This window comes from Xanthomonas sp. LF07-6 (genome assembly GCF_034105445.1).
Classification (GTDB): Bacteria; Pseudomonadota; Gammaproteobacteria; order Xanthomonadales; family Xanthomonadaceae; genus Xanthomonas_A; species Xanthomonas_A sontii.
On record NZ_JAXGGI010000002.1, the window covers coordinates 568,915 to 626,585 of the forward strand.

Consider the following 57,671-nt stretch of genomic DNA (forward strand, 5'->3'; position numbering starts at 1 on the left):
TGAGTAACGGGGTCAGGTTGGCTTCCTAAGTGAACCTGACCCGTTACATTAGTGTCTGCCAAGCCGAACAGCCAAGGGGGCTTATGCGCTACGTCTACCTGCTCAACATCCTCGATGGCGTCATACGTGAGGCTCCGGAACGATACTCACGGAAATACCCTCGCGCCCCATCGGCGCCGGAAGAGCAAAACCAGGCGCGCGCGCGCGCGATGATTCATCTGTACCTGAAAGTCATGTTCGGCCTTACGGACTTTGAGGAGCGGGAAAAGTACGTGACTGATGGTGGCTATGACGGCGGCATAGACGCTTACTACATTGATCGCGCCACACGCACCCTGTACGTAGTTCAAAGTAAGTTTCGAACTACGGAGGTCAACTTTGAGTCCAAAGAAATAACACTCGAAGAGCTCTTGCAGATGGATGTTGACCGCATCCTCGGTGGCCAAAGTACAGATGAGTCTGGAAATGAGTACGCCGGCAAGATTAAACAACTCCAACGGGAAGTTGGTGAGGTCGAGGACATAGCGAGATATCGCTACGTCGTAGTAATTCTTGCCAATCTACCGAACCCTCCCCGCCAGAAGCTCCAACAACTCGTTGGTGGATATCCAATCGACATCATCGACTCTGAGAGGACTTATCGGGAATTAGTGTTTCCCGTCCTGTCCGGCACCTATTTCACAGCATCGGATATCACCCTTCCGATCGATTTGTCCAACAAAAATGCAGGTAGCAAGATCAGCTATGAAGTAGCGACAAAGTACGCCGACTGCCAGATCACTGTGCTTTTTGTGCCCGCAATCGAGATTGCGCGAATCATGCACACCTACAAGAATGCTGTCCTGAAGTTCAACCCAAGAAGCTACCTTGAGCACGAGGGGCAATCAGTAAATAACGCGATCCGTCAAACCGTACTAAGCTCTGAAACCAATGAGCTTGCCCTCTACAACAACGGAATTACCATGCTGTCGGAAGAGACAAGCATCAACGAAAGAATTGGACAGCACAGCAAGGCACAGCTCTACGTGAAGAACCCGCAGATCATAAACGGCGGGCAGACTTCGTTCACCTTGAGCCGCATTTATAGCGACCCTGAGGTGGATGCCGAAGCGGTATTTGGAAACAAGGAGATCATGCTAAAAGTGATCACCGTTTCGGACTGCGCACCCGAAGACAAGGGGCGATTGATTGACGAAATATCATCTGCGACAAATCGGCAGACTCCGGTCTTCAACGCAGATAGATTCTCGAACGATTCATTCCACAAAGCAGTTCAGCAGATCGTCTTTGAACGGTATGGCGCGCTTTACGAGAGGAAGCGCGGTGAGTTTGCAGACGGCGTTAGGGATGGCTACATCGATAAGAACTCAATTGTCGAACGCAACAGTTTTTGGCGCATATACTACGCCGCCAATGGCGATCTGAAGAGAGCCAATCAAAAGCGACTTTTCCAGCTGAACCCCTTTGAAGTTGACATGCTAAGCGACATGGAGGCCTTCGAAAAATGGTCTATGGGGTACGCTGTTTACGCACAAATCTTTAAAAATCGGGGCGCAAATCGTCGATTCGAAAAATATCACTACGGCATGATCCATGCTTTTGTCGCTCTAACTGAACTCTCGACCGTACTCGACCCTCTGACAATTAAGCAAGTCATATTTGAGGAAGGTGGGTTTTGGAAGCGTTTTGAAATGGAAGTCCGAGAAAGATTCCAAACAAATCCCGAGACCTTTCCGAACGGCGTGACGCGAAAGGGAGGTCAGGATTTCTCGTTCACGCGCTATTTCAAACAGCCGATGTTCGAGACGGACCTGAAAGACGCGCTGGCTCGTGAGCTTGAGACGCGAGCATCGTTCGCGAGCTAGGTCAGAGCAACGGGGTCAGGTTAACTTTTCCGACGCGCGATCATAGTAGGTAGTCGGTTCTGAAGAATCCCTTTCAACCTGTGGCGGCTGCGATAGCGGAGCCAGGCATACTAGAAAGCGCACCATCGCTCTTCAACCTAAACCAGTTGACATCCTCAAAAACCAGTAGCACCATCATCCCTCCAAGGAGCGTAGAAACTCCTCACGTAGCGGCACCCACCTCCGTCAAACCGGTGGGTTTTTTGTGCCTGTTCGCAGGCACACTCCGACGCGCTGTCTGCGTCGGGAGGGCGGCGAATACAATACCCTTCGGGGAAATAAGCCCGCCGGCTACGTGCGGTTTCTAACCTCCCGACATCCCGTCGCCGTTCGGCGCGGGTTTCTGTCTGCCAAGGAGGCTGTGCCATGCGTCAACCGTCACCCCGCCCCGCCGCTCCCTGCAAGCGCAAGTCGCACAAGCATCGCCACTGCCCGCAGTGGACGATCGTCGAGTCGTCGCTCACCCCCATGCTGACGCCCGAACAGGTCGCCGCCGCCAATGCCGCCGATCTTGCCCGCGCCTCGCGCCCGCCCCGCCGCCCACGCCCGCCACAGCAGTGCACCGTCGGCTGCGGCCACTCCGCCAATGGCAAGCGCACGCCTGCACTGCGCCTGGGCGGCCGCTGGATGGAAGAACTGGGCTTCACCATCGGCAGTACGCTGCGCGTGCAGGTACGCGACGGCGAACTGGTGGTGAGCGTGGCCAGCAAGAACTGACACGACTTTCTTCCACCACACATCAGAGGATGGCGGAACAGGGGGCAGAGCGCACTCGCCCCCGACCCATCCTAAATCGACAAGCACAACTTCCCAAAATGCTTCCCCGCCGCCTGATGCGCAAACGCATCGGCGATATCTGCAAGCGCAAACGTCTGGTCGACCACCGGTTTGATGCCGGTCGCGTCGAGGGCGCGGACCATGTCGCGCTGGTGGCGGCGGCTGCCGACGATCAGGCCCTGCAGGGTCTGGTGGCGTTGCATCAGCGCCACCGTCGGCACCTGGCCGGCAATGCCGGTGAGCACGCCGATCAGGGCGATGTGGCCGCCGATGCGGCAGGCCTGGATGGATTGGCCCAGGGTGTCGGGGCCGCCCACTTCGATCACCACGTCGACGCCGCGGCCGTTGGTGTAGTCCAGCACCTTGGCCGCCCAGTCGGTGTCGCGGCGGTAGTTGATGGTGAAGTCCGCGCCCAGCGCCTGCGCACGCGCGAGTTTTTCGTCGGAGGACGAGGTGGCGATCACGGTGGCGCCCATGTGCTTGGCGAACTGCAGGGCGAAGATCGACACGCCGCCGGTGCCGAGCACCAGCACGGTGTCGCCGGCCTTCAGCCGCGCGTCCACCACCAGTGCGCGCCAGGCGGTGAGCCCGGCGGTCGTCAACGTCGCCGCTTCGGCGTGGCTGTAACCGCGCGGTGCGTGCGTGAACCAGTGCGCGGGGCGCACCACGGTTTCGCGTGCATAGCCGTCGACGCCGTCGCCGGGCACGGTGGCGAAATCGGCGATGGTCGGACCGCCATCCAGCCAGGTCGGGAAGAAGGTCGAGACTACCGCATCGCCCACGGCAAACTCGTCCACGCCCTCGCCCACTGCCTCGACCACGCCGGCGCCGTCGGACATCGGAATGCGGCCGTCGGCGCTGGGCATGCGCCCGGTCACCACGCCCAGGTCGTGGAAGTTGAGCGAGCTGGCATGCACGCGCACGCGGAGTTCGCCGGCGCCCGGCTGGCCGGGGTCGGGCAGATCGACGAGGCGGAGGTTCTCGAGGCCAGCGGGCTGGCGCAGGGTGATGGCTTTCATGGGCACGACATCCTTGGGGGAAAGTGGCGAGGGGCAGCGCCGCGTCAGTTGCAGCGAAACAGCATTGCAGGCATTGTCGGGATGCACGTTCCTGCATCGCAAGAACGTACAATTTTCGCAGGTACTATCAATTTTGTAGGTACAACGACCATGCGTCTGAAACGTCTGGATGGCAAGAGTGGCTGCGCGGTCGAAGTCACGCTTTCGGTGATCGGCGGGGTGTGGAAGCCGGTGATCCTGTTCCACCTGCTCTCCGGCAAGAAGCGCTTCATGGAACTGACGCGCCTGGTTCCCAATGCCACGCAGCGCATGCTGACCCTGCAGTTGCGCGAGCTTGAGGAGGACGGCGTGATCGTGCGCCACGTCTATCCGCAGGTGCCGCCCAAGGTCGAATATGCGCTGACGCCGCTTGGCCACTCCCTCGCACCGGTGCTGATCAGTTTGCGCGAATGGGGCGAGTCGTATCGCACCCGCGAGCTGTCGCGCGCGCCGGCTGATGCTGCGGAATGCGCGCATAGCGAGGCAATGGCGACGTGACGCTACGCATGCACACCTAGCAAAGCTGGCGAGCAGCCGCATCGCGGCCTTCTTGCATGTCGAGATCGGCAGCCATCGGAATCAATGCGCACTCCTGACCGGGGTGCGTCGCGTCTGCCAGCCACCACGTTGCGAGACGCGAACAGAACGCTCGATCAGTTGAGAGCAAGTGCGGCGCGCAATCGGCAGGCGCAAGCACGCAATCTCGTGCTGCAGCACGCACGTCACTCGGCGCGGCGATCCGTCCACTCCGCACACGCAGCGCGCGATGGCAGGTCGTCGCCGTCCTGTGACGGCATCGCCGGCCCCTGCAGGTTGGCCTTGGCATACAGCGCGCCGAGGTCGTGCACGCGCAACAGATGGCGGCGGCGGCTGACCAGGCCGCTGCGCACCCAGCGCTGCAGCTGTGCGTTGAGCTTGGAGCGGCTGGCGTTGAGCATCGCGGCGAGGATGCTCTGGTTCGGCGGCAGGGCGATCGCGCCATCGCTCCCGTGTTGCGACGCCTGCAGTTCGAGCTGGCGCAGCACGTAGCGCGCCAGGCGCACTTCCAGGCGGTGCAGGCAGATGCTTTCCAGGCTGTCCAGAGTCTGCCGCAGGCGCAGGCGCAGCAGGGCGTGGATGCGCTGCTGCAGCAGCGGTGGGTCCAGCAGGACGTTGAAGTGGCGCCGCGGCAATTTCAGCACCACGCTGGCGCCGAAGGCGATGGCGGTGAAGCTGCGCCCGTGCGGTTCCAGCAGCGCGGCCTCGTCGACCAGCCCGCCGGGCTCGACCGCGCCGACGATCAGTTCCTGCCCGTCCGGGCCGTACAGCACCTTGTACACGCGACCGCGCACGACCACGCCGACGAAGCTGCTGGGGTCGTGCTTGAAGAACAGCACGCTGCCCGCGCCGAGTACGCATTCGCTGGCATGGGCCAGCAGGTCGTCCAGCACCGAGTCCGGCAGGCCCTGGAACAGCGGCGCGCACTCGAGCAGGCGCCGATGCGCCTGGCCGGCGTTGTCCGCGCAGGCAGCGTCGCCATCGTGGTCGCGCACGATACGCTCGATCGCCTCCGGTTGGACGCTGGCTGGAACCTCCATACTCCCTCTTCTCGGACGCAGGACGTACGACGCCGGGCGTCGAACGCGCCAGGCCAGGATGAAGGACCGGTGCGTACGCCAGGCACGGGTGGGCAATGGTGCAGGCGAGGCGCGCGCAACGCGCGGCCTGCGGGGTGAAGCGAATGATGGCATCGACCGTCGCAACGAGGAACGGCGAGACCCGACGGGTTCGCCGTTCCGGACCGGTGCGCGACTCAGAGGCCGGCCGGCTTGCCGCTGCGGAAGGCCTGCAGCACGGTCATCAGGCTGGTCAGGTTGTCCGACACGCCGGTCTGGGCGATCTTCTCCGACGCACCCGCGGCGGCGGTGGTATCCAGGCTGTAGATCTGCATGACGCCCTGGTTGTTCGCCGCCTGCGCCAGCGTGTTCTGCTGCTGCTGCGAGGCGACCGCGTTCTCGTACAGGATGCCGCTGGAGTGCGCCAGGCTCTGGTAGATCGAGCCCATCGCGAAGGCCGGCGCCTCGCCGATGACCTTGACGTTGGACTGGGTGACGGCGTCGGTGATCTGGTTGTTGACTGCGGTGGGATAGGCCATGGAACGGTCCTCGTTGGGAAGGAAGGGCGTGGCTAGCGCCGCTGCCCTGCAGCGGCGTTAGCGCGCGTGGCTCAGGACTGCTTGAACGCGTTGAGCACGGTCAGCAGGCTGGTGAGGTTGTCGGAGACGCCGGTCTGCGCGACCTTCTCGGTGGCGCCGGCAGCGGCGGTGGTATCCAGGCTGTAGATCTGCATGACGCCCTGGTTGGCTGCCGCCTGCGCCAGGGTGTTCTGCTGCTGCTGCGCGGAGACGGCGTTCTCGAACAGGATGCCGGTCGAGTGCGCCATGCTCTGGTAGATCGACGCCATCGCGAAGGCCGGCGCTTCGCCGATGACCTTGACGTTGGACTGGGTGACCGCATCGGTGATCTGGTCGTTGACCGCGGTGGGAAATGCCATGTGTTCGCTCCTGGGTTGGGGTACGGCCCACGCCGTACGATCTCTGAAAACGGGACAGTGCAGAACCTGTGAAACCGTGTGCGGCGTTTGTCTCGCCAACCTCGCCGCGATGTGCGCGCGACGAGGGAACATCGGCCACGATGCGCCGCGACCTCGGCCGATGCGTGTTGCGACTGCTGTGGGGCGTGTTCTCTCGCGACATCCGCCGCCATGCAATGCGATCCACCAGCACAGCAGGCGAACGCGCTCCTGTCCTCGACGTGGCATCAGGCTGTCTCACAGATGGCACACAGCCACTCGCGCCCTGCATCGGCACGACGCAACCCTTGGCGCGCGCCGCAAGCACACCATGCGCGTACCGAACGCACCACGCACGCGACCGCACGCCACGGCCGCGATGCTGTGCCACGCACGCGTGCGCGTGCAACGACACGCGCACGGCGGCGCAACTTCGCGGGGACACGCGAAGGCGCCGCCGTGCGACGGAACGGCTCAGGCAGAGGGAGGCGGCGATGGCGCTCCCGGCTCCGCCGCCGGCGCATCCGCGATGAGTCCCTGCGCGCGCGCCGCCTCGACCACCGCCTGCATCTGCTGCGCCAGGCTGCCGAACTCGCGCTCGAAGCACGCGCGCACTTCGGCCTGCACGAGATTGGCCAGGCGATCGGCGATCTGCGCCATCACCATGTGGTTGCTGCCGCCCTCGCCGCTCTGCGGTGGCCGCAACTGCCCCGGTCGCAGTTGATCGAGCGCGTTGGCGGACTCGATCGCCTTGAGCACCGCCGCTTCGCTGGCCGCGGTGGCGCCGTTCAGCGCCCCCCGGCTGTTCTGCATCGTCTGCTGCATCTGCTGGATCAAGCCTTTCACGCGCTCGCGCTCGGCATCGATCAACGACGGCGAGGCGCCGGCCGTTTCGGCGGCAGGCGCGGCCGGCGGTGCGGCCGTTTCCGACGCGAAGCGCCGCAGTTGCTCCTCCTCGAGAGGAAGTAGTGGGCGACGCAACCAGCTCTCGGCGAACTGGCGCAGCGTGGCGAAATCGGATGCTTGGTTGTCTTGCATGGTGCTCCCCTGTGCGTGTGGTGAAACCGGTGGTGCGAACGGCTTACGTGGACGCGGACTTGCGGCCGCGCATCAGGTCCGCGTACTTGGCGATGCTCTGGTCGATCTTGTCGATGGCGAAGCCGGCCGATTCGGCCTCCAGCGCGCCGGCGGCGGCCGCGACCGCCGCGGCGGCACCGACCAGCACGTCGGTGGCCAGCACGCCCAGCGCATCCTCGGCGGCTTGCTCCAGCTTGTTCTCGGCCAGGTTCTCGGTCATCTGCTTGAGCAGCACGCCCTGGCTGGCCAGCGCCATCTTGCTGACGCCGTCGAAGTACACCGCCGCCGATTGCGCGATCAGGCCCGAGGCCTGGCTGATCAGCATGTTCGAACCGACCACGATCTGCGACGGCGCATAGGCCATGGTCTCGGCATTGCTGAGCTGCACCGCCTGCACGATCTTGCTGTTGAGCGCGTCGCTGGCCGGCCGCGCCGCCGAGGCCTGCGCGAGCATGTGCGTGTTGAGCGTCTTCAGCATGGACGGCGGTGGCGGTGGCGGTGGCGGTGGCGGCGACACCGGCGCGGCGGGCGGTGCGGACGGCGGCGAGGCGCCTGCGCCATCGCCACCTGTCGCTGGCGCGGCGTCGGCGGCGGACGCGGCGGAAGCGGCGGCGCTGGGCGCCGCTGCGTCTGCGGAAGCGGCGGGCGCGCTGTCGCCCTCGCCGGCCTCGCTGCGCGCCGGCGCCGTTGCCGACGCGGAACTCGCCGCAGCCGGTGCCGCAGCCATGGCGTCACCGGCCGCTGCCGATGGCGATGCATCCGTGGTCACCGGCGCGGTCGACGGTGCCGTCGCGGGCACGTCCGGCGTCTGCGCCGCAGCCGCGGAGGATGCAGGCGCCGATGCCGTGCCGGCCGGCGTCGCGGCGGCCGTCGGGGATCCTGGGGTCTTCTTGCTTGCGAAAGGCCACATGCCACTCTCCTGATGGATGGATCGGTGCCCGCGTCAGCCGCCGCGGCGCGGGCCACGGCACTGCATCACTTCTCGCCGATCGCCATGATCAGGGCCACCGCCTTGGACACCACGGCGTTGGAGACCTGGTTCAGCGCCTGCTGGCTGTGCACCGCGTTCTGCAGCGCCAGCCCGGTGGAGTGGCTGGAAACCTGGTACAGCGAAGCGATCGCCTGGGCGGGCGCCTCGGCCACCACCTTGACGTTGGTCTGGGTGACCGCGTCGGTGATCTGCGAATTGACGAGCGTGTTGTCTGCCATGAGCCTGGTTCCTTGGTATGTCGCCTGCCGGGGAGGCGCCGCGACGGGGGTGGCCTGTGCCGCGCCCCGCCGCGGCGCCCGCGATGCCGCGGCCCTGTGCGGCCCGGCGTGGAGGGAAAACGCCGCCGTGGGCGGCTTGTGAAACCGCGGCAGCCGGCCGGCTCATTCGGCCACCAGCGCCAGCCGCAGCCGCTTGCGCAGCAGTTCCACACGCTTGCGCGCCAGCGGCTGGTTGATGTGCAACAGGTTGGCGATGGCCGGATACGGCAACTCCTCGACGAAGCGATAGGCGAACAGCCGGCGCTGCTCCCGACTCAGCGCCGCCACCGCCGTCACCACGCGCTCCATCTGCTCCTCCAGTTCGGCGCGTTGCAGGGCGGTCATTGCTTGATCGGCCACGGCGTCCACTTCCTTAGCCTCGGAGGGGCGGTCCAGCGGCTCGCCGCCGCCGCGGCGGCGCCGCACCAGGTCCAGGAACACGTGGCGCAGCACCACGAACAGGAATCCCTGCGGATCGGTCATCGCCTCCGGCGAGCGGCGCATGAACAGCAGCGCCTTCACCGCGGTATCCGAGAGCAGGTCCTCGGCCGCGTCCGCGCGCCCGTTGGCCAGACGTAGCGCGCGCCGCCGCAGATCCGGCAAGGTGGCGCGCCAGGCGCGGGTGAACATCTCGTCGGCCTCGGCGAATCGCGCGGCGGTCACGCCTGCCTTTTCCATTGCCATCTCCATCGCATGCTCCGAAATCCCCTTGTGCGGCGAGTCTCTGTGGGGGTCGGCGGCAATAGCTGTTCCCTGGGTGACAACGGCGGCGACGAGGCACGCACAACCGCGCGGCAGATGGCGTGCGCCTGTGCTTTGTCTACGCACGCATACGGCAAAAGCGGTTGTGCGGCGGTTGTGTGCGCCAGTCGCGCAAAAAAACGGGCCCGCTGCACAGACAGCGGGCCCGGTTCGTGTCTTGCAATCGGCTCAGCGCAGCAGCGCGACCTGCGCATCCGGCACCGTGTTGTCGCGCAGCGCGTGCGGCGCCTGCTGGATGTCCGCCGTGGCATCCGCTGCCGGAGGTAGCGGCACCCGTGCTGGCGGCGCGCTGCGGGCATCCCACGATGGCGCCAGGGCCACCGCGAGGCACGCCAGAGTGACGCAGAGGCCTGACGCAGGCGCGCCCACCGTCGCAGCCGCCTGCGCCGTTCGAACCGCACCGAGCGGAATCTGGATGCCTCTGCGCTGTCGGGCATGGCCTTGCTCCACGATGACGGAACACCCCGGCCACCTGGCCACGCCGCGTCAGCGAGACGGCGCAAAGCTCGGATGGGGGGCGACGACCGTGTAAACGTGGCGGCGGCGGTGCCGTGAATGCGGATGGCGCCGCATGCCGCTGCGTGCGCGATCCAGCAGGTGTGTCCTCTTCTCGCCGAGGCCGCTTCGAAGGCCGCCGCGCTGCAGCTGCGCCGGCGATAGCATGCGATGTCACACCATCGAACGAAGTTGTGCAGTGCAGGCGATCGTCGGAAAGACGCGCGCCACTCGGTGGCTTCCTGATCAGGCGAGCGCGACGTGGCCCCTGCGCCGCACCCGGCTCCACGCAGGCGCTGCTGCATTCGGACCTGTTGTTCTTCTGCCAGCGCAAGCTGCAGCCAATGGTCGTAACTGGCGACGAACTACAAAACGCGGCATGCGCACGCGGTGCATGCCTGCAGATCGGCGCGGCTGCGCTCGTGCTTCAGGACCAGGTGCTGCCGTACCCTCACCCCCAACCCCTCTCCCGGGGGGAGAGGGGAGGTGAGTCGCCGCCGCGTCCGGGACCACTGTCCTGCACGACGACGCTCTCGCCGCAAAGGCAGCGCATCGCGCCAATGAAAAAAACCGCACCCGGCATCGCCGGGCACGGCTTCGGTTGCAGGCCGCAGGCAGGGATCAGCGCGCAGCGGCAGCACCCACGTTGAACAACTGGAACTCGCGGATATGCGCGGCGTCGACGCTGGACAGGATGTTCAGGCGCACGCGCGAGGCGGTGACCGCGGGGAAGTGGTCGATCTTCATGTGGCCGATCGCCTGCGCCACCTTGAACCAGGCGCCGTCGCGGAACACTTCCACCGCGTACTTCTGCACCAGTTGGCCGTCGTTGAGCCATTCCATCGAGAGCGCGGTGTCGAAGGTCACCGGCTGCTTGAATGCAGTTCCAGGGTGGCGTGGTGCGAGCCGTCCGGCGCGTTCCAGAAGGTGTCGCGGTCGCCGTCCACCGCCGCGGCGATACTGTCGTCGCTCTTGAGCCGGCCGCGCACCAGGTTGCGATCGGCGCCGTAGCGCGCCTGCAGCGCCTGGCCCATTTCCTCCAGCCGCTTGACGTCGGCCACGGGCAGCGGGCCGCGCTTGTCCGGGGCGATGCCCAGCACCAACTGGCCAGCGCGGCCGACGCTGTCTTCCCAGATCTGCACCAGCTCGCCGACGCTCTTCAGCGTCTGGTCGCTGTTCGGGTGCCAGAACCACTGCAGCTTGTGCAGCGGCGTATCCACCTCGACCGGGCGCCAGCGCAGGTCGCCGTGGCGATCGATGGTGTTCCAGTTCTCGCCCTCGATCACACCGGCCGCGTTGCCGACCCAGCGCACGTCGCCGTACTCGAACAGCGCGGCGCCGGCGAAGTTCTCGGCGAGCAGCGGCGGCGTGGCCAGCACACGGTCAGGCCGAATGCGGCCAGCCGGCGGAGCGGAGAGAGCGGACGGTCCGGCATTGCGATTCCGCGCAATCGTCGGTCGGGCAGGCAGGCGGCGCTACCGGTGGTGTCAGCATATGGTATTTAATTGATGATAAATAGGTATCCTCATTTGCGGGCCAGGACCGTACCACATGATGTCGCCTTCGCTGTTTCCGTTGCTGTCGCTGTTCGCGGTGCGCGCCATCGCCGGCCCGGCCGCCGTCGCCCCGCCGCCGGTGCCGCCCTCGCCCATCGTCTACAGCGAATTCGTCAACGTACAGGCGCCGACCGCGCAGTGCCACGCCTCGACCCTGGTGGAAACCCGCGACGGCCTGCTCGCGGCCTGGTTCGGCGGGCGCCACGAAGGCGCCGATGACGTCGCCATCTGGGTGGCGCGCCGCGACGCGCACGGCTGGCAACCGGCGCAGCGCGTCGCCGACGGCGCGCAGGCGCAGGGCGCACCGCTGCCGACCTGGAATCCGGTGCTGTTCCAGCCCGCGCAAGGGCCGCTGCGGCTGTTCTACAAAGTGGGTCCGGACCCGAAACGCTGGTGGGGCATGCAGACCACGTCCAGCGACGGCGGCCACCACTGGTCCACGCCCGAGCGCCTGCCCGCCGGCATCCTCGGCCCGATCAAGAACAAGCCGGTGCAACTGCCCAGCGGGCGCATCCTCAGCCCCAGCAGCAGCGAAGACGCCGGCTGGGTCGCGCACATGGAATGGTCCGACGACAACGGCGCGCACTGGACCCGCGGTCCGGCGATGAACGACCCGGCCAGGATCGGCGCGATCCAGCCCAGCGTGCTGCTGCACCAGGACGGCCGCCTGCAGGCGGTGGGCCGCAGCCAGCAGAACCACGTGTTCAGCACCTGGTCGCGCGACAACGGCCGCACCTGGGAACCGATGACCCTGCTCGACCTGGCCAATCCCAATTCCGGCACCGACGCCGTGGTGCTGGCCGACGGCCGTTCGCTATTGGTCTACAACCCGACCGAGGCCGGCAAGGACTGGTGGGACGGCCGCGGCGTGCTCGCCGTCGCTCTGTCCGACGACGGCCTGCACTGGACCCGCGTGCTGACCCTGGAAGACAGCCCCAAGGACGAGTTCTCCTACCCCGCGGTGATCCAGACCCGCGACGGCCAAGTGCACATCAGCTACACCTGGAAGCGCACGCGCATCAAGCATGTGGTGCTGGATCCGAAGCGGCTGGGAGTTGGGTCAACGGCGCCTGCCGGCGGCAGGTGAATCTTGCTCGGGACCCGGGGCCCGGGACCGGGGACCCGGGAAAGCAAGAGCAAAGCGCTGCCGTAGCAGAGACAGATCAGGCTGCGGGATACGGCGTTCCGGGTCCCGGGTCCCGGGTCCCCGGTCCCGGCTCCTCCAACAACGCCACCATCCGCCGCACCCGCGCCACATCGGTCTGCATGCGGTCGCCGCCGAGGCTGCGCACATGCGGATGCGGCGACGTCGCCCGCGACGCCAGCGGCCCACGCGCCGAGCCATGGAACTCGCGCGCACCGGTGCGCGCACGCAACTGCGCCAGGTTGGCTTCGGTGACGCCAGATCCCGGCATCACGCTCAAGCGCGTGCCGGCCTGCTGCACCAACTCGGCGATCAGGTCGGCACCCTCTTCCGCGGTCTCGCGCGCACCGGAGGTCAGCACCCGCTCGCAGCCCAGCGCGATCACATCCTCCAGCGCACGCCGCGGATCGGCACTGACATCGAAGGCGCGATGGAAGGTGACGCCGAGCGGCCCGGCCGCGGCGATCAGCTCGCGCATCGTCGCCGTGTCCACCTCGCCGTCCGTGGTCAGCGCGCCGAGCACCACGCCGTCGCAGCCCAGGCGCACGCACTGCTCCACGTCGCGGCGCATCGCCTCCACTTCCGCCGCGTCGAACACGAAATCGCCGACCCGCGGACGAATCAGCACATACAGCGGGATGCGCAACCGATCGCGCACCGCCGTCAGCGTGCCGAACGACGGCGTCAGCCCGCCGCCATCCAGGCCGCCGCACAACTCCACCCGCATCGCCCCGCCATCCTGCGCGGCCAGCGCCGAGCCGATCGCATCGGCGGCCACTTCCAGGCCCATCGGCACTATCGCGCTCATGCCGCCGGCGCCGCGAAATGGCTCTGCCCGGGCAGCAGCAGATCCTGCCGCTTCGCATCGCAGACCGCATAACTGAAACCGGGCTGGATCGCGAACGCACCGACCTCGCCGCGCTTGTTCATCGCCAGGAACCCCACCTGCAGATCGCGGGTGAGTTCCGGCTTGCGCCGCACGATGCGCATCACCACCTCGCGGCAGGCCTCGGCCGGGCTCTTGCCCTGCCGCATCATCTCCACCACCGCGAAACTGCCGACGTTGCGGATCACCTCCTCACCGACGCCGGTGGAGGTCGCCCCGCCCACTTCATTGTCCACGTACAGCCCGGCACCGATGATAGGGCTGTCGCCGACCCGGCCGTGCATCTTCCAGGCCATGCCGCTGGTGGTGCAGGCACCGGACAGATTGCCGTGCGCATCCAGCGCCAGCATGCCGATCGTGTCGTGATTGTCCTTGCCGCCGGGCAGCGTGCCGCGGCGATAGGCACGGTTCTCGATATTGGCCTCGGGCGCGTAGTGCGACGTCTTCAGCCACTCCTTCCACGCCTGTTCCGACGCGGGCGTGAGCAGCTTGGTGCGCTCGAAGCCCTGCGACAGCGCGAACTGCAGCGCGCCATCGCCGACCAGCATCACATGCGGCGTCTTCTCCATCACCCGCCGCGCCACCGAGATCGCATGCACGATGTCCTCCAGCGCCGCGACCGACCCGCAGCCACCGGTGTGATCCATGATGCAGGCATCCAGCGTGACCCGCCCATCGCGGTCCGGATAGCCGCCCAGCCCCACCGTGTGATTGCCCGGATCCGCCTCCGGCACCCGCACCCCAGCCTCCACCGCATCCAGCGCCGCCCCGCCGCGCGACAGCACCTGCCATGCCACCTGGTTGGCGGCGACGCCGAAGTCCCAGGTGGAGATCACCCGTGCTGCACCCTGTGGCAAGGGGCCGACGCCGGTCTTGGCTTGCGCCTTGGCCACGGCGGCGCGTGCGCCCGGCAGCACACCGCCCAACCCGGCGGCCAGGGCGCCGAAGGCGGCAGTTTTCAGGAAGTGGCGGCGTTGCGGCATGGGGAGGCTCCGGCGTTGGGAGGGCGCGCGGGAGGGCGTGCGCTTAGCCTTACATCATGCGGCAGAGTGCGAGGAGATCAAACGGCTGCTTGGTTTCACGGAGCAGCTTGGCTCGCTCGCTCCTGCAGGATCGCGTGGAAGCACGCGTGGCCTTTCATCAGGCTCAAGGGCGTGTCCCCATAGTCGTCCTGCAAGTTGATATCTGCGCCATGCCTCAAAAGAAGCTTCGCAACCTCAGGATGGCCCCATCTGACAGCATAGTGAAGAGGTGAAGAACCAATACCACCTTTGATATCGATGTCTTTTACAAACGGGATAAAAATCTCGACTATCTTAAAGATCACCATCCATTGCCGCAATATGCAATGGTGTATCGCCATCCATCCCGGGGCTCTCAGGCCCGCTTACCTCGCAATCCTCGAACATTGCCAGTTGCCTAAAAGTAGAAAGCGCAACCTCCAAATTACCTGAGCCATTCATTTACTATACCCGCACTCATAACCACAAATTTTCCATTGCTCAATGGAAAGCCCGATCATCAATACTCATCTATCGAAATGATGATGGTCCGCGCATAGCCCTCAAAATCAAGATAGAGGTGCGCTGACCGTGGATGCCGGGAGAGTTGGTCGATGAGGTCTGCTAGACGACGGGCTGCATCCTCGCCGATGCGCCACAGGACGCCGGCGGGCAAATCGCTCGCTGTTGAGGAATGCGGTGAGTTGTGTCGCTGCAACATGATTTCGACACCCTCGTATCCCCGTATTATCGAGGACACAGGCACCTGATCTGAATACGCGATACAGGCACGCAGGCCCGCGCTAAATGCCCGCATCTCCAGCGCAGACCCCATGACAATCAGTACATCCTCACTTTTGAAGTTGTCTCGAAGTTCAGTTCGAATCATTGCGCTATTGAACAACCCGCTGGTTACGCAAGGGCGACCTTTCACCCATTAACAGCAAACCGCACCAAGCCTCAATCAAATGCTTTACCCTCCACTTTTGAAACCAAATTCGGCATTCGCCACGGCTAACGCATACTCCAATCTCGGGAGAACCTGGCGATCATTGGCACACTGACTGATTAGATATGCGATATCAATGTCATCAAGAGCCCATCCATCTTCAAACCATAGCCGCAGCCAGGGCCGCCAGTAGGAAATTTTTTCATCTAAAGTTGAAGACTGCAGCAGCAAAGATGCCTGACCATGATTTCCTATCGTCCTCTTTACGGAAACCTCCACCAATGGCAACACCTCCCCTCCGACATAAATCATCCATTCGCCACTGCGCAAATAAACAGCAAATAGTTTCTTGATCCAGCGCCCATCCGAAGAAGAAGTAATTAAAGTAGAGCCATAACCCGACACGCAAGTCTTTGGCTTAAGCACGAACTCACCCTTCCATGTCCCGACACCCTCATCGACGCAATAAAAACGAGGACTGAAAGGCGTAGAGGCCGTAAAGTTACGAAGTAGCACCATGGCATCTGAATCATTACTCTTCATTTCGAGCAAGTACAGTCGTCATCTTCATCGAACATCTTGCGACCAATATTTGCGGCTGCAGCGCCAAGTATGCCCGCGTTCCAGTTCGCGTTAGTAATGCCCGCCCTAGCAATTGCATAGGCATCCCCCTTTGCTGCGGCCTTTGCTAGAATTTCAGCAATACCTGGATCTCTATCGAAGGCATTAATAACCCCGCGAAATATAGACCTATATTCACTCTTAACAGCCACTCGAGCTGCATATGCAGCTTCGACTGTCGAGACACTGCGCGGAATAGCAGCCACCCTGGAAATATAACCAAGACGACCTGCCACAGGCAGCATCGCGGCATACCAGCCTCCAGCAGTTTGGGCCGCCCGATACTCAGCCGAACATTTATTTATCCCACCATCAACTCCCCAACCATCACGAATTGCCCGACTAGGACTAAATCCGAATAACGATATCCCGTCACCAAAGCCAGTTACTGCATCGACTGTTCCTTGCGATGGATCCCAACCACCCGTCGCCCAATAAACTCCTCCCCACACGTCATCCATACCAAACAGGCCATAGGGGTCAATTGCGCGGAATGAGTTTCCGTTGACATAGCCGTAAATGTTCCGCCCACCCGCCAATCCAATCGGATCGCTCTGCACATAACGTCCAGTGCCCGGCTCATAGTCGCGGAAGTAGTTCTGGTTGAGCCCGCTCAGCGCATCATAACGCTGCCCCGGGAACCGCATATCGAACACGAAGGCGGTGCCGTCCTTATCCGGATCCTGGTCCGGCGCGGTGGTGCCGAAGGCTTCGCCCTTCAGGTCCCAGCGCCAGATCGCCACGTCGCGGGCCGGGTCGATCACCGCGCGCGGCGTGCCCAGGTGGTCGGGCTGCACATAGCGCAGAGTAGTCTTGGCCAGCAGGCCCACCGGCAGGTCGTCCAGCCAGATCGCCTGCTGTACGACCGCACCGTTGGCGTCGTAGTCGCCCAGCCAATGGCCGCTCTCGTCGTACAGCGTGTAGACGTTGCTCTTACCCACCCGCCGCACCTGCTCACCACGGCCGTTGTAGGCGTAGTTCGCCACGGTGGTGCCGCTGCGCTTGACCTGCGTCAGTCGGCCGTTGGCGCCATACACGTACTGCACGGCCGTGCCGCCGATCGCGGTGGTGTTGCCGGCCGCGTCGTAGTTGCGTGCGGTGCCGGCCACGCTGCTCAGGCGGTGACTGGTGGTCGGATAGCTGTAGGTCTGCGTAGTGGTATTGACCTTGGCGCTGAGGCGGTTGCCGGTGGCGTCGTAGGTATAGCCATCGATCACCGTATCGGTTGGGCCGTCCTTGAACGCAGTCAGCCGGCCCAGCGGGTCGTAGTCCAGCTTGATGACCGGCGCGGTGTTGCCCGGTGCGGTCAGCGCGCTGAGGTTGCCGACCGGATCGAAGGCAAAGCCCACCGCCAACCCATCGCTGCGGGTGTCGTTGACCGCCAGCGGGCGGTAGTCCTGGTCCAACACGCGCTGCATCGGACGGCCGTTGCCGTAGGTCCACCCGGCCACCGGGCCGAACGGATAGTAGGTGGCTTGATTCAGCAACACCTGACGGGTGCCGCCAGGCGGGGTCACGCCGACCTCGGTGGTCTGGCCCTGGGTGTTGCGCACGTAGTCCACCACCGCCCCATCCGGGTAGGTCAGGCGGCTCAGCTGCCCGGCCTTGGTGTAAGCGTAGCGCACCACGAACACCTTGCCGTTGGTGGTCTGCACCTTGCGCACCAACTCGCCGAAGCGATCGTAGCAGTAGTCGGTGCTGCCGCTGCCGTCCTGCATCCGGGTCAGGCGGCCCACGGCGTAGGTCTCGCCGCTGGCGCAGGTCGTCTGACTGACGTCGTAGGTATAGCTGACGTTGAGGCTGGTGGTCGGATAGGTGACCTGGGTCAGGCGGTTCAGCGCGTCATAGCCGTAGCTGGTCTTGATGTTGCGCGCATCGGTCTGCGTCGCGCGGTTGCCGGCGCTGTCGTAGGTGTACGTGGTGCTGCCGGTGTCCGGGCTGGTGAGCTTGGTCAGGTCGCCCAGGCCGTTGTAGGCGTAGGTGGTGTCCAGGCCCTTGGGGTCGGTGACCTTGATCAGGTTGTCCAGGGCGTCGTAGCCGAACTTGGTTTCTGCGGCGATGCCGCCCACGTCCTGCAGCGTGCGCGCCAGGCGGTTGAGCGGGTCGTAGTCGTTCTGGGTGGCATGCCCGAGCGCGTCGGTGATGGTCTTGGTGTTGCCGTTGCCGTCGTAGCCGAAGTCGGTCGGATCGCCTTGGGCGGTGGCCTGCGTCGCCAGTTGGCCGAGCTGGTTGTACACGCGCGAAAGCGTGCGCTTGAGCGCGCCCGATGCGTCCTTGGTGTCTTCCTTGAGCCGGTTGCCGGCATTGTCCAGGGTGTAGTGGATGGTGTTGCCGGCGCTGTCGGCGATATCGGTCAGCCGATGCGCCGCGTCGTAGGTGAAGCGGGTGAACGCGCCATCGGGCTGGGTCACCTGCTTGACCAGCCCGGTCGGCCAGTAGTCGATCGCGGTGATGCGGTCGTCGCTCTCGCTGCTGTCGTCGGCTCCGCGCACCTTGCTGGCGGTCAGCCAGCCGCGTGGGTGATACGAATAGTCGGTGATCACGCCATTGGCGTCCTTCGCCGACAGCATGCGGCCGGCGCCGTCGTAGGCCAAGTATTCGGTGACCTGACCCAGCGCGTTGGTCACCTTCCACAGGTCGCCCTTGCGGTGCGGGCAGGTGGTCGGGGAGGTGGCGCAGGTGCTGTCGTCGGTGGGGTAATAAGTGAAACGGGTGATGTCGTTGACGTCGGCGCGCGCGCCATCGACCGAGGTCACTAGCCCCAACAACGGGCAATCGCCCGCGTCGATATCAGCCTGTTCGCAATAACTTGAAGTAGAGGTTCGTGTAGCACCAGTGGTCGGATCGGTGCCCGACGCCGAGATCACTTGACCGCGCGCGTTGTAAGTCCAATTTTTTGTCAGAAGAAGCTTTCCGCGCTCCATGAGTTGATAGGTGAACGGCAAACCAAGATTGGCATCGATCTGGTAGATCGAGGTTCGCAATTCTTCGCCAGTGGTCGCCGCCCCTTCAGCCCTCTTAGTCAACACTCCGCGCGAGTCGTAATCATAATCGACAAAATTGCCACCAAGACGCGAGACCCTGTCAAGATTTCCGAGATCATCGTATGTATATGTCTCATTACGCTGTGGGCAGCCCGTGCAATCCACAGTCAAAGACGTTACTTTCTTCACGCCATTTAGAGAGGTAACAATTCTTTTCTCCGAGGCACCCAGCACTGTTTGTACCGACACAACCCCATCACTGCCATATTGAACAGAGAATTTATCAGTGCCAGCGGCGTGCTGAGTAGAAACAGCCCTACCCGCCCCATCGTAGGAATAAGTTGCAAACCTGGCTCCAGACGCGTCAAAGATGCCAGTCAATGCACCTGGAAGATCGACCCCGCCGGTATAGTCAGGATTATTGTATTCGTAGCCAATCACGCCTTCAGATCTGGCAACGGACGCAAGAAAATTTGAACTATCATAAGAGTAAAGGGCAGATTCCCCAGATGCGTCGCTGATGCTCAGAATCATCCCACGCGTATCGTACTGAAACGAAAGCTGCCTTCCATTGTCAGACCTAACTTGCAATATTCTCTTTCCAAGCTGATCGCCACCTGGAAATGCGTAATCAACCGCCAAATGACGGCCATTTTTCTTGGAAATCTCGATCAATCTACCAAATTCGTCGTATTTCTCGACATCAGCATTCACGGACGCCGTATATGTCCAACCAGTTATACTCCCTGATGTATCGACACTAGAAACGAGCGTGCTCAAAACACCCGAAACAGGCAGCCACTTCTCCGCAGAAAGAGAAAATTCTTCAATCTTACCGTCAGGCCGGTAAACCCTAGCCTTGGACAGACCATCTTCATTGAAATTTTCAATGCTCCGGCTATAAGTATGCGTCCAAAAAGCGCCCAGGTCGCTATTTGCCGAACCAGCTCGGTCACTGTTGTAGTAACGCACGAACTCTGGCTGATTGCCTCCGAACCAATCAGTCTCTACCTGATATTTATTTCCTGTACCCACATTGATTGGATTACCGCAACTCAACGCTGGCGACTGACATGATGGCGGACCCTGATTTAATGATGGATCATAATCTGGATTGCCTATAGAAAAATAAGCTAGATAGAAGCATCCATCTGGATTGCTCCATTGGGAGCAATACCCTACAACCTTACCATTCTCCTTGTATTCCTTAAAATATGCACCCACCTGTGGCATTCTTTGCTGGTGATAGTCGACCGCCCTTTCAGCAAAAGCCATAGCCATTGCACGAGTGCATTTTGTCACAGGACTATTGCAGACATCCCCAGGATACGGAGGAAATGTCCGAGCCCTGTAATAAGAAATCCACCAACAACTATCGCCATAATTTTTCCATCGAACACATTGCGAAGCGAATTCATCGCCGGGAGGCGCAGGAATTTCAACAACATAAGGCTGGATGCTAGGCGGGTAGCGGTCCGGGTCACTATAATATTTCACCCAACCGTCCGTAACCGCACTCGCTCGAGCATATGAACAGTCATCCGTTCTGCTGGCGCAGCTTGCATCAGGGCCATCAGCCTTTGCGATGCCGCTGAATGCAAATACAACTAAGAGGGAAAAAGCAAATTTCACCATCCAGCTGCTCTTGCGCTCGAGACAACGAAATCGCTCAAGAAAAACCAAAAAGCTCGACATGAAGCACCCTGGCATAAAATAAATAAATGTTAACTTCGCCAAATTTAATCATTCAAGTTTTGTTTCTTTCAAAACTTAACTGCATTTCGAGGCAAAGCGAAATCTTCTTACACACCCGCAACAGCAAACCGCTCCGCCACCATCCCCTCAATCGCCTCCAGATCCGGCAGCAACGCGCTCTGCTCGCCCAGCAGCACGCGCATGTGCACGCCGGGCGGGAGGGTTTCTTCGGAGGCGTCGGCGAGCAGGCCGTCGCGGGGGACGGAGATCAGTTGCGGGAAGGATTGGGTGAGCAGTGCCACGTACGGCAGGTCGGGGTTGCCGCCCAGGGCCTTGAGCACGACGATCTTGTTGTTGGCGGCCACGATCTCGGCGCCCAGGCCGGTCAGGCGGGCGAAGGAGACCAGCGGCACTTTCCAGCCGTACCAGGCGATCTGGCCGAGCAGCCAGTGCGGGGCGTCGGGCAGCGGTTCGACCGGCACGCGCGACATCACTTCGGCAATGGTGGCGTTGGGCAGCAGCACGCGCTCGCTGCCGGCCAGGATGAGGACACCGCGGATTTCGTCGTTGCTGGCGTAGCTGCTCATGGAGTGACTTCGTCCTGAAAGCGGAAAAAACGCGCGGTGCGGGCGCGGCGGTGAATGGCGTGTGCCGCCTCGCTCAGCCGCTCCACCGCGCGGTCAAGGCCTGGGCCAGTTGCGCCGGATCACCGCCAGGATGGCCCTGCAGGATCAGGTGAGCGCCGGCGGCGGGGTCGTAGCAGCCGTCGCCGGATTGCCCGGCCACCCAGGCGCCCTGCGCGGCCAGCGCCAGCACGGCCTCCACCTGTTGCGGGTCGCTGCCGCTGAGCAGCAGCACCGCGCTGTGCGCGGCCGGCAGGCCGGCGACCACGGAGGCCCCGGCGTCCTGGGCGACGAAGCGCAGGCCGGCCGTGCCGTGCACGCCGACGTCGTCGGGCAGGATGTAGACGTTGCCGGGAACGACCGGCTCGCCGGCCTCGGCCAGCAGCACCGGCAGCGCGGACACGCGGGCGATCTGCTTGACCAGGTTGCCGTAGCGGCCGCCGTCCAGGCGCAACTGCACCAGCAGCGGCAGCGGGAAGTTCTCCGGCAGTGCGGCGAGCAGGCGGCGGATCGCGTCGGGGCCGCCGATGCCGGCCATCACCAGCACCGCACCGCGCGCGGCGGCGCCTGCACCGGCGCCGCTCGTGGCCGCGGGTTCTTCGGACTCCAGCGCGACCAGCGACAGACCTTCGGTGGCGAACTGCGGGATGGGTTGCGACGCGCGCGGCGCAGCGGCAAGCAGGGGCGCATCGTCGTCGACCAGCGACCAGGCACTGGCCGGCAGCGCCGCGGGTGCGGTTGTGGGCGCAGCCGGTGTGGCCTCGGCCTGCGGTGCAGCCGGCGCGGCAGACGCTTCGCTGGCAGCGGCCTCGGCGCGCGCGAACTGCAGCTCCTCGAAACCGGGCGCGACGTCCGCCGGCGGCTGCCAGGCATACATGCCGTCTTCCGGCGCGGCCTCAGCAAAGCCGGCAGCTTCGTCGACATGCAGGCCGATCGGCGCGTCTTCGTGCAGCTGCGCCGGCGTCGCCGGCAGGCCCGGCTCCGGCTGCAGGCCGGTCTCGGTCTCGCGGCCGGGCGGCAGCACGTCCTGATGGCCTTGCAGCTTGGCCGCCAGATGCCGCGCCCAGCGCTGCGCTTCCCAACCCTCGCGGCGCGCGGCCAGCTCGGCCTCGTCGAAGATCACGGTGACGCCGGGCAGCGCCAGCGCCGCATCCAGCCGCTCCAGCGCGTCCTCGATCGCCGGTTCCAGCGCGATCAGCACCGCGCTGGGGGCGGCATCGGCCAGGGTCTGCGCGTCGATCGCGCCCGGGTCGTCCTCCAGCACGATCGCCGCGCCGACGAGGTGCAGCGCTTCGCGCAGGCGCTCGCGCGCCTTGCCGGGACGGGCCAGCAATGCGATCGGCGTGGAGGTGGCGTCGCCGTCATTCGCGAACACGGGCGATCCCCAGCAGGTCGTAGACGTTGCGCATCAGATCCAACTCTTGGTAAGGCTTGCCGAGATAGCGCTGCACGCCCAGTTCGAAGGCGCGCTGGCGGTGCTTCTCGCCGCTGCGCGAGGTGATCATCACGATCGGCACGGCGGCGTAACGCGGATCGGCACGCATCGCCGTCGCCAGTTCGTAGCCGTCCATGCGCGGCATCTCGATGTCCAGCAGCATCAGGTCGGGCACGCGCTCTTCCAGGCGCTCCAGCGCCTCGACGCCGTCGCGCGCGGACACCACGTCGAAGTTGTGCCGCTCCAGCACGCGGCCGGTGACCTTGCGCATGGTCAGCGAGTCGTCGACCACCATCACCAGCGGCACGCGGCGCTGTTCGGTCGGCGCGGCCTCCACCACCGGTCGCAACGGCTGCGCCAGGAAGCGGCGCACCAACGGGGCGATGTCGAGGATCACCACCACGCGGCCGTCGCCGGTGATGGTGGCGCCGTAGATGCCGGGCACCGAGGCGATCTGCAGGCCGACCGGCTTGACCACGATTTCGCGGTTGCCGAGCACCTGGTCGATCGCCACCGCCGCACGTAGGTCGCCCGCGCGCACCAGCAGCAACGGCACCTGCGCCTGGCCTTCGGCGCGTGCCGGTGCCTGCCCGACCAGTGAGCCGAGGTCGTGCAGCGCATATTCCTCGCCGCTGTAGCGGTAGCCGCCGGTGCCGGCCTCGAAGCGCTCGCGGCCGATGCGGCCGATGCCGCTGACCGACGCCACCGGCACCGCGAAGGTGGTCTCGCCGATCTGCACGAACACCGCCTGGGTGACCGCCAGGGTCTGCGGCAGGCGCAGGGTGAAGGTGACGCCCTGGCCGCGCACCGAGTGGATGTCCACCGAGCCGCCGAGCTGGCGCACTTCGTTGCGCACCACGTCCATGCCCACGCCGCGGCCGGCCAGCTGGCTGACCTGGTCGTAGGTGCTGAACCCGGACGCGAAGATCAGCGCATCCAGTTCGTCGTCGGACAGCACCGCGTCGGCGGCGATCAGCCCGCGCTGCTCGGCGCGGCGGCGGATCGCCTCGCGGTCGAGTCCGGCGCCGTCGTCGGCCACTTCCAGCACGATTTCCGATCCCTCGCGGCGCAAGCGGATGGCGATGTTGCCCTCCTCCGCCTTGCCCGCGGCACGCCGTTGCTCCGGCGCCTCCAGGCCGTGCGCGACCGAGTTGCGCAGCATGTGTTCCAGCGGCGCGACCATGCGGTCGAGCACGTTGCGGTCGAGTTCGCCGTGGGTGCCTTCCAGGCTCAGGTGCACCTGCTTGCCGGTCTCGCTGGCGGCCTGGCGCACCACGCGCCGCAGTCGCGGCACCAGGCCGTCGAACGGCACCATGCGCGCACGCATAAGCCCGTCCTGCAATTCCGAACTGACGCGCGACTGCTGCTGCAGCAGACCGTCGTACTGCCGCGCCAGGTCGTCGAGCACACCCTGCAGGCCGCCCAGGTCGGCCGCGGACTCGTTGAGCGCGCGGCTGAGCTGTTGCAGCGTGGAGAAGCGGTCCAGTTCCAGCGGATCGAAGCTCTGCTCGGTCTGGTCCTGTTCGCGCTGGTAGCGGGCGACGATCTGCGCCTCGGTTTCCAGATCCAAGCGCCGCAGCTGATCGCGCAGACGCGCGTTGGTGCGGTCCAGTTCGGCCATCGCGCCGCGGAACGCGCCCAACTGCTGCTCCAGACGCGAGCGGTAGATCGCCACTTCGCCAGCGTGGTTGACCAGGCGATCGAGCAGGTCGGCACGCACGCGTACCTGTTCCTGCATGGGCCGCGCGATCGTCGCCTCTTCGTCGGGCGTGCCCTCCACCGGCAGCGGTGCCGACAACGGCGCCGCCACGGCGGCCAGTGCCGCGGCAGCCAGCGCGCCGTCGGCCGCCGCAAGCGGCGCCGCGACGGTAGTCTCGGCATCGCTGGCGGCGGCGAGCCGTTGCCCGTGCGTGCGCGCGTCGAACGCGCCGATCAGGTCCTGCGGCATCGCCACCGCGCGGTGGTTGCCGGTCAGGGTCAACAACTGGTGCAGGCGATCGAAGCCGCGCTCCAGCAACTGCACGTCCTGGCGGTCGAGCTCGGTGCGATGGGCGGCGACCGCCTCCAGCAAGGACTCGATGCCATGGCCGAGGTCGCCGATGGCGTTGATGCCGGCCATGCGCGCGCCGCCCTTCAGCGTATGCAGGTCGCGCTGCAGGCCGCCGAGCACGTCGCGGTCCTGCGGCGCGGCACGCAGCTCGGCGATCAGGCGATCGCAGTGGTCGAGCAGGTCCTTGCCTTCGTCGACGAAGATATCGACCAGCTCGCGATCGAGGTCGGCGAAGTCCAGCGGCCCCAGATCGACGGCCGACAGATCGGTCCGCGCGGCATCGGCGGCGGCCTGCGCGGCGTCGACGTCGGGCTGTGCGGGCACGACTGCCGCCGACGCGTGTTGATCGGTTTCTTCGTGCGCTGCGTCGGCCGATGCCGTCGCGCCAGTCTCGGTCGCCGCGGTCGTGTCGTCGTGAGCGGCGTCGCCTCGCGGCGCGTCGGGCGCTGCGTCGAGCCCCGCATGATGCGCGTCCGTCGTCTCGTCGGCATCGGACGACGACGCGTGCGCGGCATCGTCCGCTTCGGCGGCGACATCCTGCAGCACGCTCTCGCCTGCACCGCTGGTCGGCTCGACGTGTTCTGCGTCGGCGTGCTCGCCGACCGTGTCGGTGGTGGGGGAATTCGCACCGCCCTCGTCCATCCCCGCGCGCGGAGGCGAAGCGTCATCCACGGTCACGTCGCCGTGCTCGGCGGCGGCCTCGGTATCGTCGTTGGCCGAGGCCACGCCATCGTGGCGCCAGCCGCTCGACGGCGCCAACGGGTGCTGGCGCAGGCCGATCGCAGGGGCGTCCTCGTTGAGCTGCTGCTCGTGCGCTTCAGCGGTGTCGTCAATGGGCGCATCGGCGTCGACGTGCGTCGCATCGTGCTCCGATGCCTGCGCATCCTGTCCGTGTGCGGACGCGTCCTGGCTGTCGCTCGCCTGCGCGTCGGTCGCATGGTCTTCGACAGCGTGGTCCGCTGCCGAATGATCCGTTGCCTGCGCTTCGGTCGCGTCGGCGTCGGCGTCGCGGTCGGCCGCCGAATGATCCGACACCTGCGACTCCGGCGCATGCACGGACGCATCCCGGGCTTCCCCGTCCTGCGCTTCGATTGCGTGAGCCTCGGAGCCCTGCGCCTCGCCAGCATGCTCCGGCGCCTGCAGTTCCTGCGCTTCCATCGGGGTATCGGTCGCAGCATCGGCGATGACCGCATCGACCGTCGCGTCCTGCGCCGCCGGATCCAACGCTTCTGGAACCGGGTCCGACACCTGCTCGGCGCTCAGCGGCGCCTCGACCGTCAACTCGTCGAGCTGGCCGTCCTGCGCAAGGGCCGCCTGTTCGTCGGCATCGCGTTCGTCATGCGGTGCGGCCGCCTCGTCGCCCGCCGCTGCGTCATGGGACTGCGCATGGTCCTGTGCGGCCGCCGGCTCAACAGCAAGCGGCTCGTCCTCGCTCGCCGACGCCAGCGTGCCCACATCCGTGTCGGTGGTGGCGTCGCTGTCTGCCGGCGTGGACGCCGCCGCCCCGTCCGAGGACGGCGCGGACGCGGCGTCCGCGTGAACATCGATGCGATGCTGGTCGGCGTCGACCGCGTCGGACTGCCCGGCAACGTCATCCACCGGCAGCGCTTCGTGCAGATGCGCGGCATCGCCGAGGAACGCCGACAGATCGTCGGCCGCGGTGAGTTCCACCGCCTGCACGGCCTGCTCATCCAGGCCGGCCTCGGCCGGTGCCGACGCGGACAGGTCTTCGTCGTCCTCGTCGTGCGCGATCGGCGGCCACTGCACTTCCGGCAGGGTCTCCACCAGCGCGCGCAGGCGCTGCGACAGCTCGGTGAACGGCGGAATCACCGGCGACGGCGCCTGCAGTTCCGCGATGGTGTCGGCAACGGCACGCGCCGACTCCTCGAGCGCGCGCACGCCTTCGGCGCTCGGAACGCTGCCGGACGCCAAGGCGCGCTTGACGTAGCTCTCGGCCGGGCCGGTGACCGCAGTGATCTCCGGCACGTCGGTCATCGCGAACGCGCCGCTCATGGTGTGCACCGCGCGCAGCAGCGCTTCGGTCGCCGGCTGCGGTGCGTGCTGCAGCCAGGCGTGCACGGTCTCCAGATGGGTGGCGACCTCGGCTTCGAGGATCTCGCGCAGCACGCTGTCCACCGAGGCCGGCGTCCCCGCGCGCGGCGCGACGGCTGCCTGCGGGGTGGCGAAATAGAACGCCTCCTCGCCGGCGGCAATGCGTTCGGCCACCGTCTGGATCGCGTCCAGATCGGCCTGCACCGTGCCGTTGCCGCGCAGCGCGGCATTGAGCTGCGGCAGCACCGCGTAGGCCTGCTCGACCATGGCCACCACCGCCGGACTGGCCGGGCGCGAGCCGTCGAGCACGCGGTTGAGCATGCTCTCGATCTTCCAGCTGAACTCGCCGAGCACGCGCGCGCCGACCAGGCGGCCGCTGCCCTTCAGGGTGTGGAACACGCGGCGGATCGGCCGCAGGCTTTCGGTGTGGGCAGGCGCGGCGCGCCAGGCCGGCAGCAGCGCACCGAGATTGACCAGTTCCTCGTCGAATTCCTCGAGGAACACCGCGCGGATCTCTTCGTCGATCTCGCCATCGCCGTCGATGAAGCCGGTCTCGGCGGCAGGCGGAGCGGCGGCAGGCGCGGCACTCGCCTCCGCGCTGGCGGGTGCTGCGGCCGCAGGCTCGCCGCTGTGGGCGGATGCGGTCACGTCGAACTGCGCGGCAGCAGCTTCCAGGTCGGCCAGGAACGCGGCTTCGGCGTCCGACACCGGTGCAGCGTGTGCCTGTACCGGCTCGGGCGTCGCATGCTCCTCGGATTCCAGCGCGGCATGCTCCGGCGCCGATGGCGCATCGGCCACGGCATCGGTGTGCGCGGCCTCGCCGATGGCGGCAAGGCCGGCATCGGTCTGCGCCGAGTCATCCATGGGCGCGTGCGACTCGGTCTCGCGTGCGGCGTCGGTGGCCTCCGCGGCCTCCGACGGGATCGCGTGGGCGGCGTCTTCGGCGTCGGCACCGGCGTCTGCTGGCTCGGCCTCCGCTGCCGCGTCGAGGCGTTCGCCGTGGGCGATATGGGCGCCAGCGTCGGCCAGCGCGGCTGCATCCGGCGACAGCGCGGACGCGGCCTGCTCGTCCTGCGCGTCCGGGGCGGCGTGCCAGTCGAGCGTGTGCACCTCGTCGGCGGACCCGCCAGGCGCGTCGGCGAACGCCGGCGCGTCTTCCAGTTCGATGACCAGCGGCGGCGTGGAGGCGTCGGCGTCTTCTGCAGCAGTCGGCGTGTCGACGATGATCAGGTTGGGATCATCGTGCTGGCCAAGCTCGGCGAACGCAGCCGGCCCATCGGCCTGCGCCTCGTCGTTGTACTCGGCGGCCACCGGATCGAAACCGGCGACATCGGAGACGGACGGCGCGGAAGCGACTGCCGCGTCGTTTTCCCGCGTGAACGCCGAAGGCGTCTCCGGCCGCAACGCGTCCTGTTCCAGCACCAGGGAATCGAGGCTGATGTGCAGCGGCTCGGCGGTGCCGGTCCAGCTGTCCTGTTCGGCCGCGACCGGATCGAAGCTGAGCGCCTGCGACGTTGCTGTGGGCTCGTGCTCGTCGCGCGCAGCGCCGTCGTCGGCGGGCGCGGAGGCGTGTTCGGCCGCGGTGTCGGCGTCGTCCGTCGCCAGGCTCCACTGCGGCGCCTGCGGTGCGGACGGCGCAGCGTCCTGCGTGCGCGGCGTCGTCTCGAGCGTGTCCTCGGCCGGCGCCAGATCCCAGGCCGGCACGGCCGGCGCGGCGATGGACGGGGGCGCCGACGCGTCGATGCGATCAGCGGCCACCGGCGGCAGCGGCGCAATCGATTCGGCCGCCTCGCTCGCGCTCGGCAACACGCCCGGCGCGGCCGGCGCGGTGTCGGGCAGCGGCCAGTAGCGGAGCGCTTCCAGGCTGCTGCGGGTGATGTCGAGGATCTCCTCGCGCCCGGGGCGGCGCTCGCGCAGCGCTTCCAGGTAGTACTCGAGGCTGGCCATCGCGTCGGCCAGGGTGTCGAGCTGGCGGCCGCTGGGCACGCGGCGCTTGCCGATCAGCTCGGTGCCGACGTAGCGGCGCACGCCTTCCAGGTAATCGGCCGGCTGCGGCAGTTCCAGCATGCGCAGGGCACCGGCGACCTCAGCGAGCAGGCGCGGCACCTCGTCCAGGCGCGCATGGTCCCAGTTGGTCTCGATGAAGGCGACGAAGTGCTCGCGGGCGCTGCCGAAATTGGCGATGGCCTCGTGCGCCAGCACTTCCACCGTGCGCCGCGCCTCGGCGGCGCTGGCGTCGTCGTGCACGTCGCCGCCGGCGCCGAGATAGGCGACCTGGTCGTCGAGCGAGGCGTCCACGTACAACAGCGCACCGGCGATATCCAGCAGCAGGCCTTCGTCGGCCGCGCGGGCGCCATCGACGATGCTGCGCAGCGCGTCGCGCTGCTGCACCACCACGCTGCGCGCCACGCCCAGGCCCATCACGCCCAGGGTATCGGCGACGCTGCCCAGCTCGTCGACCTGGGTCTGCAGCGCGGCGACGTCGCCGCCGGTGCGCAGATGCAGATCCAGCGCGTCCTTGACCCGCAGCAGTTCTTCCTTGATCGCGGTGCCGACGGTGTCGAGCAGTTCGCGGTTGCGCCCGGCGAGGCTGCCGCGCGCATGGTCCAGTTCGGCCTCGGTGGCGGCGGCCGCGTCAGGCGCCAGCGCGAACAGCGCGCCCTCGCTGAGGCCGGCTTCGCCGCGCGCGGCGCGGATCTCGTTGAGCAAGGGCAGCAGCACGATCGGAATGTCGCGATGGCCGTCCTGCAGGCGTTCCAGGTAGTCCGGCAGCAGCACGGTGCCGCGCATCAGCGTGGCGCAGGCCTCGTCGCGGTCGGCCGCCTGGCCGTTCTGCACCGCCGTGGCCAGCAGTTCCAGTTCCTCGGCGACCATCGCCGGCGCGTACAGCTCGACCATGCGCAAGGTGCCCTGCACCTGGTGCAGGTAGCCGGCGCAGAAACGCATGCGGCCGGTGTCGGCCGGTTCCTCGACGAAGGCCTCGATCTCGCCGCGGACCTGGCGCAGGGTCTCGTCCAGTTCCGGCTTGACCCAGCCCAGCGCGGCATGGCTCATCGCATCGCGCAGCGCGCTCATCGCCGCGTCTCCGCGGCCGGGCACGCGCCGTGCCGCGCGAGCGCGGCGACGGGATGCGGGAGTTGTTCACGGTACGTCATGTGCGCTTCCTTCCACCCGGTTCCGGCCCGCTTACGCCGGCAGCTTGAAGTCGGCGACCGAGCGCCGCAGGTCCGCCGCCAGTTGCGCCAGGCGGCCGATCGATTCGGCGGTCTGTCCCGCGCCTTGCGAGGTCTGTCCGGTGATCTGCCGGATCACGTCCATCGTCTGGGTGATGTCGATCGCCGCCGCCGACTGCTGGTGCGCGGCGATGGAGATGTTCTTGATGAGGGTGTTGAGCGCGTTGGACACGCGTTCGATCTCGGTCAGCGCGGTGCCGGCGTCCTCGGCCAGGCGCGCGCCGGACACCACTTCGGAGGTGGTCTGCTCCATCGAGCTGACCGCTTCGTTGGTATCGGCCTGAATGGTCTGCACCAGGCCTTCGATGCGGCGGGTGGCGCCGGAGGTACGTTCGGCCAGGCGCTGCACTTCGTCGGCGACCAGCGCGAAACCGCGGCCGGCCTCGCCGGCCGAGGCGGCCTGCACCGCGGCGTTGAGCGCCAGGATGTTGGTCTGCTCGGAAATGTCGTTGATCAGTTCCACGATCGAGCCGATCTCCTGGGTCGACTCGCCCAGGCGCTTGATGCGCTTGGAGGTCTCCTGGATCTGGTCGCGGATCTGGTCCATGCCCTGGATGGTCTCGCGGACCACGCCGGCGCCTTCGGCCGCGATCACCACCGAGCGCTGCGCCACTTCCGCCGACTCGGTGGAGTTGCGCGAGACCTGCTCGATGCTGGCGGCGATTTCGTTGATGCGCACGGAAGCCGAGCCGATCTGCTCGGCCTGGTGCCCCGCCGCCTCGGCCAGCTGGCGCGCGGTGGCCTGGGTTTCCTCGGTGGACACGGCGACCTTGGCCGAGGTGTCGTTGATGGTGGTCACCAGGTGGCGCAGTTCGTCGACGGCGTAGTTGATCGCGTCGGCGATGGCGCCGGTCATGTCCTCGGTGACCGAGGCCTTGACGGTCAGGTCGCCTTCGCCGAGCGAGCTGATTTCGTCGAGCAGGCGCATGATCGCCTGCTGGTTGCGGCTGTTGTATTCCACCTGCGTCTGCAGGCGGATTTCCTGCTCGCGGCTGCGGCTACGCACCGTGGTCCAGACGAAGCCGACGATCGACAGCAGCGCCAGCAGGCCGGAGATCACGCCCAGCCAGAAGTTCGGGAACAGGCGGGTGTCGCGGGTCGAGCCGAACGCGGAGAACGCGTCGAACAGCTTCTTGCTGTCCTCCAGCATCTTGCCCGAGCCGGCGGTCAGCGCCGCGGCGGCGGACTGCGCGGCGAACAGGCTGCGCGAGCTGGCTTGCAGCGCGTCCAGGTCCTTCTTCATCTCCGCCCACTGCGCCTGCGACTGCTCCAGTGCAGCCAGCGCGGCAGCGTTGCGCACTGGGGCGATGCCCAGTTCCTCGTTGCCGTTGCGCAGGCCCTCGAGCATCTGCCCGAACACCACCGCGTCGCGCGCCAGCGCGTCGCCGGCGCTGGCCGCGCCGCGGCCGCCGGCGCGCATTTCGGTGACGCGGCGGGCCATGGTACCGGCCACCACCACCTGCTGCAGGGTGTTGTAGATCTGCGCGGCGGGCGCGCCGCCGACCGTCATCGCGCGCACCACCTCGTTCAACTGCGCCTGCAGCTGCGGTACGCCGCCGACGAAGCGGTCGGCGTTGCCGGCCAGCGCCAGCACCGCCGGTTCGCTGTCCACCACCTGCTGCGCGTTCTTGGCCAGCGGCGCCCAGGTGCCGTTGAGGGTCTGCAGCGGCGCGGACACGCCGGCTTCGTTGGCGTAGCGTGCGTTGAGTTCGGCGACGGTGCTCTCCACCTTCGCCTTGGTCTGCTTGAACTGCTTGAAGGTCTCGGCGTTGCCGGACACTGCGTCGCGGGCCTGGTTGGCCAGCTGTTGCGACAGCACCTGCAGGTCGGCCGCGCCGGTGCTGGCGCCGGCCAGGCGGTTGCCCTGCCAGGTGGCCACGCCGGTGTTGGCGCCGAACACGACCAGCGACAACGCCAGCAGGCCCAGCCAGAAACTCGTGCCCACGCTGCCGAGCTTGCTGGCCTTGCGGGCGTCCGGAGCAGTACTCATGATGCGACCTCGGTCTTCGATGCGGAGGCAGCGCGCGCGCTCAGGCGGCGGCTTGCCGGAATTCGGGAGTGCGCGACAGCAGCGACAGCGAGAACACGCCCCAGTCCTGGGCGTCGCCGCGGAAGGCGCGGTCGATGAAGTGCGCGTAGCGGCCCTGGGCCAGATCGCCCGGCTCCACCGCCTGCGTCTCGGTGAAACTGCGCTGGCCGAACAGCTCGTCGATGGTCAGGGCCACGTCGCCGCCGCTCTGGCGCATGATCAGCACGCGCTGGCCTTCCTGCAGCGCAGTGCGCTCGCCTTCCAGGAACTGCTTCAGGTCGACCACCGGGAACAGGTTGCCGCGCAGGTTGCCCACGCCCAGCAGCCACGGCTGCGCGCCCGGCACCGGGGTGACCGGCGGCATGCGCACGATCTCCACCACTTCGCGGAAATCCGAGACCAGGTGGCGCTTGCCGACGCGGTAGCCGACCCCGCGCCAGACGTCGTCGTCGAAGGCGCGTTCGGGCATCTGCACGGCGTGCGCCAGGCTGCGCCGCTCGTAGGCCTCGAGGATGTCGAAGGGCGAGCGCATGTCAGCCCACCAGTTGATTGATGCGGGCGATCAGCTCGTCTTCCCGCGGCGGCTTGACGATGTAGTCGGTGGCGCCCTGGCGCATGCCCCAGACCTTGTCGGTCTCCATGCTCTTGGTGCTGATGATCAGCACCGGGATGTGCCGGGTGGCCTCGTCGCGCGACAGCGCGCGGGTGGCCTGGAAGCCGCTCATCCCCGGCAGCACCACGTCCATCAGCACCAGGTTCGGCGCCTGCTCGCGTACCAGCTTGATCCCGTCCTCCGCGTTGTCGGTGGACAGCACCTGGTGCCCGGCTTTTTCCAGCCATTGCGTGAACACCGCCCGGTCGGTCGGTGAGTCCTCGATCAACAAGATACGGGCCATGCTGCCTTTCCCCCTGGTCAGGCGTTGACGTATGTACGGATCGCGCCCAGCAGCTCTTCGCGTGTAAAGGGTTTGGTGAGGTACTGCTCGGACCCGACGATGCGCCCGCGCGCCTTGTCGAACAGGCCGTCCTTGGAGGACAGCATGATCACCGGCGTGGCCTTGAACAGCTGGTTGCCCTTGATCAGCGCGCAGGTCTGATAGCCGTCCAGCCGCGGCATCATGATGTCCACGAAGATGATCTGCGGCTGCTGGTCGGCGATCTTGGCCAGCGCCTCGAAGCCGTCGGTCGCCGTCACCACTTCGCACCCTTCGCGCTTCAGCAACGTTTCGGCAGTACGACGGATCGTTTTCGAATCGTCGATCACCATGACCCGCAAGCCTGCGAGTTCCCCACCCGCAGTCGTGTTTTCACTCATCACTTGCCCCCAAGCGCGCGACGCTTCATCGGATCCGGCTTCGCTGCGAAACGCCATGTATCCCAAGACCCGCTGCGACTGTCAAGGCCGCCGCTGCCGGTCTGCGTTGAACCACGTAACAGCACAAACTATGTCACAGTTTGGCGGATAACGTGCGACACCGCGCAGCCGCGCCCGACCCCCGATGCGCGGCGCCCCCGCCGACCCGCTACCATCTTCTGCTCAGTCTCTCAGGTGCCCCCATGCCGTTCGATGTCATCGTGGTGATGGACCCCATCGCCAGCATCAAGATCGCCAAAGACACGACCTTCGCGATGCTGCTGGAAGCGCAGCGCCGCAGGCACCGGCTGCACTACGTGCGCCCCGGCGGGTTGACCCTGCGCGATGGCTGCGCAACCGCCCAGGCCGCGCCGCTGCGGGTGCGCGACGACAAGGCCGGCTGGTTCGAGCTGGACGCGTTCGCCGAACTGACCTTCGGTCCCGGCCAGGTCGTGCTGATGCGCAAGGATCCGCCGTTCGATGCGGAGTTCCTGTACGACACCCACGTGCTCAGCGTGGCCCAGCGCGCCGGCGCGCAGGTGGTCAACGACCCGCAGGGCCTGCGCGACTTCAACGAGAAGCTGGCCGCCCTGCTGTTCCCGCAGTGCTGTCCGCCGACGCTGGTCAGCCGCGACGCCGCCACGCTCAAGGCCTTCGTGCTGGAGCATGGCCAGGCGGTGCTGAAGCCGCTGGACGGCATGGGCGGGCGGTCGATCTTCCGCAGCGGCACCGGCGACCCCAACCTCAACGTGATCCTGGAGACGCTGACCGACGGCGGCCGCAAGCTGGCTCTGGCGCAGCGCTTCATCCCGGACATCAGCGCCGGCGACAAGCGCATCCTGCTGGTCGACGGCGTGGCGGTGGACTACTGCCTGGCGCGGATTCCGCAGGGCGACGAGTTCCGCGGCAACCTGGCCGCCGGCGGCCGCGGCGAAGGCCGCCCGCTGAGCGAGCGCGACCGCTGGATCGCCGCCCAGGTCGGCCCGGAGATGAAACGGCGCGGCATGCGCTTCGTCGGCCTGGACGTGATCGGCGACTACCTCACCGAGGTCAACGTCACCAGCCCCACCTGCGTGCGCGAGCTGGACGCGCAGTTCGGGCTCAACATCGCCGGGCTGCTGTTCGACGCCATCGAGGCCTATCCGGCGCGATGAGCGCGGCCGCCGCGACGCCCGCGCCGCGCATCGGCGAGCGCGAACGGCTCAGCGCCACCCTGGTGCTGTCGCTGATCGTGCACGGGTTGCTGATCCTGGGCGTGGGCTTCGCGATCGACGACGACGCACCGTTGGTGCCGACGCTGGACGTGATCTTCAGCCAGACCAGCACACCGCTGACACCGAAACAGGCCGACTTCCTGGCCCAGGCCAACCAGCAGGGCGGCGGCGACCACGACACGCCGCAACGTCCGCGCGACAGCCAGCCCGGCGTGGTGCCACAACGCCAGGACGGGTTGGCGCCGCAGGCGTTGCGTGCGCAGACCGCGGCCGCCGCACCGGAACCGACCCCGCGCGTGGTCAGCAGCGCGCGCGGCGAGCAGCCGCTGCCGGTGGCGCAGACCCAGCCGCGCACCGACGACCCGCAGCGGCCGGTGGACGCGCAGCGCGAACAGCGCGATGCCGAGATGGCGCGACTGGCCGCCGAGGTGCACCTGCGCTCGGAGCAGTACGCCAAGCGCCCCAACCGCAAGTTCGTCTCCGCCAGCACCCGCGAATACGCGTACGCCAACTATCTGCGCGCCTGGGTCGACCGCGCCGAGCGCGTCGGCAACCTCAACTATCCCGACGAAGCGCGGCGGCGCCGGCTCGGCGGCCAGGTGGTGATCAGCGTCGGCGTGCGCCGCGACGGCAGCCTGGAGAGCAGCCGCATCCTGCGCTCCAGCGGCGTGCCGATGCTCGACGCCGCCGCACTGCGGATCGTGCAACTCGCGCAGCCGTTCCCGCCGCTGCCGCGCACCGACGACAACGTCGACATCCTGCAGGTGACCCGCACCTGGGTGTTCCTGCCCGGCGGCAGCCTGGTCGACGACCGCTGAGCGGCACGCAGATCGCCCCTCTCCCACCGGGAGAGGGGTTGGGGTGAGGGTCCGGCCGCCCACAACGCCTGCCGGTCGCAACAGTTCGAGACTTCGCCCGTACCCTCATCCGCCCCCTTCGGGGCACCTTCTCCCGATGGGAGAAGGGAGAGCGCTGGCCCCTCTCCCATCGGGAGAGGGGTTGGGGTGAGGGTCCGGTCGCCCACAACGTCCAACGGCCGACATAACCATTGGTGCCGCCGACATAACGACGCGGCATTTCTGTGATGGCGTCCCATTAAGGTTAATGGAGCGGGGGAACGTTACCGCGCATACCGCATCATCCAGGACGGGCGGATTCGAGTCGGCGCGGCGGCCCCCCGCCCCCACCACCCGAGTCGCCTTCCGCATGCACAACCATCGCTCCCTCCGCAGGCCCGCCCTGCTCGCCCTGGCACTGAGTGCCGCCCTCGCCCTCCCGCCGGCCCAGGCCCAGTCCACCACCGGCGCCGTCGCCGGTCAGGCGCCCGCCGATACCCAGCGCATCCTGGTGCGCAGCGACAGCGGCCTCAGCCGCGAGGTCGCCGTGGATGCGCGCGGCCGCTACAGCATCGCCCAGTTGCCGCTGGGCACCTACACCATCATCGCCAAGGGCGCCGACGGCAGCGTGCTGGGCAGCCGCGACGGCATCAGCCTCACCGTCGGTGCCGTCACCGACGTCTCCTTCAGCCCCGTCACCACCAGCCTGGCCGGCGTCCAGGTCAGCGCCGACCGCGCCGCCGCCGCGATCGACGTGAGCAGCGTGGACTCGCGCACCGTGATCAATGCCGAACAGCTGCAGCGCCTGCCCCTGGGCCGCTCGGCCGAGGCCATCGCGCAACTGGCGCCCGGCGTGGCCGGCAACAGCGGCAGCGGTACCTACATCGGCCCGACCGGCGCGCAGCTGCTCAGCTTCGGCGGCTCTTCGGCCGCGGAGAACGCCTATTACATCAATGGCTTCAACACCACCGACCCGCTGCGCGGACTGGGCGGACTGACCCTGCCCTACGGCAGCATCGACCAGTTGGAGGTCTACACCGGCGGCTACAGCGCCAAGTACGGCCGCTCCGACGGCGGCGTGATCAACGCCGTGGGCAAGCGCGGCAGCAACGAATGGCATTTCGGCGGCCAGGCGACCTGGGAACCGGACGGCCTGCGCTCCGCAAAGAAGGACGTGTACGCGCCCGGCAACGGCGCGCTGTACCGCCCGGACAGCAAGAGCGGCTCCACCCTCAGCACCCAGAGCGTCTACGCCGGCGGCCCGCTGATCCAGGACCGGCTGTTCTTCTTCGGCGCCTACGAACTGCAACGCCAGGACGGCGATCGCTTCTACGGCGCACGCGAGACCACCCCGGGGCCGTACTACTACGACTACCAGTACCGCCGACCGAGCTGGTACGCCAAGCTCGACTGGAACATCAGCGACAGCCAGCTGCTGGAAATCACCGGCGCCTCCAGCCGCTATGTCACCCGCGGCAAGTACTACCAGTACAGCGGCCGCGACATCGGCGCCCTGCGCGGCAACGCCGACACCACCAAGACCGGCGGCGACCTGTGGAGCGCCAAGTACACCGGCTACCTCACCGACCGCCTGACCTTCAGCGCCCTCTACGGCCAGCAGCGTACCGACGACTACAGCCGCAACCCCAACTACAACGGCACGCTGACCTATCTCTCCAGCCCCGGCTTCCAGAACCCGGCCTACACCGGCGGCACCCCGATCACCAATGCGCAGACCACCGCGTTGCTGGTCGATCCGGCGCGCGGCAACCGCACCGACAACCTGCGCCTGGACCTGAACTACGCCATCGGCGCGCACAGCATCACCATCGGCATCGACAACCAGAACGCACGCGCGCTCAACCGCGGCTCGGTGGCGTCGGGCGACGGCTACTATTGGATCTACGGCCAGGCCAACCCCAACGTGCCGATCAACACCGGCCTCGGCGTACCCGCCACCGGCGGCTACCCCAACGGCCAGGACGGCTACTACGTGCGCAAGTACATCTACAGCGCGCTGGCCTCGGTGCGCTCGGCGCAGCGCGCGCAGTACGTGGAGGACAACTGGCAGGTCAACGACCGGCTGCTGCTCAACCTCGGCCTGCGCCTGGACCAGTTCACCAACTACAACCGCGACGGCGCGCCGTACATCAAGCAGACCAGCGGGCAATGGGCGCCGCGGCTGGGTTTCAGTTGGGACGTCGACGGCGATGCGCGCTTCAAGGTGTACGGCAACGCCGGCCGCTACTACCTGGCGCTGCCGCTGAACCCGGCGTTCAACGCCGCCGGCGCCACCCTGGCCACTTCGACCTACTACACCTATGGCGGCATCGACGCCAACGGCTACCCGACCGGCCTGACCCAGATCTCCGGTGCGGTCTCGTCCAACAACAACTACGGCATCCTGCCCGACCCCAAGACCGTCGCCACGCAGGGCATCAAGCCCTCGTTCCAGGACGAGTTCATCCTCGGCTTCACCAAGGCCTGGGGCGACAGCTGGGTCTACGGCGCCAAGGGCACCTACCGCGTCCTGCGCAGCGGCGTGGACGACTACTGCGACAGCGATACCGTGTTCGCCGCCGCCGCGGCGCAAGGACACACGGTGACCCTGGCCAGCAATCCGGTCAGCTGCTGGCTGATCAACCCGGGCCGGGCCAACACCTTCACCCTGGTCGACACCTCGGGCAACTACGTCAAGGTGCCGCTGAGCAACGCGCAGTTCGGCTTCCCGGCGTTCAAGCGCAACTACTACGGACTCAACCTGTCGCTGGAGCATCCGTTCGACCAGCGCTGGTACGGCCGCCTCGACTACACCTGGTCGCGCAGCTACGGCACCACCGAGGGCCAGTTGCTGTCGGGCATCGGCCAGACCGCGGTGTCCACCACCCAGGCCTGGGACTTCGCGCAGCTGATGGAGCACACCAACGGCCCGCAGAGCAACGACCACACCCATCAGTTCAAGTTCTACGGCTACTACCAGCTCAACCCCGCATGGCTGGTGTCGGCCAACCTCAAGCTGATCTCCGGTTCGCCGTTCAGTGCGCTGGGCTCCTACGGCCCCGACCACAGCGACCCTTCCGGCTACGGCATCGCCTATCACTACTACCAGGGCCAGCCAGCGCCTCCGGGCAGCCAGGGCCGCCTGCCGTGGCTGCAGCAACTGGATCTCGGCGTGTCGTGGCGGCCGGCCTACGCCGACCGCAAACTGGCCTTCACCCTGGACGTGTTCAACGTCTTCAACGGCCAGGCCACGCTGTGGAAGTATCCGTACTCGGAGTCGGACCCAGGTAAGGCGGACCCGGTGTATGGCGCGGCCCTGCTGCGCCAGGCGCCGCGGTCGCTGCGGTTGAGCGTCAGCTACGACTATTGATCGGCGGCACGGCGACCGGCGCGCGATCAGCGCGCTGGCCGTCGCCGCGCACGTGCAGGCGCCGCACCGGCAACGGCCGCCGTGCCGCCCTCCGCCTCGGTGCGCATCGATGCGATCCGCGCCTTCATCGCATCGATGAAGGCGCGCACCTTCGGCGATGGCAGCCGCGTCGGCGGGTATACCGCATGGATGCCGAACGATGCCGAACGCCACGCCGGCAACAGACGCACCAGCCGGCCGGCGGCGACGTCGGCGGCGGTGGAGAAATCCGTCAGCAGGCCGAACGCGCCACCGGCCAGCACGATCGCGCGGCAGCCGGTCGCGGTATTGGCGACGAAGTGCGGCACGCAGCGCACCGCGACGCTGTCGCCGCGCGCATTGACCAGCTCCAGGGTGCGCGGACGGGCAATGCTGGACAGCAGCACGAAGGGGAGCGCAGCCAGCGCCGCCGGGTCGCGCGGCAGCCCGTGGCGCGCGACGAACTGCGGGCTGGCGACCGGCCACACCGCATAGCTGCCGAGCCGTACCGCGCGGTAGGTCGAATCGGCGAGACGGCCGATGCGGATCGCCACATCGAGATTGTCGGCGACCAGATCGACGATGCGATCGTTCGCGACCAGTTCGACATCGAGGCGGGGGTGCCTGTCGCGCAAAGCGACCACCGCCGGGGCCACCACCTGCGCGCCGTAGTCGACCGGCACGCTGACCCGCAGCGCGCCACGCAACGGGCCGGCGTCGGGAGACACCGTCTGCAGCGCATGCTCGGCCGCGCGCACGATGTCGCGGCACGCCTCGTAGAACCCGCGTCCGGCGTCGGTCACGCTCAGCCGTCGCGTCGTGCGCACCAGCAGGTTCGCGCCGACCTCCGATTCCAGGCGCTGCATGTGCGTGCTGACCACCGTCTTGGCCAAGCCGAGCCGCTCGGCCGCGGCAGTCAGCGAGCCGGCCTCGACCACTGCGACGAAGATCGCCAGACGATTCAGGTTGACGTCGCGCAGGTCGGCCATGCCCGATTGTCCTTCCGGAAAGGATAATGTTTCTCGCATTGTCCGTCTTCTTGCCGGCCGCGGCCAGCGCTAGGCTGCAGCCGATCGTCGCCGATCCCCGGCGATGCACGATTGCGGAGCCGTTCCATGTCCACCCTCAGTCCTCGCGGCACCGATCGTCCCGCCGCTCCGATCCGGGTCTATTCCGCGCCCCTGTCCGGACACGCGCACCGGGTGCGCCTGTTCCTGTCGCTGCTCGGACTGCCGTTCGAGACCATCGATGTGGATCTCGCCGCCGGCGCGCAACGGCAACCGGCGTTCCTGGCGCTGAATCCGCTCGGACAGATACCGGTGATCGACGACAGCGGCAGGGTGCTCGCCGATTCCAACGCGATCCTGGTCTATCTGGCCAAACGCTACGGCCATCCGCAATGGCTGCCGGACGAGCCGCTCGGCGCAGCGACCGTGCAGCGCTGGTTGTCGTACGCGGCCGGGCCGATCGCCTACGGGCCCGCCGCGGCGCGGCTGGCGACCGCATTCGGGATGCCGCTCGACCTGGCGGCGGCCAGGCGTACGGCGACCCGGTTGCTCGATGCGATCGACCAGGAATTGGCCGACACGCCGTTCGCCGCCGGCGCGCAACCGACCATCGCCGACATCGCCGGCTACACCTACATCGCGCATGCGCCAGAAGGCGGAATCGCGCTCGAACCTTACCCGCAAGTGCGGGCGTGGCTTGCCCGGATCGAAGCCTTGCCGGGATTCGTCGCCTTGCCGGCGCTGCCGCCCGGCGCGTCGGCCGGCTGAGCGCTGCCGGCCGACGGCACGCAGACCGCAATGAACGCGCCGACCGCTGGCGTCGCCGGCTGGGATCTGGAGACCTCGCCGTTCCACCCCGGCGAACTTGCCGTCCAGCAGCGGGCCGGGGCCAGCGCGGTCGCGGCGGCGGCCGGGCGGCGCAGCATCCGCCGCTGCATGCCCGAACAGCATCGGGACTTCTTCGCGCAACTGCCGCTGTTCGTACTCGCCGGCAGCGACGCGCACGGGCAGCCGTGGGCGACGCTGCGCGTGGGCCAGCCCGGCTTCCTGAGCACACCGGACCCGCGCACGCTGCGCATCGCCGCGCCGCCCCTGCCCGGCGACCCGCTGGCCGGCACCTGGCGGCCGGGCGCGCCGTTCGGCGGCCTGGGCATCGCGCTCGAAACGCGACGACGCAATCGCGTCAACGGCAGCGTCAGCGCAGTCGATGGCGACACGCTGACGGTCGCGGTGGAGCAGAGCTTCGGTAACTGCCCGCAGTACATCAACAGCCGCAGCCCGACGTTCGCCGCAGGCGAGGTCCACGCGCATACCGCGACTGCCGTGTCGGCGCGTCTGAGCGATACGCAATGCGCGCTGCTCGCGCGCTGCGATACCTTCTTCATCGCCAGCGCGAACACCTCGGAGGATGCCGGCGCCGCGCGCGGCGCGGACGTGTCGCACCGCGGCGGCCTGCCCGGCTTCGTGCGCGTCGACGATGCGCGCACCCTGACCACGCCGGATTTCAGCGGCAACCGCTACTTCAATACGCTCGGCAACCTGTTGCACGATCCGCGCGCGGGGCTGCTGTTCATCGACTTCGAACGCGGCGACCTGCTGTACCTGGCCGCCCGCGCGGAGATCGTCTGGGACGGGCCGCTACTGGCGACGTTCGCGGGCGCGCAGCGCGTGGTGCGCTTCCATCTCCGCGAAGTGCGCCACACGCGCGCCGTGTTGCCGTGGCGCTGGTCGGCGGTGCAGCGCCCAGCGCAGTTCGCCGCGGCGTCGACGCCTGCCGCCGAACGCGCCTGGCGGCCGCTGCGGATCGTGCGGATCGTCGACGAAGCGCGTGCCATCCGCTCGTTCCATTTCGCCGCCGAGGACGGCGGCGCGCTGCCGTCGTACGCAGCCGGCCAACACCTTACGCTGCGTTTCCCGATCTGCGGCAATGCCGCGCCGACGGTGCGCAACTACACGCTGTCCGACGCGCCGGGTGGCGCGCTCTACCGGATCACCGTGAAACGGCAGGGCCGGGCATCGGCCTGGCTGCACGACCATGCGCAGGTCGGCACGACGCTGGACGCGCAGATGCCGCGCGGCGATTTCGTCTTCGATGCCGCCAGCCCGCGGCCGGTGGTGTTCGTCTCGGCCGGGATCGGCATCGCGCCGATGCTGGCGATGCTGCGCCAGGCGCTGGCCGACACCGCCTCGCGGCGGCGGTTGATCTTCGTGCACGGCGCCCGCGAGGCCGCCGATCGTCCGTTCGCCGCCACACTGGCACGGCTCGCCACGGCCGACGCGCGGCTGTCGCTGCATTGCCTGGACAGCCGAGCGGCCGGCCACGGCGCCGGCCGCATCGGCATCGCGCGGTTGCAGCGGATCCTGGCATTCGACGATTACGACTTCTACCTGTGCGGACCGCCAGACTTCATGCGCGATATGTACCGTGGATTGCGCGCGCTGAACGTGGCGGACGCGCGCATCCGCTTCGAGGCATTCGGCCCATCGAGCCTCGTCCGCGATACGAACCCGGCAGCGCCCGCAGATGCGCCACGGGTGCGCGTGCGGTTCCAGCGCTCGGGACGCGAGGCGGTCTGGACCCCGGACGCCGGCACGTTACTGGAGCTGGCAGAAGCGCAGCGGATCGCTGCGCCCTCCGATTGCCGCTACGGTTCCTGCGGCACCTGCGCGACGCGCGTGCTGTCCGGCGCAGTGCATTACCTGCGTCCGCCCGACACCCAGATCGAACCAGGCTGTGCGCTGCTGTGCGTCGCCAGGCCTGCGCACGAAAGCGCCACGCCGCTGGTACTCGACCGCTGACGCGCCGACGGCACGCCGCACGCACTCACCGTGCGGCCCGCTGCGCCTGCTGCTCGGCCAGGGTCAGGGCGACGTTGTCGCGCAGGTAGGCCGGTTCGGCGCGTTCCGGCGCGATCCCTTCGCCGCGCGCGTACGCAGCCGCGGCCAGGGTCAGCACGTCGGCGGCATGCGGCAGCGCCTGCGCATCGGCGCTGCGCCAGTGCGCGCCGAAGCGGCGCTGCAAGGTGCCATCGACCGCCGCCAGCCCGGTGCCGACCGCAGCCCAGGCCGCATCCGGCTCCGGCAACACGAAGGCTTCCGGACTCAGCACCTGCTCCGGGGTCAGCGCCTGCAGGCCGCCGTCGGCCTGCCGCGCGTACGCCGCGGTGTAGACCTCGCCCATGCGCGCATCGATCGCCGCCAGCACCCGCGGCGCGTCGGCCGGCGCGCGCAGCGCCAGCACCTGCAGCGTGGACACCGGCAGCACCGGCAGGTCCAGGGCCAGGGCGATGCCCTGCGCGACCGCGATCGCCAGGCGCACGCCGGTGAACGCGCCGGGGCCACGGCCGAAGGCCACCGCATCGAGCTGGCGGCGGCCGATGCCGACCTCGGCGAGCAATTGCTCGGCCCAGGGCAGCGCCAGTTCGGCGTGCCGCCGCGGCGCCAGGTCGAAGCGCTCCAGCACGCGGTCGCCGACCAGCACGGCGACGGAGCAGGCTTCGGTGGAGGTTTCGAAGGCGAGCAGATTCATTGGAGGCTGGGAATCGGGAATGGGGATTGGGGAATCGGAAAAGCAAAGGCGGCGCGTCGGCTAGTTTGACGTGGCCGGTGGCGTCGCGGCCTCGGGATTATCGCCCAGCGCCGGGGCCTCGGCGGCGAAGAACTGGCGCACGTCCTCCACGTCGCGGGTGCGGGCGAACGGCGGCAGCGACTCCAGGAAGGTGCGGCCATAGGACTTGGAGAGCAGGCGCGGGTCGCACAGCACCAGCACGCCGCGGTCGCGCTCGCTGCGGATCAGCCGGCCCACGCCCTGCTTCAGCGCGATCACCGCCTGCGGCAACTGCTCCTCGCGGAACGGATTGCCGCCGTCGTGGCGGATCGCCTCCAGGCGTGCTTCGAACACCGGATCGTCGGGCGCGGCGAACGGCAGCTTGTCGATCACCACCACGCTCAGCGCATCGCCGACCACGTCCACGCCCTCGCGGAAACTGGCCGAGCCGAGCAGCACGCCGTTGCCGGAGGCGCGGAAGCGCTCGAGCAAGGTCGCGCGCGGCGCCTCGCCCTGCACGAACAGCGGCCAGGGCCCGTCGCGCAGCGCCTCGGCCGCCTCGCGCAGCGCGCGGTGCGAGGCGAACAGCAGGAAGGCGCGGCCCTGCGAGGCCTCCAGCACCGGCTGCAACGCGGCGATCAATGCGGTGCCGAAGCCACGCGCGGCGGGGTCGGGCAGCGCCGGCAGGTAGCACAGCGCCTGCCGCGCCCAGTCGAACGGGCTCGGCTGCAGCAAGGTCATCGGGTCGCTCAGGCCCAGGCGGGTGGCGATGTGCTCGAACTCGCCCTTCACCGCCAGCGTCGCCGAGGTGAACACCCAGGCCGCGCGCGAGGCCTCGCGGTGCGCGCGCAGCGGCCCGGACACGTCCAGCGGCGTGCGCTGGCAGCGGAAGCCGCGCGGGGTCAGTTCGTACCACAGCACGTCGTTGGACGGCGCGTCCGCTTCCGGCTCGGCCTCGAAATCCGGAATCGGCGCATCCTCGCCGAGCCAGCGGCCCAGCCGCGTGCGCAGCTCGCGCGCGCGCGCCGCGCAGGCGTCGAAGCCGGGCGAAGCCTCGCGCAGCACCGCCAGCGGCTCCTGCAGCCGCGCCAGATCGGCCAGCAGCGCGTCAAAACCGTCGCGCACCTGCGGCTTGGCCAACAGCCGCCATTGCGTGCCGCGCGCCGGCAGCCCCTCCATCGCCGCGCGCAATTCGCGCAGGGTCTGTTCCAGCGCCTGCGCCGGCGCCTGCAGGCTGGCCAGCGCGCCGGCGACATTGCGACTCTCGGCCACGCAGTCGCGCGCCAGTTCCTGCAGCGGGCGCATGCCGAAGCCTTCGCCGAAGAAGTTCGCCGCCAGCTCCGGCAACTGGTGCGCCTCGTCGATCACGAAGGCCTGCGCGCCGGGCAGGATCTCGCCGAAGCCTTCCTGCTTCAGCGCCAGATCGGCCAGCAGCAGGTGGTGGTTGACCACCACCAGGTCGGCGGCCTGCGCGCGCTGCCGCGCCTGCACCACGAAGCACTCGCCCCAGAACGGGCATTCGGTGCCCAGGCAGTTGTCGACGGTGGAGGTGACCAGCGGCAGCAGCGGCGAATCGTCGGCCAGCGCGTCCAGCTCGGCGATGTCGCCGAAGCGGGTGCGTCCGCTCCAGGCGACGATGCGCTGGAACTGCGCGACCTGCTCGCGCGCGGTGAAGCGCGGCTCGCCGCGCGCCTGCTGCAGGCGGTATTTGCACAGATAGTTGGCGCGTCCCTTCAGCAGCGCACTGCTCAGGCCCACGCCCAGCGCCGCCCGCACCCGCGGCAGATCGCGGTGGTAGAGCTGATCCTGCAGCGCGCGCGTCCCGGTGGAGACGATGGTCTTCAGCCCCGACAGCAGCGCCGGCACCAGATACGCATAGGTCTTGCCGGTGCCGGTGCCGGCCTCGGCCAGCAGCACGTCGCGCTGCTCGAACGCCTCGGCGATCGCCGCGGTCAACCGCAACTGCGCCGGCCGCGGCACGAACGCATCGAGCTGACGCGCAAGCGCCCCGCCTTCGCTGAGGGCTTCGGTGCTTGCGTGAGCTAACGACATGGGAACGGGGGGTCGGGAATGGGGAATGGTTAGAGCAGCAGCGCTACCCGCTCACTGTGACTGCCGCCGGCAGAGCGGGAAGACCGAGCGCGGCCAGCGTGACGAGCCGCCAGAAACGCAGCTTTTACCCATTCCCCATTCCCGACTCCCCATTCCCGGCCCTCAGTACCTCTTGATCCCCGGCACCGTGCACCCGGCGATCTGCGCGTGCGCCGAGGCTGCGTTTTCCTTCTGCCCGCGGGCCAGGCGCGCCTGTTCGATGGTCGCCCAGTGGCGGCGGCACAGCGGGCCGGTCTGCGAGCCCAGGTCGATGGCGCGCTTGGCGAAGGCTTCGGCCTGGGCGTCGTCCTTCTGCAGCAGCGCCACTTCGGCGCGGTCCTGCAGCAGCGCCGGGTCGTCCGGCACCAGCTTCAGCGCCTGGTCCAGGGCTGCGGCGGCACCGGCCAGGTCGCCGGCGCTGCGCTTGCGCTTGGCGCTCTCGCGCAGATCCTCCACTTCCGGATCGCGCAGCGGCTGCACGCTCAGTTCGGTGTCGTCGGCGCCGCCGCTGGCGTCGATCGCGGCGATGCGCTGCGCCGGCGTGGTGGTGTCCACCGGTGCGGCCGGGGGCGGCGGCGGCGGTGCGCTGACGCAGGAGGCGAGCAGCAGGCTGAGGGCGGCGATGGCGGGAAGACGTGGGGTCATGAGCGGTATCCGGGATCCGGGAATCAATGCGCCGGCGGCGGCGCGGCCGCGTCGGCAGGCGGGTCTTTCTTCTTGTCCAGGCCGAACCAGCTGCGCCAGCCGCCGCCCTGGTGTTCGCCCTCGGCGGGCGCGGCGTCTTCCGGCAGCGCCTGCGGCGGCGTGCACGCGGCATACGCCGGCACGAAGCCGACCACGAACGGGAACTGGCGCGCGCCGGGGCAGCTCGAGTCGGTGCTGTTGTACCCCACCGGGTCCATCCACTGCCAGTCGATGCCCTTGCCCTGCACCTGCAGCGGCGCGCTCGGCAGCCGCGAGAAGATGCCCGACCACACCCGCATCGCACCGGTGGCGCCGTACAGGCCGGTCTGCTTGTTCTGGTCGTTGCCGATCCAGATCACCGCCAGGTGGTCGCCGGTGTAGCCGGCATACCAGCTGTCCACGCCATCGTTGCTGGTACCGGTCTTGCCGGCCGGCGACAGCTTGCCCAACCCATCGCTGAGCAGTTGCCGCGCGGTGCCGTTGCTGACCACCTGCTGCAGCGCCATGCCCACCAGGTTGGCGGCGATGGAGTCGCCCTCCTGCGCCGGCGCCGGGGTCTTGTCGTAGCGCTTGAGCAGCTTGCCCTGCGGATCGAGCACGCCGCGCACCGCATGCAGCGGCTGGATTTCGCCACCGGAGGCCAGGAACTGGTACAGCTGCGCCATCGCGTACGGGCTCTGGTCGGTCGCGCCGAGGATCAGCGAGGGATTGACCTCGGCCTCGATGCCGGCCAGCACCTTCACCAGTTGCGCCACGCGCTCCGGCCCGACCTGCATGCCGATGCGCACCGTGGCCTGGTTGTAGGAGTGCGCCAGCGCATCGACCACGCGCACCGTGCCGTGGCTGCGGCCATCGGAATTGCCCGGGCTCCAGGTGCGGCCGCGGCCCAGCTGCACGGTGACCGGGGTGTCGTCGACCCAGCTGGCCAGCGAGTAGCGGTCCGGCTGCGCCAGCGCCAACAGGTACACGAACGGCTTGAGCAGCGAGCCGACCTGGCGCTGCGCCTCGATCGCGCGATTGAAACCGGGTTGGGCCACGTCGCGGCTGCCGACCACCGCCAGCACCTCGCCGTTGTGGGTGTCGGTGAGCACCAGGCCGGCCTGCAGCGGCGGGCGCTTCTTGTTGGTCTCCAGCGCGGTGATGGTGCGCGTCACCGCGCCCTCGGCATAGGCCTGCGCCGACGGCGACATGCCGGTGAGCACGCTCAGGCCGGCGCCCTGCAGCGCGCTTTCGGGGTAATCGCGCGCCAGCTGGCGCCGCACCAGGTCGACATAGGCGGGGAACCGGTTGGCCGCGACCAGGCCGGGTTCGGCCGGCACGCCCAGCGGCGCGGCCAGCGCCTTGCGGTAGGTGGGTTCGTCGATCAGCTCGCTCTCGCGCAGCTTGCCGAGCACGAAGTTGCGCCGGTCCAGCGCGCGCTCGGGATAGCGCCGCGGGTCGTAGTAGGACGGCCCCTTGACCAGGCCGATCAGCAGCGCCACCTGCTCCGGCGCCAGCGCATCGAGTTCGCGGCCGAACCAGAACTCCGCACCAGACGCGACACCATGCACCGCCTGGCTGCCGCGCTGGCCCAGGTACACCTGGTTCAGATACGCCTCGAGGATGGTGCGCTTGTCGTAGCGCGCCTCCATGATCAGCGCGTACAGGATCTCGTTGAACTTGCGGGTGACGGTCTGTTCCTTGCCGATGCCGAGCAGGCCGCTGCGCGCCAGCTGCTGGGTCAAGGTGCTGGCGCCCTGCCGGCTCTTGCCGCCGGAGCGCACCATCACCCAGGCCGCGCGGACCATGCCGCTGAGGTCGATGCCGTGGTGCGAATTGAAGTCGCGGTCCTCGACCGCCTGCAAGCCGGTGACCAGCAGTTCCGGCACCTCGTCCACGCGCACCAGGCGCCGCTCTTCCTGCTTCTGCCCGTACAGCGTGGCGATGCGCGCCGGATCCAGCCGCGCGGCCTTGAGCGCCTTGCGCGTCTGCGCATCGCGCAGCGCCACCACGCGCCCGCCGGCCAGGCCCACCTCGATGCGCCGCGGCGCGACCCGCCCGTCGACATCGACGTAGCCGCGGCTGGCGATGGTGAAGCGGCTGCCGTCCTGCTGGTAGCTGCCGGGGCGCTCGGCGCCGGCATCGGCGCGGTAGCTGGCCGCATCGAGTTCGGTCTTCAGCGTCTGCGGGTCCATCGCCGTGTCCGGCGCCAGCACCAGCGGCCGCGCGTAGACACGAGTGGGGATCTGCCAGCGCAGTTCGCCGAACCGCTGGGTGACCTGCTTGTTCAGATAGACCGTGTACGGAATCAGGAAGCCCAGGCCGAGTGCGGCGGCGGCCAGGCCCCAGGTGAGCAGGCGCCTGCGCCATACGGCGGCGGGGCTGTCCAGGGCGTCGTCCTGATCGTCGGTGTCGTGATCGTCGTAGCGTCGGGGCACGGGAATGCGAGAATGTAAATTCCGCCGAGTCTAGCGCAGCCCAGCGGGCAGCGCGGCGCGACGGCCTATTCGTTTAAGTTGGAGTGGTCCCGGATGTCGATGTCGTGGGCGAATGCGCGCTACGCCCTGAACCGCCTGGCCGGCCTGGTCCGGCGCGGCCTGACCAGCCTGCGCACGCGCGGCTGGCGCAGCACCTGGGAGCGCCTGCGCGTGCATGCGCAACCGCTGCCGCCGCCGCAGCGCGCGCTGTTCGCGGTGGAATCTGCACCGTTCGCGCCGTTCGCGGTGCCGAACAGTCCTGCGCCGCTGGTCAGCATCGTGATCCCGGTCTACAACCACGTCGCGCATACCCTCGCCTGCCTGCGCGCGCTGGCCGCGCATCCGCCGGCCGCGCCCTGCGAGATCCTGGTGATCGACGACGGCAGCAGCGACGACACGGCGCAGTGGCTGCCGCAGGTGGTCGGCCTGCACTACCACGTACGCGAGCGCAACGGCGGCTTCATCGCCACCTGCAACGACGGCGCCGCGCGCGCGCAGGGCCGCTACCTGGTGTTCCTCAACAACGACACGGTGCCGCAGCCGGGCTGGCTGGACGCGTTGCTGGACACCTTCGCGCAGCTGCCGCAGGCCGGTCTGGTGAGCGCGCAACTGCTGTATCCCGACGGCCGCCTGCAGGATGCCGGCGGCGTGGTCTTCGCCGATGGCAGCGCCTGGAGCTACGGCCGCTTCGAGTCGCCCGACGATCCGCGCTACGCCTACCTGCGCGACGTCGATTACGGCAGCGGCGCGGCGCTGGCGATCGAGCGCGCGCGCTTCCTGGCGCTGGGCGGTTTCGACACGCGCTACATGCCGGCCTACTACGAGGACACCGACCTGGCCTTCGCGGTACGCGCCGCCGGCTTGCGCACGCTGGTGCAACCGGCCAGCCGCGTGGTGCACGACGAGGGCACCAGCAACGGCACCGACACCGGCAGCGGGATCAAGGCCTACCAGGTACGCAACCGTGCGATCTTCGCCAGCAAGTGGGCCGAGGTGTTGGCGCAGCACCTGCAACCCGGCGAGGTACCGGTGCCAGCGCTGCTGCATCGCCGGCAGCGCCAGGTACTGATCCTGGACGAAGCGCTGCCGCAGCCGGACCGCGACTCCGCCTCGCTGCGCCAGCTCAACCTGATCCGCCTGCTGCTCGAGGAAGGCGCGCACGTGGTGTTCGTGCCCAGCGAGCGCAGCTATGCCAGCCGCCATAGCGAGACCCTGCAACGGCTCGGCGTGGAGGTGTGGTACGCGCCCTACCTGAAGAACCTCACCTGGTTCCTGCAGCAGCACGGCGCGCGCTTCCACAGCGTGCTGCTGGTGCGCCACCACGTCGCCCATGCCTGCCTGCCGCTGCTGCGCCGGTTCGCGCCGCAGGCACGACGCTTGTTCGACACCGTGGACCTGCACTACCTGCGCGAGCGCCGCGGCGCCGAACTCGCCGGCGATGCGCGCCTGCTGCGCGAGGCCGAGCGCACCCGCGCGCGCGAACTGGAGGTGATGGCGCAGGTGGACGTGACGGTGCTGGTCAGCGCGGTCGAACGCGAACAGTTGCAGCGCGAGGCGCCGCAGGTGCGCACGGCGCTGATCTCGAACCTGCATGAGGTCGCCGGCCCCGGCCTGCCGTGGGCGCAGCGCCGCGACCTGGTGTTCGTCGGCGGCTTCCGCCATGCGCCCAACGTGGACGCGGTGCGCTGGTTCCTGCAGGAGGTGTTCCCGGCGGTGCGCCTGCGCCTGCCGGAGGTGCGCTTCCACTGCATCGGCGCGGACATGCCGGAGGACATCCGCCGCCTCGGCGAGGCCACCGCGGGCGTCGAGTTGCTCGGCCACGTGCCCGACATCGCCGCCTACATGGACGGCATGCGCATCGCCGTGGCGCCGCTGCGCTTCGGCGCGGGGGTCAAGGGCAAGGTCAACCTCAGCATGGCCCATGGCCAACCGGTGGTGGCCACCGCCTGCGCGGTGGAAGGCATGCATCTGCGCGACGGCGAGGACGTGCTGATCGCCGACGACCCCGCCGCGTTCGCCGACGCCATCGCACAGCTCTACGCCGATCCGGCGCTGTGGCAGCGGCTGGCCGACAACGGCCTGCGCAACATCGAAACCCACTTCTCGCTGGACGCTGCGCGCGCTACGGTGCGCGAGGCGTTCCTGGCCTGAGCGCTAATGGCGCGCCGTCGTCGATCGCGTCGGGACTGAAGTCCCTCCCACAATGGTGTTGCGAGCATCGCCGCTATGGCCGGCACCCGGCAGGCGCTGTCGCGCACCCACGTGCGCACTGCAAACCAAGACGCTGGCAGCCCCGGATATACAACCGATCGCCGGAACCTCTCAACACCCCCTGTGGGAGGGACTTCAGTCCCGACGCGCCGCACCATCAGCCTGGGGAAGCTCCCACTTCACTGCGCCCACTAACGCCCCGGACTGAGGCTGCGCAAGCGGCGCTCGAAGGCGGCCAGCTCCGGGGTCACCGGATCGATCGCGCGGGCGCGCTGCAACGCCTGCCGCGCGAACGCGGCATCGCCGCCGCTCAGGCGCTCGTCGCCGACCGCCAGCCAGCGCTGCGCCAGGCGTCGCCGCGCGGTGGCCAGGCCATTGCCGCCCGGCGCCAGCGCGCGCCAGGCGTCGTAGCAGGCGCTCGCCGCCAGCACCCGATTGCCGCGCATGGCATCGTCGAAACAGCGTCGCAGCGCCGCCAGCACGCGCTGCTCGGCCGCGCGCACCCGCGCATCGCGCGGCGCCAGGGTCTGCGCCGCCAGCAAGGTGTCGTAGGCGCTGGCGCCGGGCGGGGTCAGCCAGGCACCGCGCGCCTCGGCGGCCTGCAGATCGGCCAGCAGACGCTGCAGGCGGCGCTCGCGCTCGGCCGGCGACATCCGCGAGGGCGGCGTGGCCTGGCTCTGCCGGGCGCGCTGCAACGCTTGCTTCGCGTCGGCCAGCGCGCGGCTATCCGGCGCCAGGGCCTGGCCCTTGCGCAAGGCGCGCTCGGCCTCGCCGAAACGGAAATCGGCGGCGGCACGGCTCGCCTGCAGCGCATAGGCCGCCGCCACCCGCTCCAGGCCGTCGCTGGCGCCGGGCGCATCCGGCACCGCCGCGTGCCACTGCGCAAACGCGTGTGCCGCCGCATCCAGGCGCTGCCGGCGCAGGGCCTGCTCGGCCTCGCGCTGCAGGCGTTCCAGCGCCCGGTTCAGTTCCGCCTGGGTCTCGGGCAGGTCGACATGGCCGGGGTCGTAGCCACGCGCGCGCTCCACCAGCGCCGCGGCGGCGGCCAGGTCGCCGCGCGCCAGGTCGCTGCGTGCGTGCTGCAGCAATTCCGACAGCGCATCCTCGCGGCCTTCCAGCGCCGCGGTGCGTTCCGGCGCGTACTCCAGGACACGCTGGTACAGCGGCAGGGCCGCGTCCGGGCCGTCGTCCAGATGCCCGTCGCGGCGCGCCTGCGCCGCCCGTTGCAGCAGTTGATCGATGCCGGCGTGCGCGGCCTCGCGCGCGCGCAATGCCGCCTCGATGCGATCGGCATCGGCGCGCGGCACCTGCAGCGCGCGCGCCAGCGCCAGCGCCTCGCGCGCCTGCGGAAAGCGGCCGGCGGCCAACGCCGCGCGCGCCTGCCCCAGCGCCGCGCGCCCGGTCGCGGCCAGTCCGACGCGTGCCTGCATGCGGTCGCTGTCCAGCGCCAGCGCGGCCTCGAAGCGCTCGCGCGCACCGCTGCCGTCGGCGGCGCTGAGCTTGCCCGCGCGCAGCGCCGCATGGCCCTGGTCGAGCAATTGCTGGATGCGCGGCTCCGGCCAGATCAGGTCGGCCAGCGGGCGGCGAAACACCACCACAGTCATTCCCAGCACCAGCAGCACGGCCAGCGCCCAGCGCCAGACGCGCCGATCGCGCCACAGCGGCACCGGCCGCTGTCTGCGCGTGGGTTCGTCCCTGACCTGATCCGGCGGCATGCTCACCGCACAAGCTTAGCGTTGCCCCGATGACGAACAGCTGTGCGTCGCGCCGGCCGCGCGCACGGTAGGTGGCCCACCCGCTGGCAGGCCTCCCGGCCGGCATGCCGACGCCCCTCAGCCCAGCCGCCGCGCCTCGTGCACGCCCGGCAGCGCGTCGAGCTTGCCGAGCAAGGTGGACAGCTGCCCGTAGTCGCCGACCTTCAGCCGCAGCCGCAGTTGCGCCAGGCCGCTGTCGCGCACGTTCTCGCTGTTGATCTCCAGCACGTGCGCCTCTTCCTGGGCGATCAGGTTGGTGATGTCCTTGAGCAGCCAGCGCCGGTCCACCGCGCGCACCAGCACGTCGACCTCGTAGCCACCGCCGGCCTGGCCCCACTCCACCGGCAGCACCCGCTGCGGATGGCTGGCGGCCAGCCGCGCGAACGCGGCGCAGTCGCTGCGGTGCACGGTGACGCCGCGGGTACGGGTCAGGTAGCCGGCGATCGGCTCGCCGGCCACCGGCTGGCAGCAGCGCGCCAGTTGCACCAGCAGATTGCCGACGCCCTGCACGGTGAACTTGGACTTGCCCAGGCCGGTGCGGCGGGCGGTGGGCCGTGGCATGGCCGGCGCGGCAGGCTGCGCCGCGGCGCGCTCGGCCTCGTGCAGGGCGCGCCCGACCTGGCTGGGGCCGACGTCGCCCAGCGCCACCTGGATGTACAGTTCCTCCACGCCGTCGGCATGGAACTTCTTCGCCGCCGGCAACAGGTCGGCGTGCTGCAGCCCCAGGCGCTTGAGCTCACGCTCCAGCAGCTCCTTGCCGGCCTGCACGTTGCGCGCGCGGTCCAGCTTGTGGAACCAGGCGCGCACCTTGTCGCGCGAACGCCCGCTGGCCAGGTAGCCATTGGCCGGCAGCAGCCAGTCGCGGCGCGGCTCGGCCTCCTTGCCGGTGAGGATCTCGACACGGTCACCGCTACGCAGCTTGTGGGTCAGCGGCACGATGCGGTTGTTGACCTTGGCGCCGCGGCAGCGGTGCCCGACCATGGTGTGCACGTGGTAGGCGAAATCCAGCGGCGTGGCGCCCTGCGGCAGGTCGATCACCTCGCCCATCGGGGTCAAGGCATAGACCCGGTCCTCGACCAGTTCGGCGTCCAGCGCCCCGGCAAGCCCGCCCTGCTCGCCGTCCTGTGACTGCTCCAGCAACTGGCGCATCCAGGTGATCTTGCGGTCGAAGGCCTTCTCCGCGCCCTTGCCGCCTTCCTTGTACTTCCAGTGCGCAGCCACGCCCAGCTCGGCCTGCGCGTGCATGTCGTGGGTACGGATCTGCACTTCGATCGTGCGCCCTTCCGGGCCGACCACGGCGGTGTGCAGCGAGCGGTAATCGTTGGCCTTGGGCCGGGCGATGTAGTCGTCGAACTCGCTAGGCACCGGCGCCCACAGCGCGTGCACCACGCCCAGCGCGGCATAGCAGGCGGCGACATCGTCGACCATCACCCGCACCGCGCGCAGGTCGTACAGCTGGTCGAAGGCGAGGCGCTTCTTCTGCATCTTCCGCCAGATGCTGTAGATGTGCTTGGGCCGCCCGCTGATCTCCGCGCGCAGGCCCTGCTCGGCCAGCGCCTTGGACAGGATCTTCTTGACCGCCTCGATGTAGCGCTCGCGCGCCACCCGGCTCTCGTCGACCTCGCGGGCGATGCGCCGGTAGGTGTCCGGTTCCAGGTGCCGGAACGCCAGGTCCTCCAGCTCCCACTTCAACTGCCAGATGCCCAGGCGGTTGGCCAGCGGCGCGTGGATGTCGCGGGTCAGCTGCGCCAGCGCGCGGCGCTGCGCTTCCGGCGCCTTGTCGGCCACGCGCATCTGCGCCAGTTGCCGCGCCAGCAGGACCGGCACCACCCGCAGGTCCTGCACGATCGAAAGCAGCAGCCGGCGCAGGCCTTCGCTGTTGCGCCCGGCCTCGCGCCCGGCATGCAGCGCCCACACCGGGTCGGCGGCGTCCTGCGCCTCCAGCAGGCCGGCCACCGCCTGCGCCCGCGCCGGTGGCGCCACCGGCAGCTGCGGCAACTGTGCGCGCAAGGCCGGCAGGTCGAACAGCAACGCCGCCAGCAGCGAGGCCTCGTCGGCGGACAGCAGCGCCAGCGCGTCCAGGGTGTCGGCCAGCACCGGCCACGGCAGCCGCGGCAGCGGCTCGGCCTGTGCCTGCCAGGCCTGCAGCAGCGCCGCGCGCAGGGCGGGCGCCAGGGTCGCGGCCGACGGGCGCTGCAGCAACGCCTCCAGGCCGGAGTGGACGGTGTGGTTCAAGGACGGACGCAGTCGACGAAACGGTGCCGCCTACACTAACTCGCTTGTGCGCGTTCTCACAATTGCGCCGGCCGCACGGCGGGGGCGCCCCGCGGATACGCACCGCCGCGTCACTGTGATCCGGTTGCGACTTGCAGCGGTTTTACCGGAATTTCACAACCGCCCCAATCCCCGCGCCTATGCTCGAACGCGACGGTGACCCGCTGCTGTCTGCATGCGCCGCTGCCGTCGTCCCTAGACCGACTCGAAGAGGAACGCACATGAAGAAGTGGAACAAGCCTGTGATCCGCGAAATCTGCGTCGGCGCGGAAATCAACTGCTACGCCTCCGGCGAGCTCTGACCCGCGCACTCCTCCCTTCCCGCGACCGAAGCGCGACCGGCCAGGCGCTAAAAACGGAGACCGGATGCACCTCATCGTATTGGGATCGGCGGCAGGCGGAGGGCATCCGCAGTGGAACTGCCACACGCCTGCAAGCCAGCGCGCGTGGCAGCAACACCCGGGTGCCCAACGCCGTACCCAGGCCAGCATCGCGGTCAGCGTCGATGGCCAGCGCTGGCTGCTGATCAACGCCTCACCCGATTTCCGCCAGCAGGTGCTGGCCACCCCCGCACTATGGCCGCAGCGCGACCAGCGCCATTCGCCGATCGAGGCGGTGCTGCTGACCAGCGGCGAGATCGACCATATCGCCGGACTGCTGTCGATGCGCGAGAGCCAGCGCTTCGACCTGTACGCGAGTAGCCGCGTGCTCGACCTGCTGGCGCACAACCCGGTGTTCGACGCGCTGCACCCGGCCTACGTGCACCGCCATCCGTTCGCCCTGGACACACCGCTGTCGCTGCTCGGCCTGCAGGTCACACCATTCGCGGTGCCGGGCAAGGTGCCGCTGTTCATGGAGTCCCGCCACAGCGGCGACCTGGCCGGCTCGGCCGAGGAGACGCTGGGCCTGACCATCGACGACGGCACGCACCGCCTGCATTACATCCCCGGCTGCGCGGCGCTGACCGACGCCCTGCGCGAGCGCCTGCGCGGTGCCGAACTGGTGTTCTTCGACGGCACCCTGTGGCGCGACGACGAGCTGGTGCAACTGGGCATCAGCGCCAAGACCGGCCAGCGCATGGGCCACATGAGCATCGACGGCGAAGCCGGCACCCTGCGTGCCTTCGCCGACCTGGGTGTGGCCCGCAAGGTCTTCATCCACATCAACACCACCAACCCGATCCTCGACGCCGGCTCCGCCGAGCGCGCCACCGTCACCGCGCACGGCTGGGACGTGGCCCACGACGGCATGGAGATCGCGCTGTGACCCGCCTTCCCGCATCACCTGCGAGACCAAGCCCGTGAGCGCATTGCTCAGCCCCGATCAACTGGAAGCCGCGCTGCGCGCGATCGGCGCGCGGCTGTACCACGACCAGCACCCCTTCCACGCCCTGCTGCACAGCGGGCGCCTGAACCGCGGCCAGGTCCAGGCCTGGGCGCTGAACCGCTACGAGTACCAACGCTGCATCCCGCTCAAGGACGCGGCGATCCTGGCGCGGATGGACGACCCGGCACTGCGCCGGATCTGGCGCCAGCGCATCGTCGACCACGACGGCAGCGCCGATGGCGAAGGCGGCATCGCCCGTTGGCTGCACCTGACCGACGCGCTGGGACTGGACCGCGACCTGGTGCAGTCCGGCCGCGGCCTGCTGCCCGGCACCCGCTTCGCGGTGCAGGCCTACCTGCACTTCGTGCGCGAGAAGAGCCTGCTGGAAGCCATCGCCTCGTCGCTGACCGAACTGTTCGCCCCGGGCATCATCGGCCACCGCGTGGCCGGCATGCTGCAGCACTACGACTTCGTCTCGCGCGAGGCGCTGGCGTATTTCGAGCATCGCCTGCACGAGGCGCCGCGCGATTCGGACTTCGCCCTGGACTACGTCAAGCGCCATGCCGACACCGTGGAGAAGCAGCAGTTGGTGCAGGACGCGCTGCGCTTCAAGTGCGGCGTGCTGTGGTCGCAACTGGATGCGCTGCACTTCGCCTACGTGCAGCCGGGCGTGGCCTGGCCGGACGCGTTCGTGCCGGACGCCGCGCAGGCCGCGGCATGAGCGCGCTGGACGCCAGCAGCCAGCCGCGGCTCGCCGCCGGCGTGCGCCTGCAGCACGACCGTGCGCGCGACCAATGGGTGCTGCTGGCACCGGAGCGGGTAATCGAACTGGACGCCATCGCCCACGCCATCGTCTCGCGCTGCGACGGCGTCCGCAGCCTGGCGACGATCGCCACGGAACTGGCCGCAGAATTCGAGGCCGACCCGGCCGAGGTCGAACACGACGTGCGCGAGCTGGCGCAGCAGTTGCACGCCAAGCGGCTGCTGCGCGCATGAACGCGCCGGTGCCGCCGCCGCTGTCGATCCTGCTGGAGCTGACCCACCGCTGCCCGCTGGCCTGCCCGTACTGCTCCAACCCCATCGAACTGGCCGGCCTGCGCGAGGAACTGGACACGGCCGGCTGGCGCTCGGCGCTGGACCAGGCCGCGGCGATGGGCGTGCTGCAGGCGCACTTCTCCGGCGGCGAACCGATGCTGCGCAAGGACCTGCCCGCGCTGGTCGCGCATGCGCGCGCACTGGGCCTGTACAGCAACCTGATCACCTCCGGGGTGGCTGGCGGCGCGCCGATGCTGGCAGCCCTGGCCGCGGCCGGGCTGGAGCACGTACAGCTGAGCATCCAGGACGCCGACGACGCCGGCGCCGACCGCATCGCCGGCTACCGCGACAGCCTGGCCAAGAAG

At 68.3% G+C, this 57,671-nt stretch carries 45 protein-coding genes (1 of these 45 running past the window's edge); 15 read left to right on the forward strand and 30 right to left on the reverse strand.

What is annotated here, in order from left to right:
• Positions 1-29 precede the first annotated feature (29 nt).
• Both SLW56_RS06990 and SLW56_RS06995 read left to right on the forward strand, forming a co-directional pair.
• Entirely contained in the window at positions 30-1,865 is a 1,836-nt protein-coding gene (locus SLW56_RS06990) for an AIPR family protein (protein ID WP_320694556.1), read from the forward strand.
• A gap of 405 nt (positions 1,866-2,270) precedes the next feature.
• Positions 2,271-2,621 carry a SymE family type I addiction module toxin gene (locus tag SLW56_RS06995; protein WP_320694557.1) on the forward strand — a complete coding sequence of 117 codons (351 nt, stop codon included), beginning with the start codon at positions 2,271-2,273 and terminating at the stop codon, positions 2,619-2,621.
• 71 nt (positions 2,622-2,692) lie between these two features.
• On the opposite strand, the gene SLW56_RS07000 is transcribed toward SLW56_RS06995, so the two are convergent.
• On the reverse strand, positions 2,693-3,700 hold the full coding sequence (locus SLW56_RS07000) for an NAD(P)-dependent alcohol dehydrogenase (protein ID WP_267083658.1): 1,008 nt from the start codon (positions 3,698-3,700) through the stop codon (positions 2,693-2,695).
• Between the two features lie 150 nt (positions 3,701-3,850).
• On the opposite strand from SLW56_RS07000, the gene SLW56_RS07005 reads away from it, so the two are divergent.
• The gene (locus SLW56_RS07005; RefSeq protein ID WP_267083659.1) at positions 3,851-4,237 is read left to right on the forward strand and encodes a helix-turn-helix domain-containing protein; all 387 of its coding nucleotides are present in this window, start codon (positions 3,851-3,853) and stop codon (positions 4,235-4,237) included.
• 224 nt (positions 4,238-4,461) lie between these two features.
• On the opposite strand, the gene SLW56_RS07010 is transcribed toward SLW56_RS07005, so the two are convergent.
• From SLW56_RS07010 to SLW56_RS07030, 5 genes are all read right to left on the reverse strand, one after another.
• Positions 4,462-5,316 carry a Crp/Fnr family transcriptional regulator gene (locus SLW56_RS07010; protein WP_267083660.1) on the reverse strand — a complete coding sequence of 285 codons (855 nt, stop codon included), beginning with the start codon at positions 5,314-5,316 and terminating at the stop codon, positions 4,462-4,464.
• A 215-nt stretch (positions 5,317-5,531) separates the two neighbouring features.
• Complete coding sequence (locus SLW56_RS07015) at positions 5,532-5,873, reverse strand: RebB family R body protein (protein WP_152237187.1); 342 nt, start codon at positions 5,871-5,873, stop codon at positions 5,532-5,534.
• 71 nt (positions 5,874-5,944) lie between these two features.
• Positions 5,945-6,271, reverse strand: coding sequence for a RebB family R body protein (locus SLW56_RS07020; protein ID WP_043091830.1), 327 nt, complete (start codon positions 6,269-6,271; stop codon positions 5,945-5,947).
• Positions 6,272-6,763: 492 nt separating this feature from the next.
• Entirely contained in the window at positions 6,764-7,327 is a 564-nt protein-coding gene (locus SLW56_RS07025; RefSeq protein ID WP_267083661.1) for a hypothetical protein, read from the reverse strand.
• A gap of 43 nt (positions 7,328-7,370) precedes the next feature.
• The gene (locus SLW56_RS07030) at positions 7,371-7,844 is read right to left on the reverse strand and encodes a hypothetical protein (RefSeq protein WP_048492052.1); all 474 of its coding nucleotides are present in this window, start codon (positions 7,842-7,844) and stop codon (positions 7,371-7,373) included.
• Between SLW56_RS07030 and SLW56_RS07035 the strand changes: the two genes are divergently transcribed.
• A complete protein-coding gene (locus SLW56_RS07035) occupies positions 7,828-8,289 on the forward strand; it encodes a hypothetical protein (RefSeq protein WP_267083662.1) in 462 nt (153 codons plus the stop codon). The genes SLW56_RS07030 and SLW56_RS07035 overlap by 17 nt on opposite strands.
• A gap of 52 nt (positions 8,290-8,341) precedes the next feature.
• Here the strand turns inward: SLW56_RS07035 and SLW56_RS07040 are convergent, their stop codons facing one another.
• The 4 genes from SLW56_RS07040 to SLW56_RS07055 all read right to left on the reverse strand — a co-directional run bounded on the left by SLW56_RS07040 (position 8,342) and on the right by SLW56_RS07055 (position 11,250).
• Positions 8,342-8,575 carry a RebB family R body protein gene (locus tag SLW56_RS07040; RefSeq protein ID WP_010343225.1) on the reverse strand — a complete coding sequence of 78 codons (234 nt, stop codon included), beginning with the start codon at positions 8,573-8,575 and terminating at the stop codon, positions 8,342-8,344.
• 162 nt (positions 8,576-8,737) lie between these two features.
• The gene (locus SLW56_RS07045) at positions 8,738-9,292 is read right to left on the reverse strand and encodes a sigma-70 family RNA polymerase sigma factor (RefSeq protein WP_152237184.1); all 555 of its coding nucleotides are present in this window, start codon (positions 9,290-9,292) and stop codon (positions 8,738-8,740) included.
• Between the two features lie 1,200 nt (positions 9,293-10,492).
• Complete coding sequence (locus SLW56_RS07050) at positions 10,493-10,738, reverse strand: hypothetical protein (protein ID WP_267083664.1); 246 nt, start codon at positions 10,736-10,738, stop codon at positions 10,493-10,495.
• Positions 10,735-11,250: an alpha-L-fucosidase gene (locus SLW56_RS07055; RefSeq protein WP_267083665.1), complete on the reverse strand. Its 516-nt coding sequence runs from the start codon at positions 11,248-11,250 to the stop codon at positions 10,735-10,737. The genes SLW56_RS07050 and SLW56_RS07055 overlap by 4 nt, the downstream gene beginning before the upstream one ends.
• A 172-nt stretch (positions 11,251-11,422) precedes the next feature.
• Here SLW56_RS07055 and SLW56_RS07060 point away from each other — a divergent pair, with 172 nt between their 5' ends.
• Positions 11,423-12,514 (forward strand): sialidase family protein, encoded by a 1,092-nt coding sequence (locus SLW56_RS07060; protein ID WP_267083666.1) that lies wholly within the window; start codon positions 11,423-11,425, stop codon positions 12,512-12,514.
• Between the two features lie 76 nt (positions 12,515-12,590).
• On the opposite strand, the gene SLW56_RS07065 is transcribed toward SLW56_RS07060, so the two are convergent.
• The 13 genes from SLW56_RS07065 to pilG form a co-directional block, all read right to left on the reverse strand.
• Complete coding sequence (locus tag SLW56_RS07065; protein WP_267083795.1) at positions 12,591-13,361, reverse strand: copper homeostasis protein CutC; 771 nt, start codon at positions 13,359-13,361, stop codon at positions 12,591-12,593.
• 14 nt (positions 13,362-13,375) lie between these two features.
• Complete coding sequence (locus tag SLW56_RS07070; protein ID WP_267083667.1) at positions 13,376-14,440, reverse strand: N(4)-(beta-N-acetylglucosaminyl)-L-asparaginase; 1,065 nt, start codon at positions 14,438-14,440, stop codon at positions 13,376-13,378.
• A 95-nt stretch (positions 14,441-14,535) separates the two neighbouring features.
• Positions 14,536-14,787 (reverse strand): ankyrin repeat domain-containing protein, encoded by a 252-nt coding sequence (locus tag SLW56_RS07075; RefSeq protein ID WP_267083668.1) that lies wholly within the window; start codon positions 14,785-14,787, stop codon positions 14,536-14,538.
• A gap of 191 nt (positions 14,788-14,978) precedes the next feature.
• Positions 14,979-15,347, reverse strand: coding sequence for a hypothetical protein (locus SLW56_RS07080; protein ID WP_267083669.1), 369 nt, complete (start codon positions 15,345-15,347; stop codon positions 14,979-14,981).
• An 84-nt stretch (positions 15,348-15,431) separates the two neighbouring features.
• Entirely contained in the window at positions 15,432-15,950 is a 519-nt protein-coding gene (locus SLW56_RS07085; protein WP_267083670.1) for a hypothetical protein, read from the reverse strand.
• Positions 15,947-20,287 (reverse strand): RHS repeat-associated core domain-containing protein, encoded by a 4,341-nt coding sequence (locus SLW56_RS07090; RefSeq protein WP_267083671.1) that lies wholly within the window; start codon positions 20,285-20,287, stop codon positions 15,947-15,949. Before SLW56_RS07090 ends, SLW56_RS07085 begins: the two co-directional genes overlap by 4 nt.
• A 527-nt stretch (positions 20,288-20,814) precedes the next feature.
• Positions 20,815-21,294: a chemotaxis protein CheW gene (locus SLW56_RS07095; RefSeq protein ID WP_152237178.1), complete on the reverse strand. Its 480-nt coding sequence runs from the start codon at positions 21,292-21,294 to the stop codon at positions 20,815-20,817.
• A 73-nt stretch (positions 21,295-21,367) separates the two neighbouring features.
• Positions 21,368-22,705, reverse strand: coding sequence for a chemotaxis protein CheB (locus SLW56_RS07100; protein ID WP_152237177.1), 1,338 nt, complete (start codon positions 22,703-22,705; stop codon positions 21,368-21,370).
• Positions 22,692-29,942, reverse strand: a complete 7,251-nt coding sequence (locus tag SLW56_RS07105) for an Hpt domain-containing protein (RefSeq protein WP_320694558.1) — start codon at positions 29,940-29,942, stop codon at positions 22,692-22,694. Before SLW56_RS07105 ends, SLW56_RS07100 begins: the two co-directional genes overlap by 14 nt.
• 111 nt (positions 29,943-30,053) lie before the next feature.
• A complete protein-coding gene (locus SLW56_RS07110) occupies positions 30,054-32,090 on the reverse strand; it encodes a methyl-accepting chemotaxis protein (protein WP_017910265.1) in 2,037 nt (678 codons plus the stop codon).
• Between the two features lie 40 nt (positions 32,091-32,130).
• The gene (locus SLW56_RS07115) at positions 32,131-32,661 is read right to left on the reverse strand and encodes a chemotaxis protein CheW (RefSeq protein ID WP_017914762.1); all 531 of its coding nucleotides are present in this window, start codon (positions 32,659-32,661) and stop codon (positions 32,131-32,133) included.
• 1 nt (position 32,662) lies between these two features.
• Positions 32,663-33,025: a response regulator gene (locus SLW56_RS07120; RefSeq protein ID WP_026143267.1), complete on the reverse strand. Its 363-nt coding sequence runs from the start codon at positions 33,023-33,025 to the stop codon at positions 32,663-32,665.
• 17 nt (positions 33,026-33,042) lie between these two features.
• On the reverse strand, positions 33,043-33,444 hold the full coding sequence (gene pilG / locus SLW56_RS07125) for a twitching motility response regulator PilG (protein ID WP_003472648.1): 402 nt from the start codon (positions 33,442-33,444) through the stop codon (positions 33,043-33,045).
• Positions 33,445-33,686: 242 nt separating this feature from the next.
• On the opposite strand from pilG, the gene gshB reads away from it, so the two are divergent.
• The 3 genes from gshB (at position 33,687) to SLW56_RS07140 (ending at position 38,903) form a co-directional block, all read left to right on the forward strand.
• Positions 33,687-34,637, forward strand: a complete 951-nt coding sequence (gshB, locus tag SLW56_RS07130) for a glutathione synthase (protein WP_320694559.1) — start codon at positions 33,687-33,689, stop codon at positions 34,635-34,637.
• Positions 34,634-35,515 (forward strand): energy transducer TonB, encoded by an 882-nt coding sequence (locus SLW56_RS07135; protein ID WP_017910261.1) that lies wholly within the window; start codon positions 34,634-34,636, stop codon positions 35,513-35,515. Before gshB ends, SLW56_RS07135 begins: the two co-directional genes overlap by 4 nt.
• Positions 35,516-35,903: 388 nt before the next feature.
• Positions 35,904-38,903 carry a TonB-dependent receptor gene (locus tag SLW56_RS07140; RefSeq protein WP_295964584.1) on the forward strand — a complete coding sequence of 1,000 codons (3,000 nt, stop codon included), beginning with the start codon at positions 35,904-35,906 and terminating at the stop codon, positions 38,901-38,903.
• A 26-nt stretch (positions 38,904-38,929) separates the two neighbouring features.
• On the opposite strand, the gene SLW56_RS07145 is transcribed toward SLW56_RS07140, so the two are convergent.
• Positions 38,930-39,910 carry a LysR family transcriptional regulator gene (locus tag SLW56_RS07145; protein ID WP_017914511.1) on the reverse strand — a complete coding sequence of 327 codons (981 nt, stop codon included), beginning with the start codon at positions 39,908-39,910 and terminating at the stop codon, positions 38,930-38,932.
• A gap of 126 nt (positions 39,911-40,036) precedes the next feature.
• Here SLW56_RS07145 and SLW56_RS07150 point away from each other — a divergent pair, with 126 nt between their 5' ends.
• Together SLW56_RS07150 and SLW56_RS07155 are read left to right on the forward strand one after the other, a co-directional pair.
• The gene (locus tag SLW56_RS07150) at positions 40,037-40,696 is read left to right on the forward strand and encodes a glutathione S-transferase (protein WP_152236005.1); all 660 of its coding nucleotides are present in this window, start codon (positions 40,037-40,039) and stop codon (positions 40,694-40,696) included.
• A gap of 30 nt (positions 40,697-40,726) precedes the next feature.
• The gene (locus SLW56_RS07155) at positions 40,727-42,727 is read left to right on the forward strand and encodes a pyridoxamine 5'-phosphate oxidase family protein (RefSeq protein WP_267083674.1); all 2,001 of its coding nucleotides are present in this window, start codon (positions 40,727-40,729) and stop codon (positions 42,725-42,727) included.
• 25 nt (positions 42,728-42,752) lie between these two features.
• Here SLW56_RS07155 and tsaB read toward each other — a convergent pair whose 3' ends face one another.
• From tsaB to mrcB, 4 genes are all read right to left on the reverse strand, one after another.
• Complete coding sequence (tsaB, locus tag SLW56_RS07160) at positions 42,753-43,457, reverse strand: tRNA (adenosine(37)-N6)-threonylcarbamoyltransferase complex dimerization subunit type 1 TsaB (RefSeq protein WP_320694560.1); 705 nt, start codon at positions 43,455-43,457, stop codon at positions 42,753-42,755.
• 60 nt (positions 43,458-43,517) lie between these two features.
• A complete protein-coding gene (locus SLW56_RS07165; protein ID WP_320694561.1) occupies positions 43,518-45,527 on the reverse strand; it encodes an ATP-dependent DNA helicase in 2,010 nt (669 codons plus the stop codon).
• 162 nt (positions 45,528-45,689) lie between these two features.
• Positions 45,690-46,211, reverse strand: coding sequence for a tetratricopeptide repeat protein (locus SLW56_RS07170; RefSeq protein ID WP_010343249.1), 522 nt, complete (start codon positions 46,209-46,211; stop codon positions 45,690-45,692).
• A 23-nt stretch (positions 46,212-46,234) separates the two neighbouring features.
• Positions 46,235-48,667, reverse strand: a complete 2,433-nt coding sequence (gene mrcB / locus SLW56_RS07175; RefSeq protein ID WP_320694562.1) for a penicillin-binding protein 1B — start codon at positions 48,665-48,667, stop codon at positions 46,235-46,237.
• Positions 48,668-48,760: 93 nt separating this feature from the next.
• On the opposite strand from mrcB, the gene SLW56_RS07180 reads away from it, so the two are divergent.
• Positions 48,761-50,857, forward strand: a complete 2,097-nt coding sequence (locus SLW56_RS07180) for a glycosyltransferase (protein WP_320694563.1) — start codon at positions 48,761-48,763, stop codon at positions 50,855-50,857.
• A 251-nt stretch (positions 50,858-51,108) separates the two neighbouring features.
• On the opposite strand, the gene SLW56_RS07185 is transcribed toward SLW56_RS07180, so the two are convergent.
• Both SLW56_RS07185 and SLW56_RS07190 read right to left on the reverse strand, forming a co-directional pair.
• The gene (locus tag SLW56_RS07185; protein WP_295910544.1) at positions 51,109-52,521 is read right to left on the reverse strand and encodes a hypothetical protein; all 1,413 of its coding nucleotides are present in this window, start codon (positions 52,519-52,521) and stop codon (positions 51,109-51,111) included.
• A gap of 228 nt (positions 52,522-52,749) precedes the next feature.
• On the reverse strand, positions 52,750-54,906 hold the full coding sequence (locus SLW56_RS07190) for a bifunctional (p)ppGpp synthetase/guanosine-3',5'-bis(diphosphate) 3'-pyrophosphohydrolase (protein WP_193312569.1): 2,157 nt from the start codon (positions 54,904-54,906) through the stop codon (positions 52,750-52,752).
• A 405-nt stretch (positions 54,907-55,311) separates the two neighbouring features.
• Between SLW56_RS07190 and pqqB the strand changes: the two genes are divergently transcribed.
• The 4 genes in view from pqqB to pqqE are tightly spaced (at most 34 nt apart) and all read left to right on the forward strand, a layout consistent with a single transcriptional unit that may run on beyond the window.
• Positions 55,312-56,211: a pyrroloquinoline quinone biosynthesis protein PqqB gene (gene pqqB, locus SLW56_RS07195; RefSeq protein WP_267124557.1), complete on the forward strand. Its 900-nt coding sequence runs from the start codon at positions 55,312-55,314 to the stop codon at positions 56,209-56,211.
• 34 nt (positions 56,212-56,245) lie between these two features.
• Entirely contained in the window at positions 56,246-56,992 is a 747-nt protein-coding gene (gene pqqC, locus SLW56_RS07200; RefSeq protein WP_152180775.1) for a pyrroloquinoline-quinone synthase PqqC, read from the forward strand.
• On the forward strand, positions 56,989-57,267 hold the full coding sequence (gene pqqD, locus SLW56_RS07205) for a pyrroloquinoline quinone biosynthesis peptide chaperone PqqD (protein ID WP_295936785.1): 279 nt from the start codon (positions 56,989-56,991) through the stop codon (positions 57,265-57,267). The genes pqqC and pqqD overlap by 4 nt, the downstream gene beginning before the upstream one ends.
• On the forward strand, positions 57,264-57,671 hold the 5' end (the start) of the coding sequence (pqqE, locus tag SLW56_RS07210; RefSeq protein WP_320694564.1) for a pyrroloquinoline quinone biosynthesis protein PqqE. 714 nt of this gene lie beyond the right edge of the window; only the first 408 of its 1,122 coding nucleotides appear in the window; its start codon is at positions 57,264-57,266; its stop codon lies off the right edge, out of view. The genes pqqD and pqqE overlap by 4 nt, the downstream gene beginning before the upstream one ends.

Bases quoted from the DNA above. Each gene is read 5' to 3' on its own strand.
- SLW56_RS06995 (WP_320694557.1), top strand. From the start codon at position 2,271: ATGCGTCAACCGTCACCCCGCCCCGCCGCTCCCTGCAAGCGCAAGTCG.
- SLW56_RS07000 (WP_267083658.1), bottom strand. From the start codon at position 3,700: ATGAAAGCCATCACCCTGCGCCAGCCCGCTGGCCTCGAGAACCTCCGC.
- SLW56_RS07005 (WP_267083659.1), top strand. From the start codon at position 3,851: ATGCGTCTGAAACGTCTGGATGGCAAGAGTGGCTGCGCGGTCGAAGTC.
- SLW56_RS07010 (WP_267083660.1), bottom strand. From the start codon at position 5,316: ATGGAGGTTCCAGCCAGCGTCCAACCGGAGGCGATCGAGCGTATCGTG.
- SLW56_RS07015 (WP_152237187.1), bottom strand. From the start codon at position 5,873: ATGGCCTATCCCACCGCAGTCAACAACCAGATCACCGACGCCGTCACC.
- SLW56_RS07020 (WP_043091830.1), bottom strand. From the start codon at position 6,271: ATGGCATTTCCCACCGCGGTCAACGACCAGATCACCGATGCGGTCACC.
- SLW56_RS07025 (WP_267083661.1), bottom strand. From the start codon at position 7,327: ATGCAAGACAACCAAGCATCCGATTTCGCCACGCTGCGCCAGTTCGCC.
- SLW56_RS07030 (WP_048492052.1), bottom strand. From the start codon at position 7,844: ATGCTGAAGACGCTCAACACGCACATGCTCGCGCAGGCCTCGGCGGCG.
- SLW56_RS07040 (WP_010343225.1), bottom strand. From the start codon at position 8,575: ATGGCAGACAACACGCTCGTCAATTCGCAGATCACCGACGCGGTCACC.
- SLW56_RS07045 (WP_152237184.1), bottom strand. From the start codon at position 9,292: ATGGAAAAGGCAGGCGTGACCGCCGCGCGATTCGCCGAGGCCGACGAG.
- SLW56_RS07060 (WP_267083666.1), top strand. From the start codon at position 11,423: ATGATGTCGCCTTCGCTGTTTCCGTTGCTGTCGCTGTTCGCGGTGCGC.
- SLW56_RS07065 (WP_267083795.1), bottom strand. From the start codon at position 13,361: ATGGGCCTGGAAGTGGCCGCCGATGCGATCGGCTCGGCGCTGGCCGCG.
- SLW56_RS07070 (WP_267083667.1), bottom strand. From the start codon at position 14,440: ATGCCGCAACGCCGCCACTTCCTGAAAACTGCCGCCTTCGGCGCCCTG.
- SLW56_RS07075 (WP_267083668.1), bottom strand. From the start codon at position 14,787: ATGGTGATCTTTAAGATAGTCGAGATTTTTATCCCGTTTGTAAAAGAC.
- SLW56_RS07080 (WP_267083669.1), bottom strand. From the start codon at position 15,347: ATGATTCGAACTGAACTTCGAGACAACTTCAAAAGTGAGGATGTACTG.
- SLW56_RS07085 (WP_267083670.1), bottom strand. From the start codon at position 15,950: ATGAAGAGTAATGATTCAGATGCCATGGTGCTACTTCGTAACTTTACG.
- SLW56_RS07090 (WP_267083671.1), bottom strand. From the start codon at position 20,287: ATGGCTTTTGCTGAAAGGGCGGTCGACTATCACCAGCAAAGAATGCCA.
- SLW56_RS07095 (WP_152237178.1), bottom strand. From the start codon at position 21,294: ATGAGCAGCTACGCCAGCAACGACGAAATCCGCGGTGTCCTCATCCTG.
- SLW56_RS07105 (WP_320694558.1), bottom strand. From the start codon at position 29,942: ATGAGCGCGCTGCGCGATGCGATGAGCCATGCCGCGCTGGGCTGGGTC.
- SLW56_RS07110 (WP_017910265.1), bottom strand. From the start codon at position 32,090: ATGAGTACTGCTCCGGACGCCCGCAAGGCCAGCAAGCTCGGCAGCGTG.
- SLW56_RS07115 (WP_017914762.1), bottom strand. From the start codon at position 32,661: ATGCGCTCGCCCTTCGACATCCTCGAGGCCTACGAGCGGCGCAGCCTG.
- SLW56_RS07120 (WP_026143267.1), bottom strand. From the start codon at position 33,025: ATGGCCCGTATCTTGTTGATCGAGGACTCACCGACCGACCGGGCGGTG.
- pilG (WP_003472648.1), bottom strand. From the start codon at position 33,444: ATGAGTGAAAACACGACTGCGGGTGGGGAACTCGCAGGCTTGCGGGTC.
- gshB (WP_320694559.1), top strand. From the start codon at position 33,687: ATGCCGTTCGATGTCATCGTGGTGATGGACCCCATCGCCAGCATCAAG.
- SLW56_RS07135 (WP_017910261.1), top strand. From the start codon at position 34,634: ATGAGCGCGGCCGCCGCGACGCCCGCGCCGCGCATCGGCGAGCGCGAA.
- SLW56_RS07140 (WP_295964584.1), top strand. From the start codon at position 35,904: ATGCACAACCATCGCTCCCTCCGCAGGCCCGCCCTGCTCGCCCTGGCA.
- SLW56_RS07145 (WP_017914511.1), bottom strand. From the start codon at position 39,910: ATGGCCGACCTGCGCGACGTCAACCTGAATCGTCTGGCGATCTTCGTC.
- SLW56_RS07150 (WP_152236005.1), top strand. From the start codon at position 40,037: ATGTCCACCCTCAGTCCTCGCGGCACCGATCGTCCCGCCGCTCCGATC.
- SLW56_RS07155 (WP_267083674.1), top strand. From the start codon at position 40,727: ATGAACGCGCCGACCGCTGGCGTCGCCGGCTGGGATCTGGAGACCTCG.
- tsaB (WP_320694560.1), bottom strand. From the start codon at position 43,457: ATGAATCTGCTCGCCTTCGAAACCTCCACCGAAGCCTGCTCCGTCGCC.
- SLW56_RS07165 (WP_320694561.1), bottom strand. From the start codon at position 45,527: ATGTCGTTAGCTCACGCAAGCACCGAAGCCCTCAGCGAAGGCGGGGCG.
- SLW56_RS07170 (WP_010343249.1), bottom strand. From the start codon at position 46,211: ATGACCCCACGTCTTCCCGCCATCGCCGCCCTCAGCCTGCTGCTCGCC.
- SLW56_RS07180 (WP_320694563.1), top strand. From the start codon at position 48,761: ATGTCGATGTCGTGGGCGAATGCGCGCTACGCCCTGAACCGCCTGGCC.
- SLW56_RS07185 (WP_295910544.1), bottom strand. From the start codon at position 52,521: ATGACTGTGGTGGTGTTTCGCCGCCCGCTGGCCGACCTGATCTGGCCG.
- pqqB (WP_267124557.1), top strand. From the start codon at position 55,312: ATGCACCTCATCGTATTGGGATCGGCGGCAGGCGGAGGGCATCCGCAG.
- pqqD (WP_295936785.1), top strand. From the start codon at position 56,989: ATGAGCGCGCTGGACGCCAGCAGCCAGCCGCGGCTCGCCGCCGGCGTG.